This is a genomic window from Pseudoalteromonas sp. T1lg10, from assembly GCF_002964545.1.
In the GTDB taxonomy this organism is placed as follows: domain Bacteria; phylum Pseudomonadota; class Gammaproteobacteria; order Enterobacterales; family Alteromonadaceae; genus Pseudoalteromonas.
The window spans coordinates 316,700-371,576 of sequence record NZ_PQBV01000018.1; the positions used below are offsets into that span (position 1 = coordinate 316,700).

Annotated in this window: 43 protein-coding genes, 1 tRNA gene, 1 rRNA gene and 1 pseudogene (1 of these 46 only partly in view); 21 read left to right on the top strand and 25 right to left on the bottom strand. The window is 49.4% G+C overall.

What is annotated here, in order from left to right:
- On the bottom strand, positions 1 to 143 hold the 5' end (the start) of the coding sequence (pdsS, locus tag C2M17_RS07725; RefSeq protein ID WP_105200248.1) for a proteobacterial dedicated sortase system histidine kinase. Its footprint begins 1,990 nt before the window's first position; 143 of the gene's 2,133 nt are visible here — the first part of the coding sequence; the start codon lies at positions 141 to 143; its stop codon lies beyond the left edge, outside the window.
- A complete protein-coding gene (gene pdsR, locus C2M17_RS07730; protein ID WP_105200249.1) occupies positions 144 to 833 on the bottom strand; it encodes a proteobacterial dedicated sortase system response regulator in 690 nt (229 codons plus the stop codon).
- Positions 834 to 1,264: 431 nt separating this feature from the next.
- On the opposite strand from pdsR, the gene C2M17_RS07735 reads away from it, so the two are divergent.
- From C2M17_RS07735 to C2M17_RS07750, 4 genes are all read left to right on the top strand, one after another.
- On the top strand, positions 1,265 to 6,346 hold the full coding sequence (locus C2M17_RS07735; RefSeq protein WP_105200250.1) for a S8 family serine peptidase: 5,082 nt from the start codon (positions 1,265 to 1,267) through the stop codon (positions 6,344 to 6,346).
- Positions 6,347 to 6,550: 204 nt separating this feature from the next.
- Positions 6,551 to 6,805, top strand: coding sequence for a YkoF family thiamine/hydroxymethylpyrimidine-binding protein (locus C2M17_RS07740; protein ID WP_105188085.1), 255 nt, complete (start codon positions 6,551 to 6,553; stop codon positions 6,803 to 6,805).
- A gap of 28 nt (positions 6,806 to 6,833) precedes the next feature.
- Positions 6,834 to 7,457, top strand: coding sequence for a nicotinamide riboside transporter PnuC (gene pnuC, locus C2M17_RS07745; RefSeq protein ID WP_105200251.1), 624 nt, complete (start codon positions 6,834 to 6,836; stop codon positions 7,455 to 7,457).
- The gene (locus C2M17_RS07750) at positions 7,450 to 8,235 is read left to right on the top strand and encodes a phosphotransferase (protein ID WP_105200252.1); all 786 of its coding nucleotides are present in this window, start codon (positions 7,450 to 7,452) and stop codon (positions 8,233 to 8,235) included. Before pnuC ends, C2M17_RS07750 begins: the two co-directional genes overlap by 8 nt.
- Here C2M17_RS07750 and C2M17_RS07755 read toward each other — a convergent pair.
- Together C2M17_RS07755 and C2M17_RS07760 are read right to left on the bottom strand one after the other, a co-directional pair.
- On the bottom strand, positions 8,232 to 9,767 hold the full coding sequence (locus C2M17_RS07755; protein WP_105200253.1) for a tetratricopeptide repeat-containing sulfotransferase family protein: 1,536 nt from the start codon (positions 9,765 to 9,767) through the stop codon (positions 8,232 to 8,234). The genes C2M17_RS07750 and C2M17_RS07755 overlap by 4 nt on opposite strands.
- 41 nt (positions 9,768 to 9,808) lie before the next feature.
- Positions 9,809 to 12,243: pseudogene (locus tag C2M17_RS07760) on the bottom strand (TonB-dependent receptor).
- 740 nt (positions 12,244 to 12,983) lie between these two features.
- On the opposite strand from C2M17_RS07760, the gene C2M17_RS07765 reads away from it, so the two are divergent.
- The 3 genes from C2M17_RS07765 (at position 12,984) to C2M17_RS07775 (ending at position 16,259) form a co-directional block, all read left to right on the top strand.
- Positions 12,984 to 13,058, top strand: a tRNA-Arg gene (locus C2M17_RS07765).
- A gap of 337 nt (positions 13,059 to 13,395) precedes the next feature.
- Positions 13,396 to 15,918, top strand: coding sequence for a TonB-dependent receptor plug domain-containing protein (locus tag C2M17_RS07770; protein ID WP_105200254.1), 2,523 nt, complete (start codon positions 13,396 to 13,398; stop codon positions 15,916 to 15,918).
- A 128-nt stretch (positions 15,919 to 16,046) separates the two neighbouring features.
- Positions 16,047 to 16,259 (top strand): Rho-binding antiterminator, encoded by a 213-nt coding sequence (locus tag C2M17_RS07775; RefSeq protein ID WP_105200255.1) that lies wholly within the window; start codon positions 16,047 to 16,049, stop codon positions 16,257 to 16,259.
- Here the strand turns inward: C2M17_RS07775 and C2M17_RS07780 are convergent.
- Positions 16,237 to 17,205 (bottom strand): zinc transporter ZntB, encoded by a 969-nt coding sequence (locus C2M17_RS07780; RefSeq protein ID WP_105200256.1) that lies wholly within the window; start codon positions 17,203 to 17,205, stop codon positions 16,237 to 16,239. The two genes, C2M17_RS07775 and C2M17_RS07780, sit on opposite strands and share 23 nt — an antisense overlap.
- 180 nt (positions 17,206 to 17,385) lie before the next feature.
- On the opposite strand from C2M17_RS07780, the gene C2M17_RS07785 reads away from it, so the two are divergent.
- Genes C2M17_RS07785 through C2M17_RS07795 form a run of 3 tightly spaced genes read left to right on the top strand, consistent with a single transcriptional unit; the run spans position 17,386 to position 19,773 of the window.
- Positions 17,386 to 17,814, top strand: coding sequence for an ATP-dependent zinc protease family protein (locus C2M17_RS07785; protein ID WP_105200257.1), 429 nt, complete (start codon positions 17,386 to 17,388; stop codon positions 17,812 to 17,814).
- Positions 17,815 to 17,822: 8 nt separating this feature from the next.
- Positions 17,823 to 18,728: a 30S ribosomal protein S6--L-glutamate ligase gene (gene rimK, locus C2M17_RS07790; protein WP_105200258.1), complete on the top strand. Its 906-nt coding sequence runs from the start codon at positions 17,823 to 17,825 to the stop codon at positions 18,726 to 18,728.
- Positions 18,715 to 19,773 carry a succinylglutamate desuccinylase/aspartoacylase family protein gene (locus C2M17_RS07795; protein ID WP_105200259.1) on the top strand — a complete coding sequence of 353 codons (1,059 nt, stop codon included), beginning with the start codon at positions 18,715 to 18,717 and terminating at the stop codon, positions 19,771 to 19,773. Before rimK ends, C2M17_RS07795 begins: the two co-directional genes overlap by 14 nt.
- 30 nt (positions 19,774 to 19,803) lie before the next feature.
- On the opposite strand, the gene C2M17_RS07800 is transcribed toward C2M17_RS07795, so the two are convergent.
- The 3 genes from C2M17_RS07800 to C2M17_RS07810 all read right to left on the bottom strand — a co-directional run bounded on the left by C2M17_RS07800 (position 19,804) and on the right by C2M17_RS07810 (position 22,435).
- Positions 19,804 to 20,358 carry a mechanosensitive ion channel domain-containing protein gene (locus tag C2M17_RS07800; protein ID WP_105200260.1) on the bottom strand — a complete coding sequence of 185 codons (555 nt, stop codon included), beginning with the start codon at positions 20,356 to 20,358 and terminating at the stop codon, positions 19,804 to 19,806.
- A gap of 73 nt (positions 20,359 to 20,431) precedes the next feature.
- Complete coding sequence (locus tag C2M17_RS07805) at positions 20,432 to 22,093, bottom strand: POTRA domain-containing protein (protein WP_105200261.1); 1,662 nt, start codon at positions 22,091 to 22,093, stop codon at positions 20,432 to 20,434.
- A 51-nt stretch (positions 22,094 to 22,144) separates the two neighbouring features.
- Positions 22,145 to 22,435 carry a DUF3630 family protein gene (locus C2M17_RS07810; protein WP_105200262.1) on the bottom strand — a complete coding sequence of 97 codons (291 nt, stop codon included), beginning with the start codon at positions 22,433 to 22,435 and terminating at the stop codon, positions 22,145 to 22,147.
- Between the two features lie 330 nt (positions 22,436 to 22,765).
- On the opposite strand from C2M17_RS07810, the gene C2M17_RS07815 reads away from it, so the two are divergent.
- Positions 22,766 to 23,080 (top strand): c-type cytochrome, encoded by a 315-nt coding sequence (locus C2M17_RS07815; protein ID WP_105200263.1) that lies wholly within the window; start codon positions 22,766 to 22,768, stop codon positions 23,078 to 23,080.
- Here the strand turns inward: C2M17_RS07815 and recQ are convergent.
- Positions 23,062 to 24,879, bottom strand: a complete 1,818-nt coding sequence (gene recQ / locus C2M17_RS07820; protein WP_105200264.1) for a DNA helicase RecQ — start codon at positions 24,877 to 24,879, stop codon at positions 23,062 to 23,064. The two genes, C2M17_RS07815 and recQ, sit on opposite strands and share 19 nt — an antisense overlap.
- Positions 24,880 to 25,009: 130 nt before the next feature.
- Here recQ and C2M17_RS07825 point away from each other — a divergent pair, with 130 nt between their 5' ends.
- On the top strand, positions 25,010 to 25,462 hold the full coding sequence (locus C2M17_RS07825; protein WP_105200265.1) for a thioesterase family protein: 453 nt from the start codon (positions 25,010 to 25,012) through the stop codon (positions 25,460 to 25,462).
- 59 nt (positions 25,463 to 25,521) lie between these two features.
- Positions 25,522 to 26,418 carry an EamA family transporter RarD gene (gene rarD, locus C2M17_RS07830; protein WP_105200266.1) on the top strand — a complete coding sequence of 299 codons (897 nt, stop codon included), beginning with the start codon at positions 25,522 to 25,524 and terminating at the stop codon, positions 26,416 to 26,418.
- Positions 26,419 to 26,525: 107 nt separating this feature from the next.
- Here the strand turns inward: rarD and maoP are convergent, their stop codons facing one another.
- Complete coding sequence (gene maoP, locus C2M17_RS07835) at positions 26,526 to 26,900, bottom strand: DUF413 domain-containing protein (protein ID WP_105200267.1); 375 nt, start codon at positions 26,898 to 26,900, stop codon at positions 26,526 to 26,528.
- 94 nt (positions 26,901 to 26,994) lie between these two features.
- Here maoP and C2M17_RS07840 point away from each other — a divergent pair, with 94 nt between their 5' ends.
- Complete coding sequence (locus C2M17_RS07840; RefSeq protein WP_105200268.1) at positions 26,995 to 27,852, top strand: LysR family transcriptional regulator; 858 nt, start codon at positions 26,995 to 26,997, stop codon at positions 27,850 to 27,852.
- Between the two features lie 154 nt (positions 27,853 to 28,006).
- Positions 28,007 to 28,936 (top strand): porin, encoded by a 930-nt coding sequence (locus tag C2M17_RS07845; RefSeq protein ID WP_105200269.1) that lies wholly within the window; start codon positions 28,007 to 28,009, stop codon positions 28,934 to 28,936.
- Positions 28,937 to 28,986: 50 nt separating this feature from the next.
- On the opposite strand, the gene recG is transcribed toward C2M17_RS07845, so the two are convergent.
- The 3 genes from recG to asnC form a co-directional block, all read right to left on the bottom strand.
- Positions 28,987 to 31,062 carry an ATP-dependent DNA helicase RecG gene (gene recG, locus C2M17_RS07850; protein WP_105200270.1) on the bottom strand — a complete coding sequence of 692 codons (2,076 nt, stop codon included), beginning with the start codon at positions 31,060 to 31,062 and terminating at the stop codon, positions 28,987 to 28,989.
- Positions 31,063 to 31,126: 64 nt separating this feature from the next.
- On the bottom strand, positions 31,127 to 31,822 hold the full coding sequence (gene trmH / locus C2M17_RS07855; RefSeq protein WP_105200271.1) for a tRNA (guanosine(18)-2'-O)-methyltransferase TrmH: 696 nt from the start codon (positions 31,820 to 31,822) through the stop codon (positions 31,127 to 31,129).
- A gap of 75 nt (positions 31,823 to 31,897) precedes the next feature.
- A complete protein-coding gene (asnC, locus tag C2M17_RS07860; RefSeq protein WP_105200272.1) occupies positions 31,898 to 32,356 on the bottom strand; it encodes a transcriptional regulator AsnC in 459 nt (152 codons plus the stop codon).
- A gap of 159 nt (positions 32,357 to 32,515) precedes the next feature.
- Between asnC and asnA the strand changes: the two genes are divergently transcribed.
- On the top strand, positions 32,516 to 33,508 hold the full coding sequence (gene asnA, locus C2M17_RS07865) for an aspartate--ammonia ligase (protein ID WP_105200273.1): 993 nt from the start codon (positions 32,516 to 32,518) through the stop codon (positions 33,506 to 33,508).
- A gap of 175 nt (positions 33,509 to 33,683) precedes the next feature.
- Here asnA and C2M17_RS07870 read toward each other — a convergent pair whose 3' ends face one another.
- The 4 genes from C2M17_RS07870 to gmk all read right to left on the bottom strand — a co-directional run bounded on the left by C2M17_RS07870 (position 33,684) and on the right by gmk (position 37,278).
- A complete protein-coding gene (locus C2M17_RS07870) occupies positions 33,684 to 34,076 on the bottom strand; it encodes a RidA family protein (RefSeq protein ID WP_105200274.1) in 393 nt (130 codons plus the stop codon).
- Positions 34,077 to 34,085: 9 nt separating this feature from the next.
- On the bottom strand, positions 34,086 to 36,191 hold the full coding sequence (gene spoT, locus C2M17_RS07875) for a bifunctional GTP diphosphokinase/guanosine-3',5'-bis pyrophosphate 3'-pyrophosphohydrolase (protein WP_105200275.1): 2,106 nt from the start codon (positions 36,189 to 36,191) through the stop codon (positions 34,086 to 34,088).
- A 114-nt stretch (positions 36,192 to 36,305) separates the two neighbouring features.
- Positions 36,306 to 36,581, bottom strand: a complete 276-nt coding sequence (gene rpoZ, locus C2M17_RS07880) for a DNA-directed RNA polymerase subunit omega (protein WP_105200276.1) — start codon at positions 36,579 to 36,581, stop codon at positions 36,306 to 36,308.
- A gap of 76 nt (positions 36,582 to 36,657) precedes the next feature.
- Positions 36,658 to 37,278, bottom strand: coding sequence for a guanylate kinase (gmk, locus tag C2M17_RS07885; protein ID WP_105200277.1), 621 nt, complete (start codon positions 37,276 to 37,278; stop codon positions 36,658 to 36,660).
- Between the two features lie 589 nt (positions 37,279 to 37,867).
- Here gmk and C2M17_RS07890 point away from each other — a divergent pair.
- Positions 37,868 to 38,764 carry a cation diffusion facilitator family transporter gene (locus C2M17_RS07890; RefSeq protein ID WP_105200278.1) on the top strand — a complete coding sequence of 299 codons (897 nt, stop codon included), beginning with the start codon at positions 37,868 to 37,870 and terminating at the stop codon, positions 38,762 to 38,764.
- Positions 38,765 to 38,777: 13 nt separating this feature from the next.
- Here the strand turns inward: C2M17_RS07890 and C2M17_RS07895 are convergent, their stop codons facing one another.
- The 8 genes from C2M17_RS07895 to C2M17_RS07930 all read right to left on the bottom strand — a co-directional run bounded on the left by C2M17_RS07895 (position 38,778) and on the right by C2M17_RS07930 (position 52,224).
- The gene (locus tag C2M17_RS07895; protein ID WP_233997934.1) at positions 38,778 to 39,932 is read right to left on the bottom strand and encodes an MFS transporter; all 1,155 of its coding nucleotides are present in this window, start codon (positions 39,930 to 39,932) and stop codon (positions 38,778 to 38,780) included.
- Positions 39,933 to 40,146: 214 nt separating this feature from the next.
- The gene (locus C2M17_RS07900; protein ID WP_105200279.1) at positions 40,147 to 42,786 is read right to left on the bottom strand and encodes a hypothetical protein; all 2,640 of its coding nucleotides are present in this window, start codon (positions 42,784 to 42,786) and stop codon (positions 40,147 to 40,149) included.
- Positions 42,786 to 43,391 (bottom strand): hypothetical protein, encoded by a 606-nt coding sequence (locus C2M17_RS07905; protein ID WP_105200280.1) that lies wholly within the window; start codon positions 43,389 to 43,391, stop codon positions 42,786 to 42,788. Before C2M17_RS07905 ends, C2M17_RS07900 begins: the two co-directional genes overlap by 1 nt.
- Positions 43,392 to 43,862: 471 nt before the next feature.
- The gene (locus tag C2M17_RS07910) at positions 43,863 to 46,475 is read right to left on the bottom strand and encodes a hypothetical protein (protein WP_105200281.1); all 2,613 of its coding nucleotides are present in this window, start codon (positions 46,473 to 46,475) and stop codon (positions 43,863 to 43,865) included.
- Complete coding sequence (locus C2M17_RS07915) at positions 46,475 to 47,080, bottom strand: hypothetical protein (protein ID WP_233997935.1); 606 nt, start codon at positions 47,078 to 47,080, stop codon at positions 46,475 to 46,477. Before C2M17_RS07915 ends, C2M17_RS07910 begins: the two co-directional genes overlap by 1 nt.
- Before the next feature lie 752 nt (positions 47,081 to 47,832).
- Positions 47,833 to 50,337 (bottom strand): hypothetical protein, encoded by a 2,505-nt coding sequence (locus tag C2M17_RS07920; RefSeq protein ID WP_105200283.1) that lies wholly within the window; start codon positions 50,335 to 50,337, stop codon positions 47,833 to 47,835.
- Positions 50,334 to 50,942 carry a hypothetical protein gene (locus tag C2M17_RS07925; protein ID WP_105200284.1) on the bottom strand — a complete coding sequence of 203 codons (609 nt, stop codon included), beginning with the start codon at positions 50,940 to 50,942 and terminating at the stop codon, positions 50,334 to 50,336. Before C2M17_RS07925 ends, C2M17_RS07920 begins: the two co-directional genes overlap by 4 nt.
- Before the next feature lie 421 nt (positions 50,943 to 51,363).
- A complete protein-coding gene (locus C2M17_RS07930; protein ID WP_105200285.1) occupies positions 51,364 to 52,224 on the bottom strand; it encodes a YicC/YloC family endoribonuclease in 861 nt (286 codons plus the stop codon).
- A gap of 168 nt (positions 52,225 to 52,392) precedes the next feature.
- Between C2M17_RS07930 and rph the strand changes: the two genes are divergently transcribed.
- The 4 genes from rph to C2M17_RS07950 form a co-directional block, all read left to right on the top strand.
- Positions 52,393 to 53,106 carry a ribonuclease PH gene (gene rph, locus C2M17_RS07935; protein WP_105200286.1) on the top strand — a complete coding sequence of 238 codons (714 nt, stop codon included), beginning with the start codon at positions 52,393 to 52,395 and terminating at the stop codon, positions 53,104 to 53,106.
- Between the two features lie 26 nt (positions 53,107 to 53,132).
- A complete protein-coding gene (pyrE, locus tag C2M17_RS07940; RefSeq protein ID WP_105187767.1) occupies positions 53,133 to 53,777 on the top strand; it encodes an orotate phosphoribosyltransferase in 645 nt (214 codons plus the stop codon).
- A 58-nt stretch (positions 53,778 to 53,835) separates the two neighbouring features.
- Positions 53,836 to 54,228 carry a diacylglycerol kinase gene (locus C2M17_RS07945; protein WP_105200287.1) on the top strand — a complete coding sequence of 131 codons (393 nt, stop codon included), beginning with the start codon at positions 53,836 to 53,838 and terminating at the stop codon, positions 54,226 to 54,228.
- Between the two features lie 569 nt (positions 54,229 to 54,797).
- A 16S ribosomal RNA gene (locus C2M17_RS07950) occupies positions 54,798 to 54,877 on the top strand; the annotation flags it as partial.

Consider the following 54,877-nt stretch of genomic DNA (forward strand, 5'->3'; position numbering starts at 1 on the left):
GTACCGACCAGGGTTTTTTCTTGACCCTGACGCAGATACTTTTCCATTTCCCACACATATTCGTAACCAAGCCAGGGCAGCACAAGTAAAAAGCAGGACAGCAAGACCACCTTGCTGCGCAGCCCAAGCCCAAAGCGCGCCATCTATTTGCTTTCCCAGCGATAACCCATGCCATATACGGTGTCGATGCAATCGAACTGGGCATCGAGCGCCTGGAACTTGCGACGAATGCGTTTTACATGGGAGGTGATTGTACTGTCGTCAACGTAAATTTTGGCATCGCTCATCAGTTCATCCCGGCTTTTTACATGCCCCGGACGCTTAGCCAGTGAATGCACCATCCAAAACTCGGTCACGGTCAAATCCACCGCCTCACCCAGCCAGTTGGCGCGCAAACGCTTTAGGTTCAGCTCCAGCTTGTCTTGTACCAGGGTGTCCTCTTGTTCACTTGGTAAGCCTTGCGCTTCAACGCGGCGAAACAGCGCAGCGATACGCGCCGCCAAATGAGCCATGCTGATGTCCTTGGTAAGATAATCATCGGCACCCATACGCAGCCCACATACTGTATCTATTTCACTGTCGCGAGCGGTCAGAAAAATAATTGGCAGGGTTTGTGAGCGGGCCCGTAAGCTTTGGCACAGCATAAAGCCGCCATCGATTTCGTTGCCCAAGCCGATATCAACTATGGCCAAATCCGGCAAACGCTCGCTCAGTGCTAGCTCGGCACTGGGCCTGTCGGCGAAACCTTGCACTTCATAGCCTTGCCCTTGCAGCATTTCTACATAGTTATCGCGGATCGCGGCTTCGTCTTCAATAATGGCTATTCGTTTCATCTTAGGGCTAACTTACGGCTAACAAGGTGATTTTGTTAACACTATACCCTGATTTGCTAGCCTTGGGATGAACGAAGCCGCAATTGCCATAATTGATCATAATTCCCCAAAGTTGCGCCTAAGAATGTGAATCTGATACTTACAAAAGTTGATTTATTGTTGCGATAAACTGCATGAGTACAAAATGCTACCTTATTGCACACTTTGGTACATTTGCTCTAAGGCCTTATATGGTAAGGCATGTAGAGTAGCGGTTTGGGTGTAACTTACTCTTAGCGCTTTTAGCACCCTGTTTACATATTGTTTTCTTTGTTCGGCGCAACGTACCCTACTGCGCTAGCGCAATATGCGCGAAAAATTTTCATCAAGGAATACAACATGTCCAACAAGAATAGAAATATAAAGGGGTTGGGCGCAAAAGTACCATTGCGATGCTAACCGCTATGTACGTGGCCGGGGGAGCCGCGTCCGCACAGCCGGGCTTTGAAAAAGCGCCTGCGGGCTCTTTTTACACCCCGGTATTCACAGCTGAAGACCTAGCAAATTACAAAGAATCGAAAGAAGCGCAAACCCTATTTGGTTCTGTGGGTCAGCTTAATAGACATTATCAGGATAATTCACCTAAGAATGTCTTCACACCTAAAGAAGGGGTGACCGGCAAGCGTACCTACATAGTACAGCTACAAAACGATGCCGTGGTTAACTACCAAGGCGATATACAAGGTCTTGAGGCCACGGCCCTGACAACCACTCGTACCATGGTGGGTCGCTCAACGTTGAACGTGCGTTCACCTGAGGTGAAAAGCTACCGTCGTTATTTGCAAGACCAGCAAAACAAGGTGCTTAGCCGCGCCCAAGCGCATGGCGCCAATATCGAAATGAAGCAGCAATTGACGCTGGCTAACAACGCCATGATAGTCAATATGACGCAAGAAGATGCCATGGTCCTGGCCAAGCAAAGCGGCGTTAAGCGTATTACCGAAAACCGTATTTTCGAGCTGCGTACCGATCGTGGCCCAGAATTTATCGGTGCCGATAAACTCTGGCAGGGACAGGTTCCGGCCTCATCACTCAGCGTTAAGGGTGAAGGCATGGTTGTGGGTATTATTGATACCGGCATCAATACCGATCACATCGCCTTCGCTAGTGACGAAGAATATGCTAAGACCAACCCATTTGGTGCCGGTAACTTCATCGGTGACTGTGTTGAATCACCAGAGTTGTGTAACGATAAGCTGATCGGTGTGCGCTCTTACCCTGAGGTCACAGTAGCCAACAGCGATTATATATTTGGTTCTAAAAATCGTCGTCCAGAAAACGGCGAAGACTACAATGGCCACGGCTCTCACACCGCCAGCACCACAGCGGGTAATGAGCTATTGGATACGCCATTGCAAACCGTAGACGGTTCAGTGACCAGCGATGGTATCGACCTGCCTTTTACGTTTGAAAAGACCAGCGGTGTTGCGCCTCGTGCCCATATCATCTCTTATCAGGTATGTTGGCCGGGTGGTTCTGGTGACCCCTATGCCGGCTGTCCAGAATCCGCGATTCTATCTGCCTTTGAAGATGCCATTGCCGATGGTGTAGACACCATTAACTTCTCAATCGGTGGCGGTGAGTCCTTCCCTTGGGAAGATCCCATGGAATTGGCCTTCTTAAGCGCGCGTAAGGCGGGTATCTCGGTTGCCGCAGCTGCAGGTAACTCGGGGCCTTATTACATGTCTGCGGATCATACCTCTCCTTGGGTAACCACAGTAGGAGCCTCAACTCATGACCGTGTTATGTCATTGGGTGACAAGGTTATCAACAACTTCCAGGGTGTTCGCGCTCCTTTTAGCGGCGAGTATGCGGGTAAGAGCTACTCGGGCAGTATCACAGGTCCTGTGGTATTAGCGGAAAACTTTGCAGATCCAAACCCGGACGATGCCTATACCGCAGCCAGCTGTAACGTACCTTTCCCTGCGGGAACCTTTACCTCAGATCAAATCGTTGTCTGTGAGCGCGGTGATATTGCCCGTGTGGCAAAGGCCGAAAACGTGGCGGCTGGCGGCGCTGGTGGTTTTATCCTGCAAAATACCAATTATGGCGATAATGTGGTGGCCGATAACTATGTTATTCCGGGGATCCACCTGTCTTCTCAAGCCCGCTTTGCCATTCGTAACTGGGTTAATGCCAACCCGGCAGGCGAAGCGATCGCCACCATAGGTGAGCCGGTGAATACCTACGAGTTTGACCCTGAGAAGGGCAATGAACTGGCTATCTTCAGTTCTATGGGTCCAAGTCGTTATATCAATAACCTGGTACCGGATGTAACCGCACCGGGCGTTGATATTTATGCGGCCAATGCCGATGACCAGCCATTTACCGCCAACCCGACCGCTTCGGATTGGACCTTTATGAGCGGTACCTCAATGGCGACTCCGCATGTAACCGGCGCCATGACCTTGTTGATGCAGATGCACCCAACATGGACACCGGCAGAGATCCAGTCGGCCTTGATGATGACGGCCAATAAGGTGAAAATCTTTAATGGTTACGCAATTATCGACCCTTACTACAACTTTATGGCCGGTGGCGGCGCGATTGATGTAGCGCAGGCAGCCAATGCCGGTCTGGTGATGGATGAGACCATTGAAAACTACCAAGATGCGAACCCGCGCAATGGCGGTTTGGTTGAATGGTTAAACCTGCCTTCTTTGGTTAATCAAGACTGTGAACTTGAATGTTCATGGATGCGTACCGTTAAAGCCACCAAAGATGGCTCATGGCAGGCCAGCGGCTTTGGCTGGGGCGTGCAAGGTGAAGACCAAAGCGCAGGCGTTGAAGTGGAAGTATCACCAAGCAGCTTCACATTGAAAGCCGGTGAAACTCAAGATGTCATGGTAACCATGAAGTTGCCAAACATCATTGAGCACAAGGTAGAGCCAGATGAGCCGGATGCGCCATGGGAAAATGTCCTAAATAAAGACATCTGGTTTAACGGCAAGGTAGTGTTTAACAATGTGGATGGCCAGTCGCCGGATGCACACTTCACCCTGGTAGCGAAAAATACCCTGGATGAGTTACCGCTGGCCGTGGATATCGATATGGCCCGCAATAAGGCTTCTGAGTCTATTGTTGTTAACACCGACAGCTACAGTCAGCTGACGCCTACCTATTATGGTTTGGTGAAGCCAACCACGATAGAGGCGGACGTAATAGGTGTAGGTCCTTATGTGACTAAGGATCGCGTTGAACGTGGTTGGGACATTCAGTCCATTACCGTTCCTGAAGGTACTAAGCGTCTAATGGTGAAGGTTGCCTCTACGGAGCAAACTTCTAACTTAGCTGATGTTGCTGAGCCACGCTGGCAGACTAAGAAAGCGCACCTGATCCTTGGTTTCGATGCCAACAACAGTGGTTCTTTCATGGTCAGCGATGAAGAGATTGCAGATGATCCGCAAGCACTGATCAAGGCACTTAATGCGGAAATGATCTGTTACTCATCAAGCAGTGTTGAAGACAACTACTGTAACATTATTGACCCTGAGCCAGGTCAGTACTGGTTTGCTACTGCTGCTTTAGCTGCGCCGCGTGATTATGAATATCGCACCAAAACGCACTATGCGGTAATCGGCAATGAATACAATGGTGGCTTTGATGTGTCTGCGCCAGAGCAGCACACAGGCAATGGCAACTATGAAATCGCCATTAACTGGGATCTGCCTGAGTCACAAATGGGTGATGTTTACTACGGTGGTTTTGCCCTAGGCAACGCGCCGGGTGCCGAAGGCACGCTTGGCTTTACCTCTTTGAACTTTAACCACGACAGTGAAGCACTGACCCTAAATGTGAGCCAAGATGCCGCTCGCGCTATGGATGTGCTTGATGTGAACGTGAAACTGAAGGCGAACTACGAGTCGCAAGAGCGTGACTACAACTTTGAGTTGACTCTTCCTGAGGGTATGCAGCTTTGGTCTGAAACCATGACCTCGAACAACGAGCAAGTTGCCGAGATGATCAAGGTTGAAGGCAACAAGCTGACCATCGCAGGCACACAGCAGGCAACCCGCAATGTTAAGCGTGACTACATAGTGACCAACAACATTACCGATGCCAGCTGTAAAACGCCGATGATCGACGAATTCTCTACCGGTGGTTACATCGACCTTCAGGGTGAGTTCCGTCTACAGCCAACCACACCTTGGTATGAAGGTGGTTCTAACGTGTACTTTGATGTACCAATTGACTGGTTGTTCTATAAGCAAGGCGCCAAGTTTGAAGTCTACAATCAGGCTAACAACAACGAAGTGCGTTTACACCCAACCGGTGCCATGCAGTTTACACCGCTGTGGTGGATGATGAGCCAGCACCGTGGTCCGGGTTTCTTGATGGAAGCATTAGCGCCATTCTGGCGTGGTTCGTTCGAAATCGCTAACAAGCGTGACCCTTACGACCCTACCGGTCTAACCATAGCATCACAGTATGCCGAAGAGCGTCCTGACCTAGGTGACCTGTTGTTTATGGAGTTCGATAATGTAACCGACAAGAACACAGGTGACACCTATGACTACGAGGTGATCCTGCGCAGCGGTATCGATGACCACAAGGATAAGTTTGAAGTTATCTATGCCTATGACAACCTGGGCGCCAATGTTGATGAGGGTGTGATCATGATCGAAGGCGGCGACAGTGTTTACTCGTCTACTGCCGGCTTTAAAGATGGTTCACTGTACAATGTTATTGGTTACAACGACCTGGGTAAGGTGCTTAAAGACGACCTAGTGATCTGTTTCGACTATGTGGGTCCTGAGCAAAGTGAAGTTGAATTCTCTTTCAAAGCGACCGTTAATCCAGAGTCGGCGGGAACCGATAAAGAGATCACCTTAGCCTATGAGCTTGGTAGCGAAGCGAAAACCTTAACTCATACCATTGCGGTCAAAGGCAACCTGAAAATGTCGGCCCTTGAGAATATGGCTGTAGAAGAAAACGGCCGTATCGATGGTATCGATGTAGTGGTACTTGATGCTGACCAATCACCAAATGAACTTCTGGTGAGCGGCGATAACATCAGCGCTGAAATCAATGGCATGTCGTTCAACCTTGTCCCGAACGCGAACTTCTACGGTGAGACAGAAGTAACGGTAACCGTACGTGATAAGGCCAACACCAGCGACAGCGTTTCGCAGACATTCCTGCTGAGCGTTGCATCTGATGGCATCGAATATGGTTGTACTGATGCGACAGCAACCAACTACGATGCAAATGCCAATACCGATGATGGTAGCTGTCAGTATCCTGAGCCAGAGCCTGAGCCAGAACCAGAACCAGAACCAGAGCCAGTCTATGGCTGTACTGATGCGACAGCAAGCAACTACGATGGTAGCGCAGATACCGATGACGGCAGCTGTGAGTACCCTGTAACTGTGACTCCAGAGCCTGAAGTTAAGAAATCTTCTGGCGGTAGCACCGGCATCTTTATGCTGATGTCACTGCTGGCCCTGTTCGGCGTACGTCGAGTTCGCGGCTAAACAAGGTTTCTCTGCCAATTAGCTGCCTGAGCGCAGCAAGGAAAAAAGCCCCTAGTTAGGGGCTTTTTTATTGCCTGGAATGAGTGAACCTAGCTCATGCGATAACTTGCGAACAGTGGGGGAGGATAAAAGTCACGGCGAAATTTTGGCAACGCTCGGGTTCAGGTTACAATAGCGGCATTCTTTATTACTAGTGACATGCCCATGAAACTGACCGTTGAAATCAGTAAGTACCCGCTTCATCAAGACTATATCCCCTTTATTAAAGACTTTATTGACCGTCTTAATGAACACAAAGAGCTTAAGGTGATCACCAATACGCTCTCGACTCAGGTGTTTGGCGACTATGATACCGTGATGGCGGTGTTAAGCGCTGAGATCAAGCGCTCCTATGAGCAGTTTGGTAAGGCCATATTTGTTTGTAAGTTTTTGCATGGCGATCTGTCGCCTCAAGACTAACTCTTAGGAACGCCTTTAGGAACACCTTATGGATGCCTTAAATAGTACCTTATCTGGCTTTGCCGCCATGTCCGGCTGGGAATATGCGGCGGTTGCGCTTTCCGTGGCCTATTTATTGTTGGCCATGCGCGAAAGCCTGTGGTGCTGGCCGGCGGCCTTTTTCAGTACCCTGATCTACACCCTGATGTATTGGCAGGGCGCCTTGTTGATGGAATCCCTGCTGCATTTTTATTATATGGGTATGGCTATTTATGGCTGGTGGGCATGGCGCTATGGCAAGGAGCGCAGCGAGAGTCAGGGCATTGTCAGTTATCGCCTGAGCACCCATGCCTGGCTGATTATTGCGACCGCGCTTATCGCCGTATGCATAGGCTATGTAATGGATAATTACACGCGTGCCGATTATGCCTATCTCGACAGTTTAACCACCTGTTTTGCGGTGTTAACCACTTACTTTGTGGCAAAAAAAGTGTTGGAAAACTGGCTTTATTGGGTGGTGATCGATGCCGTTTCCATCTACTTGTATTTGGCCAAGGGCTATTATCCGACCGTGGTTTTATTTGTGTTTTATACCTTTATGGCGATTGCCGGCTACCTGCGTTGGCGCCAGCAATATCAGCAGAAGGAACAAGGAGTGCCGGCCTATGCCTGAGTCGGTGGGTCGTATCCATGCCTTGGTCACGGCATTTCAAGCCGATGCGGTGATTGAGCAAATTACCTTTTTGCCGCAAGGGGTGAGCAACGAGAATTACCGGGTTGATACCGAGCAGGGCACCTGGCTGGTAAAGCTCTATGGCAGGCAGGTACCCGATGCCGCCATCGACGCCCAGCGTACCCTGGCGCAGCTGGGTGTGTGTCCGGCGCCTGTTTATGTGGACAAGGGTCATCGCTGTGCCATTTTCGCTTATGCGCCAGGGCAGATGCCGAGTGATTTCGATGGTGAGCAAGCCCTGTTACGCTTGACCCAGATTCACGCTTTGCCAAGCAGTGGCGCAGCACTGGATTTGCATGATGAGCTGGCCGGTTATGCCAGTGAACCTTATTATCACCCTTATGCTCAGGCGTTGCAGGAGGTGGTATCCTTGACACAGGCTACAAGCGAGGATTACTGCTTCTGTCATAACGACCTGATCAAAGAGAACATTATCAGCCACCGTGGACAATGGCAGTGCATAGATTTTGAATATGCCCAGCATGGTGACCGCTACTTCGATCTGGCCATGTTGACCCTGAGCTTTAAGCTCTCAGTGGAGCAGCAAGAGTGGCTGTTCAGCCAGTACTTTAGCGCCCTTGAGTTGCAAGGAAACTGGCAAAAGTTTAAGGCCATGCAAAAGCTGGTGGCGGCCTTAAATTATTTTTGGTACGCACGCCATCAGGTGCAGCACCGGATTGACGACGCTAAGTTGAGCCTAGATACGCTACTGGCTTAAAGCGTATCTACTAAGGCTTCATATTGTGTTTGATAGTGACGCCAAAAATCAATGGAAGCCTTGTTCAGTGGGCGGCGAATTTGCAATTTACTGGCGGTGGCACAGGCATCAGGCCTGGTATAAAACTCTAAGCAGTCATCCTGCCAGGGCAAGTGGCAAAAGTCATATAAGTGGCGCAGCGCCCGCTCACCTTCGCTTACCAAGTCTTCATAGCTCTGTAAAATCACATTATTCGGATACTTAGCGGCAAAGTGCCGCGCTAAGCGCTCATAATCGTCATAGAATGTGGCGATGTGGGTAAGCTTAAAGGAATAATGGTGAAACGGGCTATGCACTTGATAGGCCTGGCGAAAGTTGGCGATGCAAGTGTCTTCTTTGGCGCGCAGCATAAGCACTATCTTCACCTTTGGCAGGGCGTGGACGATAAAGTCGATATAGTAAAAGTTAAACGGCAGTTTATCGCAGCCCCGCTCTGTATCCCCCTTTAAGCCCGTATAACGGCTCAAATAATCCTGTGCCAAGGCGGCCAGATCCCCTTTGCTCGCTTGGCTTATGACCTCGGGAGTCACAATGGCGGTACTACTTTGCCCGCTTATGCGTTTTACCGCCTGAGGTAAATCCTGCAACTCACCTAAGGGCGCCAAGTGTGGACTTTGGCACAGTAACTGAGCTACTAAGGTGGTGCCTGAGCGCGGCATGCCGGCTACAAATACTGCTTCAGCATCATTATCCCGTTGCGAGATAAGCTGAGGTGGTGTCGAGATCAACTGCTGGCAAAAGGCGCTGTGCTTAGCGGCATCAAAATGAATATTCCTAGCCACCGCCTCCTTGCTGTTTGAAAAGGCGATAAAGGCCTCGTCATATTCCCCAAGTTGTTCATGCTCTAGGGCTTTGGCATGGAACAGATGTTGACGGGCTATGGCATTTTGCTCTTGTGCCAGCAGGGCGGTGAGCTGTTTTATATGCGCCTGCGCTTCGGCCGTGCTGCTTTGCTCGGCCAGGGCATAATGAGCGCGATAGTGATTGGGGGCGATCTGCAGCGCTCTTTGCAAGAGTTCCTTGGCTTTGTTGTTAGCGGCCATAATATTATGGCTAATGGCGGCGTTAACCAGGATATCTGCGTTATCCGGTGCCCGGGCCGCAGCGCGCAGATGGTAGATATGGGCGCTGTGATAATCGCCGAGACGAGAATAGAGGTTAGCCAGGGTATCCAGTTGCCCGGCCTCGGTGAGTGAGTTTTTATCTAGGGCTTGCAGAGTTTGCAAGCATTCACCGCTGCGCCCAAGCAGGTATAAAAACTTGCCTCGGTTAAGCACATCTTCCGGTTGTTTTGATAACTCCAGCGCCTTATCCAGGAGTTTAACCGCCTTCGTTAGGTCACCAGCTTGGGCGTTTACCTCGGCCATCAGTGACCAGGCAAGGTGATCCTTTGGATTGTGCTGCAAGCGTTTTACCAGTTCACCATGGGCTTGAGGCAAGGCTTGCTGGCGCAGCAGTTGTTGAATATGTTGGCGCAAAGTGGAATGGGTCATATAAATAAAAAAAGGGGCAACCTTGGTTGCCCCTTAGTGTATTACAGCTCGAAGTTATAGGTAAACTTCATGCCTATGGTGCGTGGCGTGGTGATGTAGTGACCATACACCCGCTGCAACTCTGGCAAGGCGTGGTTTTGGTCTTCATAACGTGCCATGCCCGCCCAGGATTTATCACGACGAGTCGAGGTAAAGGCATACTTGTCGAACAGGTTGTCCACATACAGGGTAGCCGACCACATATCTCCGGAGATTTTCGCGGATAGGTTGCTAAGAGCATAGCCCGGCAGCACTTCGCCATCGGCCTTAAGGCCCACCTTGGTATAGACATCGCTTTGTGCGGTCAGGCCATAGTTGATGTTTAACAACTTGTCGCCAAATACTTCATTTTCATAGCTGACCCCTAAAGATGCTTGATGCTCAGGCGAGCCTGGCAGGCGGTCGCCATCGGCGCCGTCGTAATAAGCCTGGTCTGGCTCATATACATCAAACAACATGGGCGCATCTTCAGTCAGCTCGGCCTGGGCATAGGCGTAGGTCGCATAGAGGGTCCAGTTATCGCCCAAAATAGCGCGGGTAGATAACTCAATACCCTGAGAGCGTGCCGAGCCGGCGTTGGTGGTGATAATCTCCTGACCATTGACCGTGGTCGACTGAATTTGCGCATCGTCCCAGTCAACGCTAAACAGCGCCGCATTGAAGTGCAGCTTATTACGTAGCCAGGTTGATTTAATGCCCAGCTCATAGTTGGTGGTGGTGTCTGGCTTGTAGGCCATTTCGTTGGGCAGGGCACAGACGATTTGCTGTTCCGGTAGCTGCTCAGGGCACGACTCCAGGCCATTACTGCCACCGATGCGGAAGCCTTCACTAATGGTGAAGTAGGTGACCAAGCCGTTGTCGAAGGTGTAGTTGGCGTTGAACTTAAACAGGCTGCCGTCATCTTCGGCGCTGCTTGGCTCTAGCTCAACATCCGCTCGTGAGGCATAGAAAACATCATCCCAGGCATCATACAGGGGCGTTGCCGAACCTGATTTAGAGTCGATTTCATACTCGTAAAAACGTGCGCCCAAGGTGATGTTGAACTGATCGTTAAAGGCATAACCTACTTCGCCAAACAGGGCTTTTCCGTGGTATCTGACTCAAAAATAGCTATGTATTCCAGGTCCGGTTCGATATTGGGAATATCGCTGCCATAGTCGAAGTTATCGAAGCCAGGAGCATATTCTCTGTCGTCCGACTTGCTTTCAAACTTGTTGTAGTAAGCGCCAACAATCCAGTTCCACGGGCCGTCGTGGCTGGATACCAGGCGCAGCTCCTGGGTAAAGCTGTCTTGCTCACTGGTGTCCTTGGTGTAATCGACAAAGGCAGGGAAGTTGGCGTAGCCGGTCCAGATATCGTAAAGCAGATCGGTCTGATCGCGCTGACCTTCTTGCTCATAGCTAGACCAGCCTGAGGCCGAAACCAGCTCGGCAAAGCCCAAATCGGCTTTGAGCTCCAGACTAAGCAATTCATCTTCTTGCTCATTGGGCTCTTCAACACGATAGGCAGAGTCGTATTTGCCGACTAGATCGTGAATGGGGTTATCCGGGCTGATGCTGCCGTACTGGGTGAGCGAGTTGCCGCCGTGTTCCTGCTTTTGATAGAAGTAGTTCAGGGTGCCCTCGAAGACTTCATTTGGAGCCCAACGTAAGGACAGGCGCGCCGTGGTGATGTCTTCATCATTGGCATCTTCAACCTGCTTAAGGTTGGCCTTAACCTCGTCGGCATTGTTCCAATCTGGGTCGGGCAGAGACACGCCAGGCTCGCGCACTACGAAGTTGTAATCCATATAACCCGGGTTGTGGTAATAATTCACGCTGGCGCGCAGAGCCAGTTCATCCTCTATGAGAGGGGTGTTAAATACAAAACCCGCTTCGCCGCCGGTGCCATCGCTTTGTGACAGGGTAAACAGGTCGCCGCTAATTTGCCCTTCGGTGATATCCAGCACTGGTGCCTTAAGCATATAACGAATGGCGCCGCCCAAAGTTCCGGCACCGTAAAGTGTGCCTTGTGGGCCGATCAGGACTTCGACGCGCTCCACATCGGTAAGGCGTAAATTGATATTAAGAGGGATTTCACCCAAATAGGTGGCCACTGTGCCGCTGTCGGAGGCACGCTCCGACGAGTTGGTGTTTAAGCCGCGCACTATGATAGGCGAGCCTTCACGTCCGCCCTGATCGGTAATGGTCAGGCCTGGTACCCAGCGCGCCACGTCTTCGAGCTGGGCTATATTCTGATCTTTCATCACATCGGCATCCATGGCGGTGATGTTAAGCGGCGCTTCTTGCGCCGAACCGCTGCGACGAGTCGCGGTAATTTGAATGACTTCCAATGCCTTTTCTTGTTTGATTTCGCTATTGGCTTGCTCGGCGTTGGCGTGGCCACATAAGCAGCCGGCAATGGCCGTAGCCAGTAGTGTTGGCTTAAATTTACCCATGTTGTATTACCCTGTGATCTTGATATAGCAATGTAATTTGCCATTAATAAAAAGCACGTTAACAATAATTAAACAACCCTCTAAAATAGGGACGAAAATTAATATTCAGCTATCGTGCCTTTTTATTCTTTATTTGCCGAGTTTTGTGCATTTTTGTGCAAAAATAATCGCTATTTTTTTGCGTGATATTGCTATAAAAGCAGGGCTTGCATGTTAAAAGGGGATCTTGCCATCTGACATGTAAGCGGGCTTTTTAACTCGTAAATAAAGATAATTTGAATTTTAATGCAATTATATAGAATTAAAATTCAAATTATAGATTTTTATAGTCAATATATTGTGGTTATTTTGTTGTTTTTTTGTAGCTTGCCAGGCTAGGAGCATAAAAATGCTTAAAACCAGCCTGTTCTGCATAATTAACTTGTTGTTTTATTGGCAATAGTGACTATTGCACGCGCTTTTTGGCAGTGGGTTTTTAGCAAAAAGGCGGCGGGGTGAAGTCAAGCTGGGCAATCCAGCTATTTGAGTCTGAAGCCTGCGCCTATGGACCAGGCGGGTGTAACTTTGCTACTGAATAAATTATCGCCATCCGATTCGCGAGGGCTGGTATTTCCCAAGGGATGCCATTACTATAGGCGCAGTTGGCGCAATCCCCTGTGCTGACTAATGCCAATTCTGTTAAGTATGTAAGCAGATATTTAGCCCGCTAGAATGATTAGCTATTTAAGTGAATTGGTAAAGCTCTCGTGGTGAAATGGATATCACGTGGCCCTCCGGAGGCCAAGTTGCAGGTTCGATCCCTGCCGAGAGCGCCATTATTACTTGTCTTTATACCTTCTGATTTTTTACCTTGGTTCCTATGTATGTGCTTGCTCGGATATTTGCTTAGCGCTAACTCCTGGTCTTGTGGCATGACGACGCAAGATATTGAACTTTCAAGCGTATTAAAACTGCCCAAAAAACAAACTCAAACTGTTTTTTATTGCATGTTTATAGCGCCTTTTTAGCACTTTGTTTACGTCTGAAACAGGGTGTTGTTAAGTGCTTGTTTAGGTGAATAAGTTAGCTTATTTTGCTATTTGCTGTTACCGAAACGGCTACGTATGATTGCCCCCTTTTTTACTAGCACATTCCAGTATTCGAGGGGTTCTCATGACTTTTACAACCAATAAGCTGGCTTTAAGCCTGGCTATCGCATCGGCATTGGGCAGTGCGCCAAGTCTTGCTGCTACGGCACCAAACGGCAATGCGGCAGAGCAGGATATGGAAGTGATTGCCGTGACTGGTACTCGCCGCAGCCTACGTAGCCTGGGCGAGAGTACAGTGCCTGTGGATGTGATCACCAGTAATGATATGACCAGCACGGGTCAGTTGGAGATCAGTCAGGTTTTGGCCACTCAGGTGCCGAGTTTTAACTACCCCAGTGCCACCTTATCCGATGGTACAGATCATGCCCGCCCCGCTGTATTACGTGGTTTGGCACCGGATCATACCCTGGTACTGGTCAATGGTAAGCGTCGTCATGCCGGGGCCTTATTAAGCCTGGGCGGTGTTGTAGGCCGTGGCTCGACCGCGGTGGATTTGAATATGATCCCAGTTGCCGCCATTAAGCGTGTTGAAGTGTTACGCGACGGCGCCGCCGCTCAATATGGCTCGGATGCCATAGCCGGGGTGATCAATATAGTGCTGAAGGACGCCGATGAAGGCGGCAGCATCAGCGCTACCTACGGTGAATATGATACGCAAATGGCTGGTGTGCCGCAGCTTGAAAGTGCCTATGCCGATAATAATGGCAACCTGGCCTTTGTAACCGGCGACGACCGCCGCATTAACGATGGCACCAATCGCACCTTTAGTGCCAACACCGGCTTGGCCTTAGGGGATGATGGCTTTGTGAATATCGCTTTAGAGTACCGCGACCATGAGCCGACCCTGCGCTCTGGTTTCGATCCCCGCGAGCAGTATGCCCGTCTTGAGGATGGCAGTCTGGACCCGCGTGAATTTACCATAGACAGATATAACCACCGCTTCGGCAAGGCAGCGCTTGAAGATGTCGCTTTGTTTATCAATAGCGGCTATGAGTTAGACCAGGGCTACAGCTTATATGCCTTTGGCAGCTACTCGGAGCGTGAGGGTAACTCGGGCGGATTTTATCGCCGCGCCAAGGATAACCGCAATGTGACTGAGCTTTACCCCGATGGTTTCTTGCCACAAATCGATACCCAAGTGAAAGACTATGCCCTGGCCCTTGGGCTGGAAGGGGAAAGCGGCGACTGGAGCTGGGATATCAGCAGCAACTATGGTCGCAACGACTTTGCCTTCGGCGTCAGCAATAGCCTTAATACCTCGCTGGGTATTAATAGCCCGCGTGAGTTCGATAACGGCGCCCTGGTGTATGACCAATGGTTGGTTAACGCCGATGCCAGCACCGTGCTTGATTTGGGTCTAAATGATGATGTGTTTTTCACTATCGGTGCCGAGTACCGTCGTGAAGGCTATAAAATCGAGCAAGGCGAAGAGGCCTCTTACATTACCGCTGTTGACAGCAATGGTGCTCCGCTCGGAGCCGGTGGTGCTCAGGTTCTGCCTGGTTTTAGCCCTGCCAGCGTGACCGATGAAAGTCGCTACAATATGGCCTTGTTTGCGGAATTCGATACCTATCTAAGCGATGATTGGAATATGGTTTTGGCCGGTCGTTTGGAAGATTACAGCGACTTTGGCAGCACCTTTACTGCGAAACTGGCAAGCCGTTATAGCGTTAGCGACAACCTGAGCCTGCGCGGTGCCATCAGCAGCGGTTTCCGTGCACCATCTTTGGCACAAAGCTCATATCGCCAGATCTCTACCGTGCTGGAGAATAACAAGCCGTTTGAAGTCGGTTTGTTCCCCGCCGATACCGCCGCGGCACAAGCTCTGGGCGCCGAGCCTTTGGAAGCTGAAGAGTCGGTCAATATCACCGCCGGCTTTATCTATAACCGTGGTGCCTTTAGCCTGACCCTGGATGCCTACCGCATCGATATCGACGATCGCATCGTGCTTTCGGAAAACCTCGAAGGCGACGAAGTGGCTGCTATCCTAGCGGCCGCAGGCGAAGCCAATGTTGAGAGTGTGCGCTATTTCACCAATGCCATAGACTCGCGCACCCAGGGCGTGGATATAGTCGCTACTTATCAGCTTGATTTGGCAAGCTGGGGCGATATGCGTTTAAGCGCGGCGGCGAACTTTAACGACACCGAAGTCACATCCGTTAAAGACAATCCGCAAGAGCTGGACTCACTGGGCGAGAGCTATCAGCTGTTTGCCCGCCGTGAAATCGGCCGCTTTGAAGAGGGCACCCCGGACAGCAAATTAAACCTGGCAGCGATTTGGAACCTGGGCCAGTGGCAAACCACTTTACGCCTCACTCGCTACGGTGAGGTAGCGGATATTTCCTCACAGCCGGAGCGCGACGAATATCTGGATGCGAAATGGCTGACCGACCTGGAAGTGGCTTATCACCCTGATGCCAATTGGAAGCTGGCTTTAGGCGCCAATAACCTGTTCGACCAATATCCGCAGGCCACGGTGGATAATGTCGGCCAGTCTGATTTTAATCAGATCTTCCCGTATACGCCTTTTGCCCCGTACAGCCTGGATGGGCGCTTTATCTACGGTAATATCACCTACCGTTTTTAATAAACGAACAGCAATAGTCTGGGGCTCAATGAGCCCCTTTTTCTTGTCGCCGCCAAGGTCGGGCTGTAAAAAGCAGGGGGGTTAGGCTATATAGAGATGAGTTATTTGATTAATGGGAGGAGAAGGCTATGAGCTATACGCCTATTTCCTGCGAGCAGCATGACCTGATCGAGATTTTTTGCATGCGTCATAATAAGGTGGCGGTAACTTTGCACAGCGGTGAGCAGTTTTGTGCTCAGGCCGAAGACGTAGGAATCATCAGCGGCCAGGGCGAGTGGCTGCACTTTAGCAACCACGAAAGTGTGCGTCTTGATCAGATCAAAGCCATTTCTTTAGCTTAAAATAAACGGCAATCAAGGCGGTCAGGGCGACCAGGGCAATGACGAAAATGGCAAAAGCCGCATCGGACTCTGTGCCCGGTATGCCGCCTATATTGACCCCCAGCAGGCCGGTCAAAAAGCCCAAGGGCAAGAACAGCGCCGCCACCACTGACATCACATACATGCGCTTATTTAACTGATCGGAAACCAAACTGGAAACCTCTTGTTGAATAATTTGTGCGCGCTCAATATTCATATCCAGCTCTTCTAAATAGCGCACCAGATGGTTAATGGTTTCGCTGAGGCGCGAGCAATCCTCGTCTTGGAGCCAGCTTGGCTGCTGCGTTAGCAGGGCGCGCAGGGCGTCTTTTTGCGGGCGGATATAGCGCTTTAAGCCTATGGTCTGTCTGCGCACCTGGGAGAGTGCATTATGATCATGGGGCTTGTTGCTGCCATCTACCTGCTCCTCAAACTGGTCGAGCTTGTCTTCAAGTTCGTCGATAACGTCCTGCATCCGTGAAGTCAGGTTTTCGCTCAGTTGGCAAATAAGCGAAGAGGCGTCCTTGGGTCCCTGGCCGGCACGCAACGAATCCGCCAGGGCGCTGACCGAAAGCAGGCGACGGTGGCGGGTGGAGACAATCACCTGCTCGCTGACATAAAGGCGAATAGACACCATATCGTCCGGAGTTTGTGCCGGGTTCAGGTTAACGCCGCGCAAAAACATCAGGGTACCCTGGTCGTCGGCTACCATGCGCGGGCGGGTTTCATCGGCCAGTAATGATTGATAGGCAAAATCACTTAAATTAATGCAGTTAAGGTAGTCTTTGGCTTCATCAAAGCAATAGTCGAGATGCAGCCACAGTAATCCGTCGCTACGTTGCCAGGCGCTGACTTGGTCTATATTGGTCAGTTCTTTGCTAACGCCGCCTTGGCCGTCGAGTACTAAGGCATGGATTAATGCACTCATGGGGAAATTCGCTTTTTGTTGTTGCTATTTTCTTCTATCCTTGACTACAAGTTTATATAGGTCAATCAATTATATTAATCGACGCGAGTAAATAATTTCACTGTCAATTGAAGTGAATTACCGTATAAAGCGGATCTTTAACAACTTGCTCCTAGTCGGAGCACTGAACCGGTAGCCATTATGGAAAACAGAATATTAGTAGGTTGGCGCGAGTGGGTTGCGTTGCCCGAGTTAGGGATCGAACAGATCAAAGCTAAAGTAGATACCGGTGCTCGCACCTCTTGTATTCACGCATTTAAGGTTGAACCTTATATGCAGGATGGCGAAAAGTGGGTGCGTTTTTGGGTGCATCCCAATCAAGAGGATGTCGAAACCGAAATTCAGTGCCAAGCTAAAGTAAAGGATGAGCGTACCGTCACCGATTCTGGCGGCCATAGCGAAATGCGTTATGTGATTGAAACTTTATTGAGTATTGATGGCCAACAATGGCCTATGGAAGCAACACTGACCAACCGCGACACCATGAAGTTTCGTATGTTGCTAGGGCGCACCGCCATGGTGGGCCGCATTGTGGTTGACCCAGAGCTCTCACACCAAACAAAGTTATAAGGATAACTATGAAAATTGGTATTTTATCGCGCAACAAAAACCTCTACTCCACTCGCCGCCTTATTGAAGCGGCTGAAAAGCGTGGTCATGAGGTGCAAGTGTTGGATGCGCTGCGTTGTTATATGAACATCAATTCACAGGAGCCGGAAATTCACTTCAAGGGTGAAAAACTTGAAGGTTTTAACGCCATTATTCCGCGTATCGGCGCCTCGGTAACCTTTTATGGTTGCTCGGTATTACGCCAGTTTGAAATGATGGGCGTGTATCCGGTTAATGAATCGGTCGCCATTTCTCGCTCGCGCGATAAGCTGCGCTCTTTGCAATTATTGTCGCGCAAAGGGATCGGTATGCCGGTAACCGGGTTTGCATCAAAACCCGATGACGTAAAAGACTTATTGGAAATGGTTGGCGGCGCACCCGTGGTGATCAAGCTGCTTGAAGGCACCCAGGGTATTGGCGTGGTACTTGCGGAAACGCGCAAGGCGGCGGAAAGCGTAATTGAGGCCTTTATGGGTCTTAAAGCCAACATCATGGTACAGGAATACATTAAAGAAGCCGGCGGCGCAGATATTCGTTGTTTCGTTATTGGCGATCGCGTTATTGCGGCGATGAAGCGTCAGGCCCAAGAGGGTGAATTCCGCTCTAACCTGCACCGCGGCGGCAGTGCCAGCCTGGTTCGCATTACTCCGGAAGAGCGTAAAACCGCGGTGGCGGCGGCCAAGGCCATGGGCTTGAATGTGGCCGGTGTTGACCTGCTACGCTCGGAGCGCGGCCCCTTGGTGATGGAAGTAAACTCTTCACCTGGCTTAGAAGGTATTGAAGTGGCGACAGGTAAAGACATTGCCAGCATGATCATTCAATTTATTGAAAAGAACGCGAAAGCAAAGAGGACTAGAACCCGTGGCAAGGGCTAAGAAAAATCCGCCATTTACTTTATTAGGGGAGCAGGTTGCTCCCGGAGAGCGCCGCGTCTTTGAACTCGAAGCGGCCAAGTTGTACACCCACTCACCCCTGACCATTAATTTAGAAGTGGTCAACGGCGTTGAGCCTGGGCCGACCTTGTTAATTTGTGCCGCCATTCATGGCGATGAGCTTAACGGGGTGGAAATAGTGCGGCAAACCCTGGCCAAGGTGGATGTCGCCAAGCTGCGTGGCACCTTGATTGCCGTGCCCGTAGTTAATGTGTTCGGCTTTATTCACAAGTCGCGCTATTTACCGGATCGTCGTGATTTAAACCGCAGTTTCCCCGGCTCGATTCGTGGCTCTGTGGCCGGGCGCATGGCCAACACCTTTTTTAACGAGGTGGCGGTGCACTGCAGTCATATTATTGATTTGCACACAGGTGCTCTGCACCGCACTAATTTACCGCAAATTCGTGCCGACTTGAGCAATGATGAAACCGCTAAAATAGCCAATGCTTTTGGTACTCCGGCGGTGATCAATGCCTCCTTGCGCAACGGTTCACTGCGCTCCGAAGCGGCGGCCCGTGGTATTCCAGTGATCACCTATGAAGCCGGTGAGGCGCTGCGCTTTGACCCTATTGCTATTGCCGCTGGCGTGCAAGGGGTGGAAAACGTCATGCGTAAGCTGCGTATGATGCGCGGCAAGCGGGTACGTAAACAGGCAGAGCCGGTGATTGCCTCGGCCACCAGTTGGATCCGTGCCGAAACCGACGGCATTATTCGTGCTCAGGTATCGCTCGGTGAGCGGGTGCGTCAGGGTCAGGTTTTGGCCTATATCAACAGCCCGCTTGGTGATACCGAGTGCGCCGTGGTTGCACCGCGCAGTGGGATTGTGATTGGTCAGCAAACCTTGCCGCTGGTCAATGAGGGCGATGCGGTATTCCATCTGGCTTATTTTGCCCATGCTAACGCCATTGTTGAGCAGCAATTGGAAACGTTTATCGATGAGATCAGCGATATGGAAGATGAGCTGAAAACAGCCGAGCTCAATAACTGATAAAAATAAGCGCCTTTAGGCGCTTATTTTTTATTTTTTCGGGCCAAGTATTTTGCGTATCGGCTTGGCTTTGAGTGGAGCCTTGTTGAGCACCATCACCGGACGGGTAACAAAGAGGTTGTTGGGGTAGAGCACCCTATGACCATCGACATGCTCAAGCACCACATTCATCAGCCCCATTTCAACAATACGCCCCTCGACAAAATTGGCGCCATCGATCACCTTGACCCAGTAGCCGATGCGGTAGTCGTTTTGTGCAAACATCAATAAGAATGAGGTCAGGTTGGAAAGCAGTGACCAGCCGGCAAACAGGGCCACGCCAAGCATGGCAAACAGGCTTGAACCCAACACCAGCAGGCCGCGCAGTTCTATGCCCCAAAACACCAGCAGCACACAGCTCAGCACTATGGCCAGTAATACCTTAAGCAGCAATTGCGCCCGTTGTTTGCGGTGTGGGTCGACGCGCCCCTTAATGGCTCCATCGAATATTTTTTGCTGTAAGCGCACCAGCAGAGGGAAGAGCAATAGCACTCCCAAGGTGATAATCCATTTATAGTTTTGGCTGACTAATTCCAGTAGCGACACCGTTTTTTCCTACAAAATAAAGGAAGCATTAAAAGCAGCTATATAGCATGGAATATTGAAGCAACAAAGTGTGTTAGAAGGTTTTTTTCACACTCACCAGCCACTGCAGCGGGTCGACATCGTCGCTGCGGTTGATGGGGCGGGCGACATCCAGATGGATCACCGCGCCGGCATTGGCACGGCTCGGAGCCAGGCGTAAGCCGAAGCCAAAATTATGGCGAAAATGGGCGTTTTCCTGCTTGTCATGAAACCAGGCCTGACCGGCATCGTAAAAGAGGGCGCCACCAACGCTAAATAACTGCCAAAGGTTATATTGCCAGTAATAGCGTTTTTCAACACTAAAAAGGGCGCGCCGGTCACCGAGATCATAATGATGCGGATAGCCACGCAGGCCGGTTTCTCCGCCAAGGGCAAGTTGTTGATCCGCGGTCAGTCCTTCGGCGGCATCCACCTGCGCCTTCACATACCAGGACTGAGCATCGTCACTGTTAAAGAGGTATTCGGCCTGAGCGCCGAAGAAGAGGTTCTCGGCATCAAAATCTCGCTCGCGGATGCTGCCATCAAGGCCGAGCGACCAGCGCCATAAGCTTTGCTGGCTGATATAGTGGCTGCGGCGCACATTGAGTTTAAGTACATAACGACTGGCATCGTCGCTGAAGGTGCTGGGCGAGTAGCCGAATTGGGTATGGATCTGCCAACCCAGATTCAAGTCTTCGGTGCGGCTTATGGTGTCGATATTATGCACCTTAACAAAGTCATCTTCGAACCAGCTAATGTCGATATAGGGGTAAGAAAGTGTGCGCTCCGTGGCGATGGGCACATAGGTTTGGGCAAGCTCGTAAAAGCGCTCTTTATGGTAACGGTAGCCAAAGCGTATGCGCTGAGTCCAGTGCTCTGCCGGGCGTCGCGCGAGGCCAAAAAACACCTCGTTGCTACTGGTTTCCTGAGAAAATTCGCTGATCGTTTCGCCCTTGTCGTAGAGCTTTTCATCGCGTTTATTGCTGCCGTTGGCAAAGCCGTAGCTGTAAGGAGTATCTAATGAATAGAAGGGATAACTCAGGGCCAGCCAATGGCGTTCGCCGTCGCTGTTATCGGCATATTCGAGGCGGCCCTGGTAACGGCTGCCGAAAATATTGGGGTCGGCATAGGTAAATTCGTAGCCGCTGCGTTCATCATCATTGGTGCGCACCAAAGACAGGCGTTTACCCCAGCCTAAAAAGTTGCTGTCGCGAAACCCAAAGGTGGAGCGGTTTTCGCCGCCGCTGCGGCTGAAGCTGATCTCCGGCAGAAGAGTCCAAAGCTCGCGGGTGGTGATCACCACATCCACATATTTTTCACAGCGTTCGGTAGCGCTGATCTGAGCGTCGTATAAATAGCCTTGTTGGCGCAGCAGACGCTCGGATTCACGCAATAGTTCGGGAGTATAGAGGTCGCCTTCACTGAGCAGCAGAATGTTTTTCAACACCTGCGGCTCGGTCATAATGTGCATCTTGTTGGCTAGGTGAAACAGCCAATTGTCTTCGCTTGGCAGCTTGGTATCGAAGATATTGTTTTGGATAAAGCGAATGCTGCCGATTTGGCGTTTGCCATCGGCATCGGGTAATGGTTGTTTATCTGCAAGTTGTCGCGATAGCAATTGCTCTGAATCGGGTGCTAGATGTTCACTTTTACACTGTGCCAGAGCCTGTCCTTGCGCCGCCACTAAGATCCCTAAAATCACCGCCAGCCGTTTCATCTAACTCACTATTTTTTTAGCTTCCGTCATTTCAGTCTACTGCACAAAGCGTTAACTTGCGCTCAAATAATCCGTTAAATTTTCCAGAAGTAGCTCGGACTGTGCGCCACTGGCAGCGATCCACAGATTATCGCCATAATACTCAAAGTGCAGCTCAAAAGGGCAATTGCGGTAATGAAAGCGCAGCATATGGCGGTCGGCGCCCTGGGAAAATTCGCCGATGCTAATTTCATCCTGATGCAGAAAAATATGGCCCCAAAAGTCGAACTCATCCGCTTCTGGCATGATATCTGGATTAATGATGATTACCTGATGATCTCGGTCTAGACTTAGAGTGGTCACTTTTTTACTCTCTATGTATAGGGTCTGTTGACCTCTGTTGTTTGTTTCTGCAGCGGTTTGTAGTGTATTTATACAAGGCGGCACATGTGTGGTGTTTATTCTCGGCTTTGGCTCCTGCGTCGCTCTACCGCCTACATCCATGTAGGCGTACATTAACATATAACAACACAGTAGAAACGCGCTACAAGCGCTGCCCTATGGGTTCATCTAAACGCATCCTGCTCTGTGTTGCTCGCTATGTACATAAAATGACTATGCAGCATAACGAGCGTCGTGATCAGAATGCGTTTAGATTGAACATAAAGTAAACCGCAAAGATAAACAGACCCTATGAAATATAGTTACTTCATCTTGATTTTATTGCTGGCTTTTGAAGTTAATGCCGAGCCTTTGGCGGCTCGCTGTCAGAGCTGTCACGGTCTTGATGGTATTGCCCGCAGTGCCGACACGCCGCATTTAAAAGGCCAACATGTTGCCTATTTGCGCCAGCAGTTACTCGATTACCGTGCGCGTAAGCGCCGTCATGCCCTGATGTCGGCCATTGCCGCATCCTTAACCGAGCAGCAAATTGATAAACTGGCCAGGTTTTATGGTCAGCCCTATGCTGACGGTGCTCAACAAGCAGACTATTCCGCCGATAAGTAATTGCGGATCAGTGTCATAAAGGCGCCACCATATTTAGTTAACTTGCTAAAGCCGACTCCGGAAACCTTTAAAAACTCGGTGTCATTGGTGGGCATAGATTGTGCCATCTCCGCCAATGTCTTATCGGTAAAGACCACATAGGGCGGCACATCGTCTTCATCGGCAAGTTGTTTACGCAAGGCGCGCAATTTGGCGAACAGCTTCTTGTCGTAGTTAAACTGTGCCAGCTTATCCTGAGATACGTGCTGGGCCTGCAGCCGTGGCTCGGCCAGTTGCAGTTGGTACTCGCCCTTGAGTACCGGGCGCGCCGCCTCGGTCAGGCATAAGATCGAGCCCTGGCTGATATCCTGATGGAGCAAGCCCTGATGCACTAGTTGGCGCAGGATACTGAGCCAGTATTCGCTGCTGTGATCCTTGCCTATGCCATAGGTGCTCAGGGTATGGTGGTTTAAATCGCGAATACGCTGGGTATTGGCGCCACGCAGTAATTCAACGATATAACCCAAACCAAATCTCTGACCGGCCCGATAGACACAAGAAAGCGCCTGCTGCGCTACTAAGGTGCCATCAAAACGTTGTGGCGGGTTAAGGCAAATATCGCAGTTGCCACAGGCTTCGCGCTGATATTCACTAAAGTAGTTAAGCAGGATTTGCCGGCGGCAGGTTTGCGCTTGGGCAAAGCTGGCCATGGCATTAAAGCGCTGCTCTTCAACCCGGCGTCTTTGCTCGTCTTCGATATCTTCAAAAAAGCGTCTTACCCTGGGCACATCGGCAGGATCGAAATACATAATGGCCTCGGCGGCCAACCCGTCACGCCCGGCACGGCCGGTTTCCTGGTAGTAAGACTCGATATTTTTGGGGATATCGTAATGCACCACAAAGCGCACATTGAGTTTATTGATGCCCATGCCGAAGGCAACCGTGGCGACCACGATTTGAATATCATCCTTGGCAAAGGCGTTATGGACAAAATGGCGGGACTCGTTGCTCATGCCCGCGTGGTAGCCGGCGACGTTCAGTCCGGACTCGCTCAACTTTTGTGCCAGGTCATCGACTCGTTTGCGGCTGGTGCAATAGATGATGCCGCTCTGTCCGCTTTGGGTGCGCAGATAACGCAGCAACTGGGCAAAGGGCTTAAATTTTTCTTCCAGGGTGTAGCGAATATTGGGCCGGTCGAAACTACCGATATGGATATAGGGGGAGATCAGCCCAAGCTGATTGACTATGTCCACGCGTGTGGCGCTGTCGGCGGTGGCCGTCAGTGCCATCATGGGCACCTGGGCAAAGCGCTGCTTTAACTCGCTTAAACGGAAATAATGGGGGCGGAAATCGTGTCCCCAATGAGAAACGCAGTGAGCCTCATCGACGGCAATTAAACTTAAATGCAAATAACTCAGGCGCTCGAGGAACTCATATTGCAGCGCCTTTTCCGGGGCCACATACAAGAGCTTTAGCTTGCCATCATGGAGCTGCTGATAAACCAGTTGCTGCTCTTCACGACTCAGGGAGTTATTAATAAAGGCGGCCTTAACGCCTTGGGCATTAAGCTGAGTGACCTGATCCTGCATCAGTGAAATCAAGGGGGAAATCACCAGAGTGAGCCCGGGCAATAACATGGCCGGCACCTGATAACAAAGGGATTTGCCACCGCCGGTAGGCATCAAAACGAGCGCGTCCTGGGCCGCCAGCACGGCGTTTATCACCTGCTGTTGACCGTCGCGAAACTGGCTATAACCAAAGACCTGTTGCAGTATTTGCTCTGGTGTTGGCTCGTTGAATAATGCGGATACAGTGCTCATAGCGGGCTATTTTAGAGCGTTTTATTGACCTTGTCTGTAGCCGCAGCATTAAAGGCGAGAACTTTGCTTAAAAACTAATCTCGCGCTAGGATGAACTCATCTTACCAGTTTTATCAAGTTAGAGAATGCCATGGATAAATCCTTTGCCTATGAGCAGTTAGCCCAGCTTTTTGTGCAAATGCCCTTTAGTCAGTTGTTGGGTATAGAGATAACTCATCTCGATGGCGAGTCGGCGCGCGTTCATATGCCCTGGCGGGATGATTTAATCGGCAACCCCCAGCAACGAATTTTACACGGTGGGGTGATCTCCTCTTTGTTAGATACGGTAGGGGGAATTTTGGCGGCGGCTTCCGTGGTGGATAAGCTCGATGGTGAGCCGCTGACCAGTTTGAAAAGCAGGTTGGCTACCTTGGGCACCATAGACTTGCGCAGCGACTATTTACGCCCCGGCAAGGGCGAGCGTTTTAGCGCCAGTGCCGTGTTGATCCGCTCCGGTAATAAGGTGTGCGTGTGCCGTATGGAGCTGCATAATGAACTGGGAGTGCAAATCGCTTATGGCACAGGTACTTATTTAGTCGGATAGTGCTGGCTCTGCGCCAAGTGCGCGCGTAAAATACGCTTTTTAGTCAGTATGGTTCCCTTATGTCGTCCCATCCAGAGCAAAAAAAGGGCATGCTCTTTGCCGCATTAGCCTTTGTTATGTGGGGTTTCGCCCCGGTTTACTTTAAGCAACTGTTGCAGGTGCCGGCGCTGGAAATCCTAGTGCACCGCATCATTTGGTCAGTGTTATTTCTGCTGGTGATCGTCGCGCTGGCAAAGCAATGGCATAAGGTGCAGGCCATTATAGCTAAGCCCAAATACCTGAGTATGTTGTTGCTGAGTGCGTCTTTATTGGGTTTCAACTGGTGGCTGTTTATTTGGGCGGTGAATAATGATCATATGCTCGATGCCAGTCTGGGCTACTACATTAATCCTCTACTCAATGTGTTACTTGGGGTGACCTTTTTGGGTGAACGCTTGCGCCGCTGGCAATTAGCCGCCGTGGCCCTGGCGGTCACCGGGGTGCTGATCCAGGTGTTGAGTTTCGGCTCCTTCCCCGTGGTGGCCTTTGCTTTGGCCGGCTCTTTTGCTATTTATGGTTTGATCCGTAAGAAAATGCCGGTGGAGTCCTTACCCGGTTTGTTATTAGAAGCACTGATTTTATTGCCGGCGGCACTGATCTATTGGTATTTAATGACCCCCACCGCAAGCTCGGATCTGACCAGCAACAGCTGGCAGCTTAATCTGCTGTTGATCAGTGCCGGTGTGGTAACCACCTTGCCTTTATTGTGCTTTACCGCCGCCGCTAAGCGCTTGCAATACACCACCATAGGCTTTTTCCAATATATAGGTCCGAGCCTGATGTTTATGCTGGCGGTGTTGTTTTATGGAGAAGTATTCGATGTACAGAGGATGATCACCTTTGCCTGTATCTGGGTGGCTCTGGTTATCTTTAGCTATGACTCCTGGCGCTTTGGCCGCCGTCGCCTGGCCGTATAAATGCCAGCAGTTTAGTTGTGTTCCAGGCAGTGTGGGCGAGAGCAAGCGCTGCCTTAGCAGACAAAACCCGCTCTCAAGTGTAATTTCCGAGCAAAAAAAACCTGGAATTAATCCAGGTCATCTGCATCGGTTTCAACTTCCACTTCAGGCGCATCGTAGCTGCGCTTGCGACCAAACAAGGTAAAGAATCTGGCCTTGCTGGTGGTGAGTTTAAGGTATTTAATCCAGGCATTTTCAATCGGGTTGATTGGGGTCGATAACCCAGTCGTGGCCGCGACGAAGTGTGCTTGGGTGTCGTTGCTGGGTTCTACGGTTTTTTCTTGCAACGCTTTTAATAAACGACCATGCTGTTCGAGGATTTCTGACTCGAGCAAGGTGAAGTTACCACTGCGACTAAAGCCACGAGGAAACTTTTCGTCGTTATAAAATTTATGATCACATGGAAACGCTTTGCGTAACTCGACAAGTTGATTGGCCGTCATAGCAGACTCCTTTTTACAAGAGATTTCGGCTGGAGTATGGTACAGAAGCTTGGTTTTATTAAACAAAAAATTTTTATCGTGAGGATAAAAACGAGTGGATATCGATTTACTTAAAACCTTTATCGAAGTAGCGCGCACCCGCCATTTTGGCCGGGCCGCGGAAAATCTCTACATTACCCAATCTGCGGTTAGCTTTCGCATTCGCCAACTGGAACAAAGCCTAGGGGTCAACCTGTTCTTACGCCAGCGTAATAATATTCAGCTGACACCGCCTGGGGAGCGCCTATTGCCCCATGCCAAATTGATTGTCACTGGGGTGCAGCGGGCAAAGCTGGATGTGGCCCTGGCCGATAATATGCGCCGTCAATTGGCGCTCAGCGGCACCGCTAATATCTGGGATGCGTTTTTGCAATTCGGTATAGCCCATGTGGTCTCGGCCATGCCGGGGATCTCCCTGGTGGCTGAGGTGAAAAACCAACAGGAAAGCACGCGACTACTGCTGGAACGTACCTTGGATCTGGCAGTACTGTTTGATCTGCCTAAGGTTGATGAATTGGTGGTGGAGCCCATTTGCACTCTGGATATTATTCCGCTGTCGAGCTATCCGGAAGCCACCGCCGAGACGTTTTTCAATAACCAGTATGTGTTTGTTGATTGGGGGACGGCCTTTTCCCTATGGCATGCCCGCAACTTTGCTAACTCGGCACCACCCTATTTTCGTACCAGTACCGGGCGTATCGCCCTGGAGCTAATACTGCGTTGTGGCGGTAGTGCCTTTGTGCCCCGGGTGCAGGCGCAGCAGTATCTGGACTCTGGCGAGTTATTTTTAGTAGAGGGAGTACCGCAAACCTCACGGGATATTTTCGTTGCCTTCCATAAAGATAATGAACAAAAAGATCTGATTGAAAAATTGCAGTTGCAACTACAATTGCTGGGCGAAGAAGTCACCTAAAAAAGTGATTTAAGACAAAAGCATGACGCTTTGGTTTCATACCGGTGACGGTTTATTGAACATTAAGTTGCATCTGTCATATTTTTGTAATTTACCGCTGGCAGACTGCACGCATTGAAACACTTGTTGCGATTTTTTAATTGAGGAAACAACTATGCGATTTGCTCCTTCTGCTTTAGTAGTAGCGGTACTATCTGGCCTATCATTCAACGCGCTTGCCGACGTAAATATCTACGGTAAAGCCAATGTAACAATGCAGTCTTCTGACGAAGGTGAAGGTTCATTCACTGAAATCAAAAGTAATGCGTCACGCCTAGGCTTCAAAGGTACTGAAAACCTAAGCGATGGCCTAGATGTAGTTTATAAGTTTGAATTTCAGGTAGATGTTTCTGACGCCGACTCTAAAGGCGACGATGACAACATTACTGCTCGTAACCAATATGTTGGTTTAAAAGGTAACTTCGGTCAGGTAGTTGTTGGTCGTAACGACACGGCGCTTAAGCAATCTCAAGGTAAAGTTGACCTGTTCAGCGACCTTGAAGGCGATATCAAAAACATCTTTAAAGGTGAAAACCGTCTAGGTAACTCAGTTACTTATACTTCAAACAGCTATGGTGGCGTTAAGCTAATCGCCAGCTACATCGCTGAAGACGATGTTGATGCCGATGACGGTTACTCTGTAGCCCTTACATACGGTGACCAAGGTCTTAAAGAAACCAAGTTGTTTGCCTCTGTTGCTGCCGACAGCGACGTTAAAGGCTACGACATTGTTCGTGCTACGGTACAAACTAAGCTAGCTGGTTTTAAACTAGGTGCTATGTACCAGACTCAAGAGCCAGCCGAAGGCGGTGAAGACGCGGATGGTTTCCTAGTTAGCGCGTCTTACGCAATCGATAAAACTGTGCTTAAAGCTCAGTACCAAACGATGGACTTCGATGGTCTAGATCGCAATGGTATCACTGCGGGTGTGGACTACAAGTTCAACAAAAACACTAAGCTATTCGGTTTCTACACTAAGTTTGAAGACGATGCGGCGGAAAACGATGAAGATTACCTAGGCCTAGGTATCGAATACAAGTTCTAAGCCGGACTTAAAATTGATAAGCCCCGACAACCTTGGTTGCCGGGGCTTTTTTATGCCTGGGCGTAGCTGGAACGGCCGGCGAGCCAACGCTGGCTTAATGCCATGGCGGCTTGCGGGTGCTCATGCAGCAGGCGCTTGGCCAGGGGACGTAATTGCCCAATGAGGGCCTTATCGCGCTCTAAATCGGCAATTTTAAAGTTGGTCATGCCGGTTTGCTTGGTGCCCAACACCTCCCCGGGGCCACGAATTTCAAGGTCGCGCTCGGCAATGACAAAACCGTCGTTGCTATCACGCAGCACTCCCAGGCGTTGTTGCGCCGTGTGAGACAGGGGCGCATGATAGAGCAGCAAACAATGAGAAGCGGCGGCACCGCGGCCGACCCGACCACGCAGCTGATGCAGTTGAGCCAAGCCTAAACGTTCCGGGTTTTCTATGATGATCAGGCTGGCGTTGGGCACATCAACACCCACTTCGATAACCGTGGTGGCTACCAGTACATCCAGCTCGCCGTTTTTAAAACGCGCCATAATGTCTTGCTTTTCATCCGCCTTTAAACGCCCATGCACCAGGCCAATGCGCAATTGCGGCAGGCGCTCGCTCAGCTCTTCAGCACTGAGTTGTGCGGCTTGGCATTGCAAGGCATCGGATTCTTCAATCAGGGTGCACACCCAATACACCTGGCGGCCGTGCTCTTGCACCGCATGGCGCACCCGCTCGATCACATGGTCACGGCGACTGTCGGGCACAGCGACTGTGGTCACAGGTGTGCGTCCCGGGGGCAGCTCGTCAATAATGGAGGTTTCCAGGTCGGCATAGGCTGTCATCGCCAAGGTACGCGGGATGGGGGTGGCGGTCATTACCAGTTGGTGCGGGTAACAGTCGCCAAATTTGCCTTTTTCTCGCAGCGCCAGGCGTTGATGTACGCCAAACCTGTGTTGCTCATCGATAATAATCAGCGCCAGGTTGTTAAATTGCACCTGCTCTTGAAACAGGGCATGGGTGCCGATGATCATTTGCGCCTGACCACTGGCGATGTCCCCGAGGATTTGCTCCCGCGCCTTACCCTTGGTTTTGCCGCCAAGCAGGGTGACTGTCAGGCCCAGCTCGCTAAACCAGCGCTCAAAATTGAGGGCATGTTGCTCGGCGAGGATCTCGGTCGGGGCCATAAGGGCCACCTGATATCCGGCGGCAATGGCGCATAAGGCGGACAGGGCCGCTACCAGGGTTTTACCTGAGCCTACATCGCCTTGCACCAGGCGCATCATGGGGTAGGGCTGCTGCAAATCGGTTTTGATCTCCGCCACTACCCTTTGTTGGGCACCGGTAGGAGCAAAGCCCAGAGATGCTAAGAAGGCTTGCTCCAACGCATGAGTCGGCGCCAGGGTGACCGCTTTATGCGCCTGTGCTTTTTGTCTTAACGCCAATAGGCTTAGGTTATGGGCCAGCAATTCTTCAAAGGCGAGGCGCTGCTGCGCCGGGTGAGTGCCTAGCTCCAGTGCCTGCATATTTGCGTCTATGGGAGGCTCATGCAAATAACGCACTGCATCGTTCAATGCCCATCCGGCGGGGCGGTATTGCTCTGGGAGTAATTCTTCAATGGGCGAGCGGGCCAATACCTGCAAGGCTTGCTCCACCAGGTTGCGCAGGGATAACTGTTTAAGCCCTTCCGTAGTTGGGTAAATGGCACTGAGGTGAGTTTGGGTCGGTAAGGATTGAGCGCTGTCGCTGATGCTGTATTCCGGGTGGGCCATTTCCAGCCCCGCCTTACCACGGCGCACCTCGCCAAAACAACGCATTACCTTACCCGTTTGCATGGCATTCTTTTGTGCCGCAGAGAAGTTGAAAAAGCGCAGGGTAATGCGTCCGGTGCCATCGTTGAGCTGACAGAGCAACATGCGCCGACGGCCAAAGGTGATGCTGGCGTTTTCTATGGTCGCCTCAATGCAGACATGGGTGTGCGGCAGTAGCTGATTAATGGCTACTACTCGGGTTCTGTCCTCATAGCGCAGCGGCAGATGCAGTAGCAGGTCCTGCACGGTTTTGATGCCGAGCCTATTTAGGCGCTCGGCCATTTTCGGGCCCACGCCCTTAAGTTCGGTGATCGGGTAAGTGTTGAGGCTCGACAATGGGCGCGTCCTTGAATCGGTAATACTCTAAGTGTACTGATCCAAGGGGCTGCCTTTCAAGTAGTTAACCTTTTCGCTTGTAACGTAAAGTATTCCAGAAGGTCTCATCGGCAATGATTTCGCCCTCGTCGTCCAGCGCCGGGTAGGGCAGGCCTTTTTCTTTACACTGCTGGGCTATGATGGGGTGGCAGCCTTCAAACAATAATCTGTGTTTAATGCCCGAGTCGAGCATATCGCGCTCGTAGCAGTTTTTGGCTTCGCGCTGACGCTGGGCTTCATACAAGATCAATGCGGCGGCGACCGACACATTCAGGGATTGCACCATGCCGCGCATGGGGATCACTATGTGTTTATCCGCATGGGCCAGGGCCTTATCGGAAATACCATCGCGTTCCTGACCAACGATAAACGCGGTGGGCTGGGTGTAATCGATATCGCGGTAGTCGACGGCATCATCACTGAGGTTGGTGGCCAGCAACTGCACGCCTGGGATCTGCTCGCGGATTTTTGCCACCGCGGTGTCGATATCGTCGTGCATATGGGTTTCCACCCAGTTTTTACTGCCGCCCGAGGTGTTATTGGTGAGACGACGTTGCTCTTTTGGCCAGACCGCGTGGACATTATGACAACCCACGGCATCGGCGGTGCGCACTATAGCGGAAAGATTGTGGTGCTTATGTACCTCGTCTAAACATACTGTGAGGTCGGTTTGTCGTCTGTCTAAAACCTGTTTTACTCGGTGGTAACGCTTGTTGGTCATGGCCCAATTCGACTGCAATAAAAAAGTGCCGGGATTATACGCTAATCAGGCAAGTGCAATCCAGCGGCACCCCGCTTAAGGGGCAACGTTGCGATTAATAGGGTTTTGTAAGGAGATCAGGGTTTCTGTGGACTGAATCGCCTCAATGGCCTGGATCTTGTTGATCAGCACGTCTTGCAGGTGCTCGATAGAACGGGTCATCACCTTAATAAAAATGCTGTAGTTGCCCGTGGTGTAATAGGCCTCGACCACTTCGTCAAGCTCGCGCAAGCGCTCCAGAGTCTGTGGATAATCGCGGGCGTTATTGAGATTTATGCCGATAAAACAGCAGACATCATAGCCCAGTCGTTTAGCATCAACGCTGACCTGAGTGCCTGTGATCACCCCGGCCTGACGCATCTTTTCTATACGCACATGTATGGTGCCGGCACTCACACCGCATTGTTTTGCCAATTCAGCATAAGGAGTGCGGGCATTGGTCATTAGGGCACCGAGTATGGATCTGTCGAGATTATCGAATCGATAATTTGTCATGGTGAAACAGGCCTTAAATTAAATGAAATCTAATATTTTCAAGTTAAATTGATTTTTATTTTTAAGTAAAGCTATTTCTTTTAGATGGTGTTGAATGTTTATTTGGTTGCGGTATTGTTTTTCATAACGAAGCAATCAGCAGCAATGGGAATGAGAGCCATGAGCCAAGAATTTATTCAACATCAACAAAGAATTAGTGCCGTAAAACAGATTTTTTCACAGCAACTGGCTACGGCCTTAAACCTAGTCGAAGTACAGGCGCCTATTTTGGCCCAGGTCGGCGATGGTCTGCAGGATGAACTAAGCGGCCATGAAAAAGCGGTATCTGTGCAGGTGAAAAGCCTGCCACAGCAAAGCTATGAAGTAGTGCATTCCTTAGCTAAGTGGAAACGCAAAACCTTAGGTGACTATGGCTTTAGCGTTGGCACCGGTATCTATACTCATATGAAGGCGCTGCGTCCGGATGAGGAAAGACTAAGTCCGATTCACTCAGTGTATGTAGATCAATGGGATTGGGAAAAGGTGATTTGCGAGCGCACCGAGCGCAGCCTGGCTTCACTAAAAGAAACTGTGATCAGCATCTACTGTGCCCTTAAGGCCACCGAAGAATATGTTGCCCGTGAGTTTGGCATTGAGCCGCAGTTGCCAGAGCAGATCCACTTTGTGCATGCGGAAAAGCTCCGTCAGCAATACCCTGATCTTAGCGCTAAAGAACGTGAGCGTGCCATTTGTAAGCGCTTAGGTGCGGTGTTCTTAATTGGTATCGGCGGTAAGCTGGCCGATGGTTTGCGCCATGATGTGCGAGCACCGGATTATGATGATTGGTCAACCACCGCAGAGGAAGGGCTACCTGGCCTAAACGGTGACATCCTGGTATGGAACAAGGTGCTTGAAGATGCCTTTGAGATTTCATCCATGGGAATTCGTGTTTGTCCTGAGTCCTTGTTGACTCAGCTTGAGCTCAGCGGGCAAAGCCATAAAAGTGCTATGCCTTGGCATCGGGCGCTACTGGCGAAGGAGTTACCGCAAACCATAGGCGGTGGCATAGGCCAATCGCGACTGGCCATGCTGCTGTTACAAAAAAGCCATATAGGTCAGGTGCAAGTTGGTGTCTGGTCAGAAGAAGTGAAGCAACGCGAAGCTTTACTGTAACGAGAAACTGCCGGTGTCAGCTCAGGCGCTGGCTTTAACCTTTATTCCCCTTGGTGATTTACAAGATATAAGGTGGATATAGGTACGCCGATTTCAAGGTCTTACTGGAAGAGGTTTATCAGGAGATTGAAGGTGCAGCAGAGGCGGCCATGAGTTTCCCCATGGCCTAAAGTACTTAGTTGGTTGACGGTAATTCCATAATGCCGTCAATTTCAACCTGTGAGCCCTTAGGTAGCTCTTTTACGCCGATAGCAGCGCGAGCTGGGTAAGGAGTTCGGAAGTATTGGCTCATGATCTCATTAACGACGGCAAAGTTGCTTAGGTCGGTCAAAAAGATATTTACCTTAACCATGTCCTGTAGTTCACCACCGGCGGCCTCACATACGGCGATTAGGTTTTTAAATACCTGATGCGTTTGCTCGGCAAAGTCGTCCGATACCATTTCCATAGTGCTTGGCACTAGTGGAATCTGGCCCGATAGATAAACGGCAGTGCCTACTTTTACGGCTTGGTTATAAGTACCGATAGCCGAAGGGGCATTTTCGGTAGAGATAATGATTTTGTTCATGATTTTCCTTTATTTTTTTCTATAAACCTTTTGCACATCCGGCATTACCCGAATGCGACGCATAATATTGGCGACGTGAATACGGTCTTTCACCGTCACGCCGAGGTCTATTACGTAGAGGTTACTTTCTTTTTCATCGGTTTGTAGTTCGACAATATTCGCTCCGGTAGAGGCCACTAAGCTGGTGAGCTTAGCCAAGGCACCCTGGTGGTTGATAATTTCCACCCGCAGCGTGGCGATATATTCTTTTTCCGAATTGTCTTCCCACTTCACCACGAAATACTTTGATAACTCGTTGCGCCAGCCACGAATATTTTTACATTCCTGGCGGTGTACGGTCAGGCCTTTACCTTGACTAACGTACGCAACGATATCATCTCCGGGCACCGGACGGCAGCATTTGGAGTAATTCACCAACATGCCTTCGGTACCTATGATCGCCGCCTTGGTCGAGGTGGCGAGTTTATCTAAATCGGCTTCATCGCTCTGCAGTAGGCGCTTGGCAACCAAGACGCTCATAATATTGCCGCAGCCGATTTCCACCATCAGCTCCAACATCGAATTGACCTGATGCTCTTCGAGCACCCGGTTTATGGTTTCGCTGCTGATGCTGTCGAGTGAATACTCGCCAAGGGCCGAGTCCAGTAGTCGGCGACCCAGTTGCAAGGCTTCTTCGTGACGCTGATTTTTCAGATAGTTACGCACGCACAAACGCGCCTTGGCGGTGACGATAAAGTTCAGCCAGGTGGCATTTGGATGCGCCCCTGAGCTGGTGATCACTTCCACTGTTTGCCCGGTATCCAGCGCCTTGCTCAGCGGATGCGGTTTGCGATTGACTCGCGCCCCGACACAGGTATTCCCCACATCTGTGTGCACCGCATAGGCAAAGTCCACCGCGGTGGCGCCCATGGGCAGCTCGACGATGCGGCCATCCGGGGTGAACACGTAAATCTCTTCCGGGAAGAGATCGGTTTTTACGTTTTCCACAAATTCGAACGAGGAGCCGGCACTTTGTTGTAGCTCTAGCAGGCTTTGCATCCATTGGCGCGCCCTTTGTTGTGCCGTATGACCAGAGTTCTCCCCGGTTTTCTTATACATCCAGTGGGCCGCGACCCCTTTGTCGGCCATATGATCCATGTCCAGGGTGCGGATTTGAATCTCTACGGGAATACCGTGCGGGCCGACCAGCGAGGTGTGCAGGGATTGATAACCATTAGTTTTGGGCACCGCAATATAGTCTTTAAAGCGGGTTTCAATGGGCTTATACAGATTATGAGCCACACCAAGTACCCGATAACAGGTATCCATGTTGTCGACCACGATGCGAAATGCATAGATGTCCATGACTTCGTTGAACATCAGCTCCTTGTTGAGCATTTTGCGGTAGATGCTGTAGAGGTGTTTTTCCCGGCCCGATACTTGGGCGTGAATACCCCATTCGCTGAGGCGCGATTCTATCTCGCCTTGAATGTTGGTGATCACTTCCTTACGGTTGCCGCGGGCCTTGGCTACTTCCGACTTTAAAGCGCGGTAGCGCATCGGGTAGAGAGCTTGAAAACCTAAGTCTTCAAGTTCGTTTTTAATATCGTGGATACCCAGGCGATTGGCGATGGGGGCAAAGATATCCAAGGTTTCACGGGCAATACGGCGGCGCTTATCCGGACGCAGGGCACCTAGGGTGCGCATATTATGGGTGCGGTCCGCCAGCTTGATCAGGATAACGCGAATATCCTGGGTCATCGCCATGATCATTTTGCGGTAGTTTTCCGCCTGGAATTCTCTTTTGTCTTTAAAGCCTAGCTTGTCGAGCTTACTCACCCCTTCGACCAGATCGGCGACGGTTTCACCGAAGATCCCCGCCAGGTCCTGTTGGGAAAAATCCGTATCCTCGATGACATCGTGCATTAAAGCCGCCATCAGGGTTTCATGATCCAACTTCATGTTGGCGAGGATTTGCGTTACTTCAACGGGGTGGGTGATATAAGGTTCGCCGCTTGAGCGAAATTGCCCTTCGTGCGCTTCTCTGGCCACGACGTAGGCTTTTTGTACTAGCGCCACATCTTCGGGGGCTAGGTATTCTGATATTTTTTTCTTGAGGCCTTCAAAGAGATACATTCACGCTCCGGAAACGGCGAGGAGAAATAGACTAAGAAGTGAATATACGATGAAAAGCGTGGAAAGCCAACGGCTGCAAGGAAAATGCAGCCGTTTACAGAGCATTATATGCGCTTACTGGTTACCGCCAACGATAGCGGCAACGGCAGCCATTTCGGCAGCTTCTTGGTTTTGCTGCTCCTGGCGCTCAATTGCGTCTAGGGTATCCACGGTAATGTGACCGTTTTCGATTTCACGTAAAGCGATAACCGTAGGTTTATCGTTTTCCGCATCTACCATAGGGTCTTTACCACCTACCGCGATCTGGCGCGCACGACGCGCCGCGACAAGGATCAAGTCAAAACGGTTGCCAATTTTATCTACTGCATCTTCAACAGTTACGCGAGCCATGCTTCACTCCAAAAATTAAATCTGTAAACGCGTAGTTTACTGCAACACCCACTCAAGGCCAATACTTGGGCGGGTTTTATTTTAATAGTTCGTCGATCAAGTCACCGTGTTTACGCTTTTGTGTGCTCAGGCGTAAACGGGTGGCGGCCACTATGGTGGCGATCTCTTCACGGGCGGTGTCGAAGTCATCATTTACCACTACATAATCGTACTCGTCGTAATGTGAGGTTTCCGATTGCGCTTTTTCCATGCGCGCGGCGATCACTTCAGCCGAATCCTGACCGCGATTGGTAAGGCGGCTTTGCAGTTCATCCTTGGACGGCGGCAAAATAAAGATGGTGGTGACCTCGGGAGCAAGCTCGCGTACTTGACGAGCGCCCTGCCAGTCGATATCCAGGAACACGTCAATGCCATTTTCCAACTGCTGCTCGATGGCCGCCTTGGAAGTGCCATAGTAGTTGTCGAACACTTGTGCCCATTCGAAGAAATCATCATTGGCGATCAGCTCTTTAAACTGGCCTTGGTCGACAAAGTGGTAATGAACGCCGTTTTCTTCACCTGGGCGCGGGGCGCGGGTGGTGTGCGATACCGACACCTGCATATTGGCATGGCGCTCTAGTAAGGCGTTGATCAGGCTTGATTTCCCTGCGCCAGATGGGGCAGAAAGAATAAACAAATTACCACGAACTTGGCTCATGATGTCTCTCTAACAAATAACGGGACGACTAAAAATAGCCCACTAGTATAACGGATTTCTGCCCCCGGGTTAATATCAATGGTTTTGGTCGGTGCTTCGCGTTTTGTAGGTCGGTGTGTTTTGTAGGTCGATGCTGTGCGCCGACATTTGTTTCACGGCACCTTTGTCGGGGTGGAACCCCGACCTACAGGGCAATATGCTTCTGCATTGCTGATTTGTCGAGGTGAACCCTGACCTTCCAGGGACAAAACTAAAGGTGCACATTGCTTTTCATGGCCCTTTTACACTAAGTTGATGATAGGGTATGTTGACCTTTGTTGTTTGTTTCTGCAGCAGTTTGTAGCGGATTTATACAAGGCGGCACATGTGTGGTGTAGTTATTCTACATAAACATGTAACAACACAGTAGAAATGCGCTACAAGCGCTGCCCTGCGGGTTCATCTAAACGCATCCTGCTCTGTGTTGCTCGCTATGTACATAGAATGACTATGCAGCATAACGAGCGTCGTGATCAGAATGCGTTTAGATTGAACATAAAGTAAACCGCAAAGATAAACAGACCCTATCAACCGGGATCAGGGGAAGCGCGTGCATTCACATCATCACCACCATAATCACCATGATATAGCTTCGGAGCGCATCGGCTGGGCTTTCTTTTTAAACCTCGGCTTTACCCTGATTGAGTTTATTGGCGGCTGGCTTACCAACAGTACAGCTATTATGGCCGATGCGGTGCATGATTTAGGTGATAGCCTCGCCATCGGCAGTGCCTGGGTGTTGAATAAGCTTAGTAACAAGCATGCCAATGCCCGCTTTACTTATGGTTATCGGCGTTTAAGCCTGCTGGGTGCCTTGTTGAATTCTCTGGTGCTTGTGGTCGGCTCAACCTGGGTCTTGGTGCTTGCCGTACCGCGGCTTTTCGACCCGGTTATGCCCATGACCGAGGGTATGCTGCTGTTGGCGGTGCTTGGCATAGCTGTTAACGGTTACGCAGCGCTCAAACTGAGTAAGGGTAAGTCGTTGAATGAAAAGGTGCTTAACTGGCACCTGTTAGAGGATGTGCTTGGCTGGGTGGCGGTACTGCTGGTGGCCATAGTACTGATGTTTGTGGACTGGCCGATACTCGACCCCATTTTATCCATACTCTTTACCCTTTTTATTCTTGTTAATGTGGTACGTAATCTGCGCCAAACACTGAGGTTATTTTTGCAGGGAACGCCGGATCAGCAAACTCAGCGCAGGCTGGCGGCGCTCTTAGTGGAGCCGCAAGAGATCAGCACAGCTCATCATGTGCATTACTGGTCTTTGGATGGCGAGCACCATGTTCTGACCGCCCATTTATGTTTGCGTGAGCACCTTGATGCTGTTGAAGTGATGGATTTAAAGCTGCGTTTAGCGCAGCTGCTTGCCGACTTCGAACTGGCTCATACCACCTTGGAATTTGAATACCCCGAGGAGCAATGTCGGGATCACAAAGGCGAATAAAAGCTCATGGCTTTTATTCGCTTGAGACGGCTTTTTCGCTGCGCAAACTGGCAAGCAGAATATAAATGGCGCTAAAGGCCAAAGTAATAAACAAATAGGTAAAGAAGCCGTGTTGGTGAGCCATAAAGGGCTCGGCAAATAAGGGCCCAAGTACAGAGCCGACAGAGTAGCTCAGCAGCATAACCTGGGCGGCGCTTATCATATAGCGCTCTTGCAATTGCTGACAGCCTAGGTCGATAGCTATGGGGTACAGGGCAAAACTTGCTGCACCCAGTAATAAAACCGCCAAAGCCAGCACTTTTAAGCTGTCTGATGTTAGCGACAGGGCCAGCGCCAGTACTCCAAGCAGGGTAAATGCCACCATTAACATGCTTGGTGCCAGGTATTTATTGAGCAAGGTGATCAGCGGCTGTACCGCCATCCCACCTAAGAGCACCAGCGCCATCAGGGTTCCTATATCTTGCTCGGCGATGCCACGTGCCGCCAACGCCAAGGGCATAAGGCCATAGATGGCGCTCAGAGCCAAACCAGAGATCAGGCAGCCAAACAGGGCACTGTGATTGAGTTTTAATATCTGTTTTAGCTCCAGGCGGGCACTGTAATGATGGTTTGGAGCCTGGTTAGGCAACAAGACCATAACCAAAAATGCCACCACCATCACCAGGGTAATGCTGATAAAGGGCGCCGCTCCCGAGGTGCCGAAGAGATTAATCCCCAACTGACCAAAAGCCGTGCCACCATACAAGGCCACCATATACAGGCTAAGACGTTTTGCCCTGGTACTTGGCTCACCAGCCATTAACCAGGATTCCACTACCACAAAAATTCCCGCCACGGCAAAGCCGGCCAGCAGTCGCAGCGCAAGCCAAAACCAGGCCTGAGGATAGAGGGGCAGGGCGATTGCGGTCAGGGTAAAAAGGGCCAAACAGGCCAGGTAAGTAGGGCGAAATCCCAGACGCTTAAGCACCGGCTCTATGCCCAAAGTACCCGCCAGCAGGCCGATATAAAAACTACTGGCAAGCCAGCTTGCTAGGGCATCGTCAAACGCAAATTGGGCCAAGGAAAGCGGCAATAAACTCATTAAATAGCCGGCGGCGATAGCGTATAAGGTCAAAGCCAAAATCGGCGCAAAGATACGTGGAGTGCCAGCTTGAGATTTGGGAAGCACGGTACGGGAGTCCTAAAAGTAATGATATGTGGTCGATTAAGCGACCGGCGACTATGCGCAAGCTGTCCACAAATGTAAAACAAGCATTTTTGTCCGTGTCGATAATGAAAATTGATGCTGCAGTGGCCCAGTGAATTGGCACAGGGGGATTGGGGATTATAAATAGAAAAATGGCCCAGTTAAGGGCCATTGCTTAGGAGTCACAACACAGAGATTAATATTTGTCGTCTAGGTGTTCACAGCGACCAAATTCGGCACCGCCTGTAACTGCTTCTATAACTTGTTTAGGGAAGCTTAGTTCTTGGTTTACACCGCCTTGACATACAAAGGCTTTGTTGGCGTCAATCTCAATGGTGATTGGCGTAGAAGCTCCAACCAGACCAGCCATCATTTCTGAGCCATTGGCGCTGACACCAAAGATACCGTTAGTCATCAGGTTCTTAGCTTCAATCACACCTTGCTTAGCGAAGAACTCTTCACCCGTCATCCAGCCAATACCTTCTAGATAGATGGTTGAACCCGCTGGCATACCACCGATTAGAGTACGACCTGTGATAAGCGATAAATCGTCGTTGGCATCCATTACCATCATCAAAGGCAGGCCTGAATTTGCGGCAATGTCTTCATGGGTTAGGTTGAATGGCGATGCACACATGTTCATACCGAAGTTAACAAAAGGTACATCGTCACACCAACGCAGGCCACCTAGTTCGGTGATTTCGTCGGTACCGGCATGCCATACTTTCACACCCTGACCGAAGGCTCTGCGACCAAAGCCACGTTGTGAACCGAAGGCGATGCGCTCACCATCTTGAGAAATAACTGAGGCATTGAGGGCTCCAAAGTCTTTAAACAAATCGCGTAATTTGCCATCGACCCAAGCCAGTTGCGAATTGTTATTGTTGCCCGAACCGGTAATGGTTTTACCATTGCCAGACACTTTGTCGGCGCGAACCCAGGCTTCTGTGCGCTCACCGTTGATAAGCACCTCGTAACTATTGTTCCATCTGCTAGGGATAAACTCTAAGCCATCCGTAAGCAGGGTTGCTTTACCTGTTTTGGTATCCCAAATCGTGGGCACACCGTATGACTGAGAAGCCTCGCCAGGCGCACACTCATTGCCGCCGGCAGTCGGTTTACGTGAATTACCCACTACAATGTGACCTGTGTCATCCATATCCCAAATAGCATGAGAGCTCACGCTTGTCTGGCTGCCTAGCGCACAGGTGTTGTTGCTCGGGTCTTCTAACTCGGTTAATTGATTCGAACGAAGGTCCCAAATCGCACCTTGAGCAATGCCGTTGCCATCCATATCGGCCAGCACTGCGGCTTTTGTTGCCGTTTTATTCATTGCTGCATTGGTTGCTTTCAATGGGGCAAAGCCTTCGGGGGTGACCACTGTCTCAAAAGAGTTTTGCACGCTGTCATAGATAAAAGGAATGCCCGTTAGGGTCGTGCCCAGTGCCTTCTTACCATTCTTCGAGTGATCAACGACAAACGCAGAAATAAGTGGCGTGTATTGAATGCCGCTGTGATAACCATTGAAGTACATTTCCACTTCTTTGGTCTCACCGCCAGACACTATGATTTCAGTCATATCACAGGCTTGATCTAGCGCTGGAGACGTACCTTCATTCTCATTCCAGTATTCATTCTCTGAGATGATGCTCGTTGGTGTAGTTGGGTAACCACCGGCAATAATGGGATCCATATACAGAGCGTAGCGACCGCCCGGGGTCAGACCGCTGATAGTGAAAGAGCCATCAGGACCCACTAGGCCTTGGGTCAGGTTACCACTTTGCTGGGTGATCACGTCGTACAGTGGGTTATCCAGGTTACGCGCAATCATGTTCATACCCGAGTATTCAACACCTTCTTTGGTGTATAACTTACCCTTAATGGTGCCGAACTTGGATTTATAATCGGCCGTGGGGTAAAGGTCGGAAATATTGACGATATCATCACGGACATTGACCGTACCTTGCTCTAGACCTTCAACTCCGCGTACGTTAATGAAGGGGTACATGGTTTCGATGCTGTCGGTTGGCGCTTGACCACGGTTAGTGTAAGTCGTTGTGCCTGGACAACCGGCGACACCGTCATGGAGCGGGAACCAGGGTTTGGCAACATAGGTTAGATGGCCATTAGCTTGAGAGTGTGACATGTTCATGGCATGACCAAACTCATGGGTAAATACGCCCTGTACCATCTTGCCGTCGGTATCATTGATATCAATATACCAGCCATTCATCAGCGCCGTTGCCTCGAGGATCTCACCGGTTTCTTCGTCGGCAATCTCTGGGAAAGCGATACCCAAAACCTGGTCTCGAGAAATACCAAAGTAGTTTTCTAAAATAGCGCCATCGGTGTCATAGTTGACCCAAAATCCGTAGCCATTTTCTGCGCTGTAGATCTGATCTACGTTGCTGGCATTTACATCGCTAATACCCGTTTGGCTCTCAATTGTTCCCGCTATGGCCATTGACAAGGTTGAGGTTTCAACGTTGGACCATTGGGCGACCGCATCGGCGGTGACGGCATTGGCCTGGGCGATTGTGAGGAAAGTATAATCGCGATCTAGCGGGACGTTTTTTTCTAGCACTGTACCATCGGGTAAGGTGATATCTACGTTGAAGGTGGTGCCTTTTTCAAGCACGGTAAAGCTCTCAACATCGTTACCATCTTTGTCTTTAATTAACTTGCCACCATCTGTCCATACCGGGATTGTGCCTTTCGAGGTATCCCATTTATATGGCTGCATGGTTTTTTCATGAACATAAAGCGGGCCGCCTGCAATTGAACCCATAGAGATGGTAGCTAGGGCAATGCCTGCTGCAATTTTTGAAAATTTCATTACTGCTGTACTCCTGCAAGTCGACCAACTAGGCCCATAAAGGTGTCTGCGTCTAACGCACCTGGGGTTGTTATTAGGTTGCGTTCTTCATCGGTAAATTTGGATGTGTCCATATCTTCAAACAGGCCGCTGTTAGCGAACTGATTAACGGCTTTGCCGTTAGTGATCACAAACTTACCTTGTGCCATACCTGCGGTGGTTTGGAAGCCAGTGATAGAAGCCGGTTTGTACATAAAGGCAATGACGGTTTCGCCTTCATGCCATTTTGCAAAGCCCTCAGGCGTCACACCCAGGTAGACCTTGCCATTGCCCAAAGAGCGAGGCTTGATCAGGCCAAATTGGCGGAAGGTGTAGGTTGAGTCTTCTTTCAGCTTACCCTTGGCATCGCTGTCCACAGCAATGGTGATTTCGGTGTAGGGGCGCTTGTTGTCGAAGCCATCGGTTACTTTAATAACCTCACCGGCAATGATGTTTTGCGAAGCCATGGTGAGCTCCTGCAAGTTTTGCTTTTTAAGCTTCATTGCATTAGCTGACGTAGCAAGTGATAAACCTGCAGCGACAGTCAATGCGATTGAAGCCTTTTTAAGTAATGATTTAGTTTTCATTGGACACTCTCCATTGATGAATCTGTAGTAATCATCGAGCTGTTAATAACATGTTTCTGTGGTGAACATTTATTGAACATTGCGGGTGAGTATTCAATGCAATTTATGTACACTTTTGTACAGGTGTATCCAGTTGAACCGTCCCTGAGGTAATTCGTTTTTTGGTTTTAATTGGTTTAAATGTCAATTGCTTGAGTTTATTTTTTCCCTAGTTTCTAGGCCTGCCCATCACTGCACCTCCATCTTGCTTCGAGATTTTTAAGTTGATGATTTTGTTGATTTAATTTTTTCTATTTAGTGGCGTTCTTGGAGGGAGGGGTTTTAATAATCAATGGTTATGATTAAGTGGGTTTATATAATTATTTTTGTATATTTATGCAGTCAATCAAGATAAAAAGTAGTTCTAAAAGCCCTGTATGGGATATAAAAATGGCCCAGTTAAGGGCCATTACTTGGGTCACAACATAAAGATTAATAGGTGTCGTCTAGGTGCTCGCAGCGACCGAATTCAGCACCATTTTTTACTGCGGCCATAACCTGTTTAGGGAAGCTCAGCTCCTGGTTTACGCCGTCTTTACAGACGAACGCTTTGTTGGCATCGATCTCAATACTGATCGCTGCACCAGCTAAGTTAGCCATCATTTCTGAGCCATTCGCGCTCATAGCAAACCAGTTGTCGGTTAGCAGGTTTTTAGCTTCAACAACGCCTTGACGACCGAAGAACTCAGCTGCTGTCATCCAGCCAAGACCGTCCATGTAAATTGCACTACCGCCATTGTAACGTGCAGTAATGAGTGACAAGTCTTCATTTGCATCAAGAGGGATCATGCTTGGTACACCGACAACAGACGATATGTATTCATGATCCAAGTTATACGGTGCTTCACAGTAGTTAACGAATCGCTGGATGTAAGGAATGTCATCACACCAACGCATGCTGCCTAGCGCCTCAAGCTCATCTGTTTGGGTATTCCAAACTTTGATCCCGTCATACTTGCGGTCGCGGCCTTCACCAACGAGAGTATTAAACGCAATTTTTCCGCCATCTTGGCTAATTACGGCAATATCTCGGGCACCAAACTTACTATTGATGTCATGAAGTTCGCCATCAACCCAAGCCACTAGACCTTGGCTGTTGCCTGTACCAGTAATGACTTTACCATTACCTGACATACGATCGGCACGCATCCATACTTCTCTACGCTCACCATTTACGAGTACATCAATACGAGAGCCGTAAAGCGAAGGCACATATTCAAGACCACCTAGCTCAGTCGCTTTGCCAGTCGTAGTGTCCCATACCGTTGGCACAGCATATGAGCGAGCACCTTCACCTTCAGCACATTCCTCGCCACCAGATGTTGGTTTGCGGTAAGTACCGACAACAAGTTTACCTTCATCGTCTATATCCCAAATTGACTGAGAGCTCACACCTTGTTGGCTGCCCAGCGTACAGGTGTTATTTGAAGGGTCTTCCAGTTCCGCAAGCTTGTTAGAGCGAATATCCCAAACCGCACCTTGGCCAATGCCATCACCATCTAGGTCAGCAATAACAGCCGCTTTTGTAGCTGTTTTGTTCATTGCCGCGGTGGTTGAGCTAAGTAGTGCTGAACCATCTGGAGCGATCATTGTAGAAAAAGAGTTTTGCACGCTGTCGTACATGAACGGAACACCGCCTGGTGTTGAACCGAGCGCTTTTTTACCGTTTTTCGAATGCTCTGTGACAAATGCAGAAACTAATGGCGTGTATTGGATACCATTTTTGTAACCATTGAAATGCATTTCGATTTCTTTGGTTTGACCGCCGGCAACAACGATTTCAGTCATGTCACAGGCATTATCCATTGCCGGTGATGAACTCTCGTTGCTATTCCAGAATTCAGACTCAGAAATAAGCGCGGATGGGGTGGTTGGGTAACCCCCGGCTCGGATTGGCTCCATGTATAACGCATAACGCCCACCGGGTGTTAAGCCATTGATGGTGAACGAGCCATCGGGACCGATACGACCCTGCGTCATATTACCCGTTTGCTGAGTGATCACATCGTACATGGGGTTATCCAGGTTACGGGCGATCATGTTCATACCCGAATACTCAACCCCTTCTTTGGTAAACAGTTTACCCTTGATGGTACCGTACTTGGTTTTGTAATCCGCAGTTGGGTAGAGGTCGGAAATATTCACGATATCATCACGTACATTGACAGTGCCTTGCTCCATGCCTTCTGTGCCGCGCACGTTGATAAAGGGGAACATGGTTTCGATGCCATCGGCCGGCGCCTGGCCTCGACCCGTGTATTGGTTAGTTGTGCTACAGCCGGGCACGCCGTCGTATTGAGGGCTCCAAGGGGAAGCTATGTAGGTAAAATGGCCGTTTGCTTGTGAGTGAGACATATTCATAGCGTGACCGAACTCATGGGTAAATACACCCTGAACCATCTTGCCCTCGGTGTCCTTGATATCTATGTACCAACCGTTCATAAGCGCCGTTGCCTCGGTGATTTCACCGGTTTCTTCATCCGCCCACTCAGGGAAGGCAATACCCAGTACCTGGTTACGAGGGATGCCAAAATACTCTTCCAGAATTGCGCCATCACTGTCGTAGTTAACCCAGAAGCCATAACCATTTTCCGCCCCATAGATTTGGTCTACATTAGATGCATTAACGTCACTGATGCCGGTTTGACTTTCAATGGTGCCAGCAACGGCCATGTCCAAGGTCGATGTGTCAACATTCGACCACTGCGCAACGGCATCGGCGGTTACGGCGTTAGCTTGAGCAATCGTCAGGAAGGTGTAATCGCGTTCTAGGGGGATGTTTTTAGGCAACACCTCACCATCGGGTAATGTGATATCAACGTTGAACTTAGTGCCTTTCTCTAAAATGGTGAAGGCTTGAACATCGTTACCATCTTTGTCTTTAATGAGTTGGCCACCGTCGGTCCATACAGGGATGGTTCCGTTTGCAGTATTCCACTTGTATGGCTGCATGGTTTTTTCGTGGATATAAAGAGGGCCACCGGCGAATGCTCCGGCAGACAGTGTGGCTAAAGCGATGCCTGCTGCTAGTTTTGAAAATTTCATTACTGCTGTCCTCCCGCTAATTTACCGACCAAATTCATAAAGGCATCCACTTTCACAGCGCCAGGATTAGTGAGCATATTGCGCTCTTCATCAGAAAATTTTGATGTATCCATGTCGTCAAATAAGCCCGTGTTCGCAAATTGGTTTAGGACTTTGCCATCGCGCACAACAAACTTACCTTGTGCCATGCCGGCGGTCGTTTGGAAGCCGGTAATAGCGGCTGGTTTGTACATAAAGGCAATCACGTTTTCACCTTCGTTCCATTTGGCGAAACCGTCCGGTGTAACGCCTAAATACACCTTGCCGTTGCCCATTGAACGTGGCTTTAGCAAGCCAAACTGGCGAAAAGTGTAGGTTGAATCGTCTTTTAGTTTGCCTTTGGCATCACTGTTGACTGCAATGGTGACCTCGGTATAAGGGCGTTTGTTATCGAAGCCATCGGTGACCTTAATGACTTCGCCGGCGATGATGTTTTGTGAAGCGGAAGTGAGTTCTTCTAGATTTTGTTGCTTCAGCTTCATGGCATTGGCTGAGGTAGCCAGGGAAAACCCTGCAGCTACCGTTAGCGCAATTGAAGCCTTCTTGAGCATGGATTTGGCTCTCATTAGAAATTCTCCGTTGATGATTTTATTTTTATTTACTGACTATTAACACTCAGCTCTCTCTAAGGTTTTATAAATCGAATTGTTATTCAATTGATTATTTGTGCAATTTTGTATCAGAGGTTTTTTTAGAGTCTTTCTGATTAATGCTGATGTTGTTTTTATTTTTTATAAGTCGTTGATTTTAAATCTCTTGTTATTTTATTTTGTGCATCAGAAGAGTTTTGTTTACTTTTTAAATTAGAGTTTTAATTCAAATTTCACGACATTGGAGCTGATTAACTTACCTGAATGCTTATTCATTTTTATGAGTTAGATATTCTTTAATCTTTGTAGTTTTTATTCTCATATTCTTTGTCGGTATAAATGTACCTAAAATGGCTTGATGGGTTGCAATGTGAAGGGAGCGTTTTTCGGGTGATAAATGAACTGTTGTTAATTTTTTGTTTTGGCTGGTGGGCCATGTACACAACTAGATGTTTATCATCATTTTTGGCCCGGACCGTAAATGCGGTTTGTATTAATTGTCCTGTTGGGGATCCTGCAGACACAGAACACAGCGAGGGGGAATTACTTTTAGCGACTAGGATGCTATCTTGATTCGTTGGGTATCATTGAAAAACTTTGGCGGCTTCTGTTGTTGTTTGCATCTGTAAGCACAAACTCGCTGAACAAAAAATGGGACCCGACAGAGCGAGTCCCAATTGAGATATCAGACTAACAAGAAAAGCACATTGTTAGATTCTGACAAGTTACTAAATCATTCCACAGCGTCCTATTTTAGCACCATTGGCGACCGCTTCTCTTAGTCCACCAGGGAATCCGGTTAATATCGAATCACCATTGTCACACACATAAACTTGGCTCAAATCCATATACCAAGACATCCCACCGGCAACACCTAGCATTTTGCTACCGTCACCACTTAGGGCAATCGGATTACTCATCGACAATTTACCGAGTTCCGCTGCACCTTGCTCACGCAAGAAGCGGCTTAGCTCAAGCCAGCCAATACCTTCGACCCACAGGGCGCCATAATAGCCAAATCGGCTACCACCGGCTCGGCCAATTGCGACTCTGCCGTCATCGCTCAAATCGCTAACCGTCATAGGCACGGCACCGTAAGAGGCTGTGATCTCATCTGGTGATAGCTCTTTACACAGGTTCCAAGAGTAGAAGATGTATTGAATATCCTCACACCATGGCAGCGAGCCGATGTTGGTTACCGCATCTTCACTCAGTCCTTTACGTGAATCCCATAATTGAACACCGTAATTGCTGGTCAGCGCAACGCGGCTGCCGTCGAAGTTTGAGACCTTAGCTTGCTTTGCATTGAACGCGGTGGTGAGGTCGAGCATAGGACCGTCATCAACCCAGGCAACGGCCTGATTGTAATTCACCTGACCGAGCGCCACTTTACCGTTACCAGATAAGCCGTGAGCAAACGCGTACAAAGTTCGGTTCCAATTCACACCGCTGGTATCCAGTTCGCGGATACCGCCTTTTTCATCCCAGATAAAGGGTTTCATTTCGCCGGAGAAGTACTCTTGGCAGTTGCCATTGCCGTTTAAGTCTTGGTATGCCATACCGACAACAGTAGAACCTGAATCGTCCATGGCTGAACCAAGGGCGCTGATTTTTACCCCAGCGAAACTGGTAGAGACGTTACATTGGCTTTGTCCTAGATAGCCAACCGAACGCGCTTCATTACCAGACCAAACGGTGGGCTCCATAATGCCGTTGCCATCCTGATCGTGTTGCACCAAAACATGCTTACCGTTGCGGCTTAGGTATGATTCAGCACCCACATAGCGGCTGGGTAAAATTTCAAAACCGTTATTGGCATCCCACATCACCGCGCTGAGACCTGCTGTGCCAACTGCCTTACGGCCATTTTTCGACAAATCGCTAAAAGTCACTGAGGATAGGGGAGTTACTTGCACCCCTTTCATGTATCCATTGAAAGTGAAATCCGCTTCTTTGGTAACACCTGCTTCGGCGATAATAGCCGTTTGGTCGCAGACTTCATCGATCAGGGGATCACTACTTTCGTTTTCGTTCCAATATTCTGCCGTTGAAAGTAAAGGTTGAGGTGTTGTTGGGAAGCCACCGGCAACGATTGGCTCTACATACAACACGTATTGCTCACCCGGCGTCAGATTTCGAATCGTGTATCGCCCATCCGGACCGACTTTGCCCTGTGTGGCAGAGCCTGACATGTTTGACACCGCATCGAATAGCGGGTTGTTGACGTTGCGTGCGACCACATTGATCCCGCTGTACTCAGTTCTGCCATCTTTAAGGCGCAACACGCCGGTTATGGCCCCGCGGGAATTAGCATAGTGAGCACTTGGGTACAGGTTTGATATCGCCGCAACATCATCGGGATGTTCGATGCTACTTTGATTTACAGCACCTGCCTTGTAGTGATCAATGTACGGGTACATGGTTTCGATCATCGCTGGATTACCGCCGGCGATAGGGTTCACACCACAGCCAGGCACGCCTGGGTACAGCTTGTTTGCCGCTGAACTTAGATAGGCTAGTTGACCATTTACCTGAGTGTGGGAAAGGTTGATAGCATGACCAAACTCATGCGTGAATACGCCCGCAATTTTGCTGCCATCGTCATTAGGAGCCACTGCCCAGCCATTCATTATTGCTGTCGCTTCTAGAATCTCACCGGTTTCTTCGTTGGCCCATTCAGGGAATGCCATACCTAAAACAGATTGTTTCGGTACCCCAAACACGTCTTCTACAACCGAGCCATCCGTGTCATAGATTACCCAAAAACCATAGCCATTTTCGGCGCCATAGACCTCATTTGCATTTGCGGCAGTGATATCAGATATCCCAGTTTTGCTTGCAATGGTGCCTGCAACGGCCATGTCTAATGTCGCGGTTTCTACGTTTGACCACTGGGCAATGGCATTGGCCGTAATTTCGTTCGCTCGCTCAACCGTTAATAAGGTGTAGTCGCGATCGAGTACGGTGTTTTTAGGGATCACAGTGCCATCTGGCAAGGTGATGTTGAGATTGTACTTGGTGCCCTTTTTTAGCACGGTAAACGATTCAACCTGGTTACCATCCTTATCTTGAACCAGCATACCGCCATCGGTCCAAACTGGGATTGCGCCTTTACTCGTATCCCATTTGTAGGGCTGCATGGTTTTATCGTGAATATAGAGCGGACCAGCCGCCAAAGCACCAGCAGAAAGAGTGGCTAGTGCGATACCAGCAGCAAGTTTAGAGAATTTCATTGTTGTTGTACTCCCGCAAGTTTACCGACAAGGTTCATAAACACATCAATCTTCACTGCTTCTGGATTAGTAAGCATGTTGCGCTCTTCGTCAGAGAAGCTTGCAGTGTCCATGCCTTCAAACAGGCCTGAGTTAGCGAATTGGTTAATTACCTTGCCATCGCGGACAACAAACTTACCTTGTGCCATGCCAGCAGTAGTTTGGAAACCGGTGATAGAGGCTGGCTTGTACATAAAGGCGATGACGTTTTCGCCCTCATTCCATTTAGCGAAGCCGTCAGGTGTGACACCCAAATAAACCTTACCATTGCCCATAGAACGCGGCTTCAGTAGGCCAAACTGACGGAAAGTGTAGGTTGATTCTTCTTTTAATTTGCCTTTTGCATCGCTGCTGACGTTGATGGTGACTTCAGTGTAAGGACGCTTGTTATCGAAGCCATCGGTGACTTTAATTACTTCGCCGGCAATGATGTTTTGTGAAGCAGCAGTGAGTTCTAGTAAGTTTTGTTGCTTTAACTTCATGGCGTTGGCTGAAGTAGCAAGTGATAAACCTGCAGCAACCGTCAGCACAACCGAAGCCTTCCTAAGCATAGATGTAGCTTTCATTAGACCTTCTCCGTTGATGGTTTTTATTATTCACCGAGATTTTTATTATATTCACGGCGGCTTTTAGTTATTTAATAATCAGCGGATGTGGTCAATTTATTATATGTACCATTTTGTATTGAAAGTGTACTAAGTTGTTTTTGCGGATTTGAAATCGTGAAAATTTCTAACATGATGTATTGGTTTTAGTTTTTATGGGTCGTTGAGTTTTTGATAGAGGTTTTTAAATGTTTTTATAATTACTTTTTTTTGTTTGTTTTTTTAATTTCTAACCCTCTTTTTCTTTAATATATTTTTCTGTTTTATGAAGGAATAAGTGAAGGTACTAGATTGGGAAGACAGCTTGTTGCCAAGTCGTAAGGCATAAAAAAGCCCCGCATAAAGCGAGGCCGGTTAAGACGTCTAAAGTCGGGCCTAAGGTTTACTCAATATTTTGAATTTGCTCACGCATCTGCTCAATTAACACCTTAAGCTCTACGGCGGCGTTGGTGACTTCGGTATTAATCGACTTGGACGCCAGGGTATTGGCCTCACGGTTAAACTCTTGCATCATAAAGTCCAAGCGTCGGCCACAGGCACCACCTTTTTTCAGGATCTTATGGGTTTCTTTTACATGCGATTTTAGGCGGTCGAGCTCTTCGGCGACATCTTGTTTTTGCGCCAGATAGATAAGTTCTTGCTCAAGACGACTTTCATCGATCTCGGCTTGCAGCTCTTCAAGCTTTTGCGATAGCTTTTCACGCTGCCATTTGATCACTTCCGGCATATGCGCTTCAACTATGGTCACTTGCTCAAGGATGGCGTCAAGGCGAGTGCTGATCATCTGCTCAAGGTTTTCGCCTTCGCTGCCACGGGCGGCTTTAAAGTCCTCAATGGCACCGTCTAAACCGGCAAGCAATTCGCTTTGCACAGTGTCCATATCCATTTCTTCTGCTTCCATCACACCGGGCCAGCGCAGGATATCAACCGGGTTAATGTCGCCTTTACTTTGTGCCTGTACCCATTGGGCACTTTTTACCAGCTGTGAGGCCAGTGACTCGTTGATGTTGAGCTCACCCACATGGGCTGGGTTAGCGGCAAATTTTAGGAAAACTTCAACCTTACCCCTTTGTAGGTTCTTTCGCAGGCGTTCACGGATCACAGGCTCTAAACCACGAAATTGCTCAGGGGCGCGAATAAAAGTTTCCAAGTAACGTTGGTTTACGGAGCGAATTTCCCAAGTTCCGGTACCCCAGTCGCCTTTCACTTCTTGGCGAGCATACGCAGTCATGCTGTGGATCATGAATGATTTCCTAATTTTGAATAGCAGTATCGCTATGATTATACCTTAACAAAATGTGAGCTCTAGCAGAATTTTCCGGCAAAAATGGCCATTTTCATAAAAGTGCCGTGGCATAGCCGCGGGTGAACACATATAATGAACGAAATTTTTTATTGAAGGGGATAGTGAATGCGTCCTAGTGAAAGAACACCTAATCAAATTCGCCCAGTGACCTTTACTCGCCAATACACCATGCATGCCGAAGGTTCGGTATTGGTTGAGTTTGGTAATACCAAGGTTTTATGTACGGCGAGTGTTGAAGCGGGTGTACCGCGCTTTATGAAGGGTCAGGGTAAAGGCTGGGTTACCGCAGAATACGGCATGTTGCCGCGTTCTACCCATACTCGTAATAACCGTGAAGCGGCGCGTGGTAAACAAGGTGGACGTACCATGGAAATTCAACGCCTGATCGCGCGTTCCTTACGTGCGGCGGTTGATTTAAAAGCCCTGGGTGAAAACACTATCACCATAGATTGCGATGTTATTCAAGCCGATGGCGGCACCCGTACCGCGTCAATCAGCGGTGCATGTGTTGCACTTGTCGATGCGCTTACCTATATGCGCAGCAAGGGCATGATCAATACCAATCCCCTTAAACACATGATCGCTGCTATTTCAGTGGGTATCTACAATGGTGAGCCGATCAGTGACTTGGAATATTTAGAAGATTCTGCGGCTGAAACCGATATGAACGTGATTTTGACCGAAACCGGTAAAATCATTGAAGTTCAGGGCACTGCCGAGGGTGAACCTTTCTCATTCGATGAGCTTGAGCAAATGCTAAGCCTGGCGAAGCATTCTATTCGTGAAATCATCGATATCCAAAAGCAAACCTTGGCCTAACCCTTAACAGCTTGACGAGTAGAGTAATGAAAGAATATCAAAAGCAGTTTATTGAATTCGCATTAGCCAAACAGGTACTTAAGTTTGGTGAGTTCACCTTGAAGTCTGGGCGCACGAGTCCTTACTTTTTCAACGCCGGCTTATTTAACACGGGTAAAGACCTGGCCAAACTAGGTCGTTTTTATGCTGCAGCGCTGGAAGATGCAGGCATAGAGTACGACTTATTGTTCGGCCCGGCCTATAAAGGTATTCCAATTGCTACTACCACGGCGGTTGCTTTAGCGGATCATTACGATAAAGACGTACCTTATTGCTTTAACCGTAAAGAAAAGAAAGACCACGGTGAAGGCGGCAGTCTGGTAGGCTCAGAGCTTAAAGGTAAGGTCATGCTGGTGGACGATGTGATCACTGCTGGCACGGCGATTCGTGAGTCGATGGAAATCATTGCAGCCAACGGCGCGGATCTGTCAGGCGTTCTTATCGCCCTAGACCGTCAGGAAAAAGGCAAGGCTGAGTTATCGGCGATTCAAGAAGTAGAGCGCGACTTTAATACGCAGGTTGTCTCTATTGTAAAGTTAGCCGACCTTATTACCTATCTGGAACAGCAAGGTGATATGGACGAGCACCTGCAAGCGGTCAAAGCGTACCGTGACCAGTACGGTGTTGCCTAATATAGAGTAAAGAGCCCCTTCATTGGGGCTTTTTTATGGCTAAAGGAATGAGTAGTCGATGCAAGTAAATTCCAATAAACCCAATGGCCAAGGTATAGGACGATTATTTAAAGCCTTACGTTGTACTTATCTCGGTTTAAGCGCGGCAATAAAAGAAGAAGCTGCTTTTCGTCAAGAGCTGGCCCTGGCACTGCTCTTATTGCCCCTGTCTTTTATTATTGCAACCGACATTATGCATTGGCTGGCTTTAGTGGTTGTGCTGCTACTGGTTCTTATCGTCGAGTTGATCAATTCGGCGATTGAAGCGCTGACAGATAGAGTTTCTACCGATATGCACGTGCTATCCGGGCGTGCCAAGGATATGGGTTCTGCCGCAGTGACCTTATCTCTACTGATAGCCGCCTTGGTGTGGGGCGTGAGTCTTTATCAATATGTAGCGGGTGTTTCATAAGCACAGATACAATTAAAACAGCGAAAAAGGCCATTAAAAGGATATTTAATGGCCTTTTTTAATGCCTTTTGTGTGTAATTTGCGCAAACGATCCGTTTTTCGCAATTTTCTTTAAAAAAGGGCTTGCGTCAAAATCGAATCTCCCTATAATGCGACCCCACTGAGACGGCAGGCGCGACGCGCAGCGTAGCAACGCATAGCGAGGCGCTAGCGGCTCAGGGAGTCAAATAAAACTTCAGTTTTGAAAAATGAAAACTTTCTCAAAATTAAGTGTTGACAACAAATCAGGGTTGAGTAGAATGCACAGCCCTCGAGGCGCGAAAGCAGCTCGAAACGTTCTTTAAAAATATGAAGCAATCATCTGTGTGGGCACTCGTACAGATTGAGTTCTAACAGCAGATTCTAGTTCGCTAGATGACGCAAACAAATTTAGAGTCTCAATGTTTTTTCCTTAAATGGAAGTGAGTGACCAACGGCAATAAATTTATTTATTGCAGCACAGTCAATTCGATTCGAAAGAATCAAAATCAGAATTCATTGAGCATGTCCTTCGGGACAGAAAAAACTTTTAATTGAAGAGTTTGATCATGGCTCAGATTGAACGCTGGCGGCAGGCCTAACACATGCAAGTCGAGCGGTAACATTTCTA

Coding starts and splice junctions, on each gene's coding strand:
- C2M17_RS07805 (WP_105200261.1), bottom strand. CDS start 22,093: ATGAAACGGCTGGCGGTGATTTTAGGGATCTTAGTGGCGGCGCAAGGA.
- C2M17_RS07825 (WP_105200265.1), top strand. CDS start 25,010: ATGGATAAATCCTTTGCCTATGAGCAGTTAGCCCAGCTTTTTGTGCAA.
- spoT (WP_105200275.1), bottom strand. CDS start 36,191: ATGTATCTCTTTGAAGGCCTCAAGAAAAAAATATCAGAATACCTAGCC.
- rpoZ (WP_105200276.1), bottom strand. CDS start 36,581: ATGGCTCGCGTAACTGTTGAAGATGCAGTAGATAAAATTGGCAACCGT.
- rarD (WP_105200266.1), top strand. CDS start 25,522: ATGTCGTCCCATCCAGAGCAAAAAAAGGGCATGCTCTTTGCCGCATTA.
- rimK (WP_105200258.1), top strand. CDS start 17,823: ATGAAAATTGGTATTTTATCGCGCAACAAAAACCTCTACTCCACTCGC.
- trmH (WP_105200271.1), bottom strand. CDS start 31,822: ATGACCAACAAGCGTTACCACCGAGTAAAACAGGTTTTAGACAGACGA.
- C2M17_RS07910 (WP_105200281.1), bottom strand. CDS start 46,475: ATGAAATTTTCAAAACTAGCAGCAGGCATCGCTTTAGCCACACTGTCT.
- pnuC (WP_105200251.1), top strand. CDS start 6,834: ATGGATGCCTTAAATAGTACCTTATCTGGCTTTGCCGCCATGTCCGGC.
- C2M17_RS07755 (WP_105200253.1), bottom strand. CDS start 9,767: ATGACCCATTCCACTTTGCGCCAACATATTCAACAACTGCTGCGCCAG.
- asnC (WP_105200272.1), bottom strand. CDS start 32,356: ATGACAAATTATCGATTCGATAATCTCGACAGATCCATACTCGGTGCC.
- C2M17_RS07845 (WP_105200269.1), top strand. CDS start 28,007: ATGCGATTTGCTCCTTCTGCTTTAGTAGTAGCGGTACTATCTGGCCTA.
- gmk (WP_105200277.1), bottom strand. CDS start 37,278: ATGAGCCAAGTTCGTGGTAATTTGTTTATTCTTTCTGCCCCATCTGGC.
- C2M17_RS07925 (WP_105200284.1), bottom strand. CDS start 50,942: ATGAAAGCTACATCTATGCTTAGGAAGGCTTCGGTTGTGCTGACGGTT.
- maoP (WP_105200267.1), bottom strand. CDS start 26,900: ATGACGGCCAATCAACTTGTCGAGTTACGCAAAGCGTTTCCATGTGAT.
- C2M17_RS07770 (WP_105200254.1), top strand. CDS start 13,396: ATGACTTTTACAACCAATAAGCTGGCTTTAAGCCTGGCTATCGCATCG.
- asnA (WP_105200273.1), top strand. CDS start 32,516: ATGAGCCAAGAATTTATTCAACATCAACAAAGAATTAGTGCCGTAAAA.
- C2M17_RS07870 (WP_105200274.1), bottom strand. CDS start 34,076: ATGAACAAAATCATTATCTCTACCGAAAATGCCCCTTCGGCTATCGGT.
- C2M17_RS07915 (WP_233997935.1), bottom strand. CDS start 47,080: ATGAGAGCCAAATCCATGCTCAAGAAGGCTTCAATTGCGCTAACGGTA.
- C2M17_RS07775 (WP_105200255.1), top strand. CDS start 16,047: ATGAGCTATACGCCTATTTCCTGCGAGCAGCATGACCTGATCGAGATT.
- rph (WP_105200286.1), top strand. CDS start 52,393: ATGCGTCCTAGTGAAAGAACACCTAATCAAATTCGCCCAGTGACCTTT.
- C2M17_RS07920 (WP_105200283.1), bottom strand. CDS start 50,337: ATGAAATTCTCTAAACTTGCTGCTGGTATCGCACTAGCCACTCTTTCT.
- C2M17_RS07740 (WP_105188085.1), top strand. CDS start 6,551: ATGAAACTGACCGTTGAAATCAGTAAGTACCCGCTTCATCAAGACTAT.
- C2M17_RS07815 (WP_105200263.1), top strand. CDS start 22,766: ATGAAATATAGTTACTTCATCTTGATTTTATTGCTGGCTTTTGAAGTT.
- recQ (WP_105200264.1), bottom strand. CDS start 24,879: ATGAGCACTGTATCCGCATTATTCAACGAGCCAACACCAGAGCAAATA.
- C2M17_RS07735 (WP_105200250.1), top strand. CDS start 1,265: ATGCTAACCGCTATGTACGTGGCCGGGGGAGCCGCGTCCGCACAGCCG.
- pdsR (WP_105200249.1), bottom strand. CDS start 833: ATGAAACGAATAGCCATTATTGAAGACGAAGCCGCGATCCGCGATAAC.
- C2M17_RS07945 (WP_105200287.1), top strand. CDS start 53,836: ATGCAAGTAAATTCCAATAAACCCAATGGCCAAGGTATAGGACGATTA.
- C2M17_RS07750 (WP_105200252.1), top strand. CDS start 7,450: ATGCCTGAGTCGGTGGGTCGTATCCATGCCTTGGTCACGGCATTTCAA.
- pyrE (WP_105187767.1), top strand. CDS start 53,133: ATGAAAGAATATCAAAAGCAGTTTATTGAATTCGCATTAGCCAAACAG.
- C2M17_RS07785 (WP_105200257.1), top strand. CDS start 17,386: ATGGAAAACAGAATATTAGTAGGTTGGCGCGAGTGGGTTGCGTTGCCC.
- C2M17_RS07905 (WP_105200280.1), bottom strand. CDS start 43,391: ATGAAAACTAAATCATTACTTAAAAAGGCTTCAATCGCATTGACTGTC.
- C2M17_RS07930 (WP_105200285.1), bottom strand. CDS start 52,224: ATGATCCACAGCATGACTGCGTATGCTCGCCAAGAAGTGAAAGGCGAC.
- C2M17_RS07900 (WP_105200279.1), bottom strand. CDS start 42,786: ATGAAATTTTCAAAAATTGCAGCAGGCATTGCCCTAGCTACCATCTCT.
- C2M17_RS07780 (WP_105200256.1), bottom strand. CDS start 17,205: ATGAGTGCATTAATCCATGCCTTAGTACTCGACGGCCAAGGCGGCGTT.